This window comes from Rhodococcus sp. H-CA8f (assembly GCF_002501585.1).
Classification (GTDB): Bacteria; Actinomycetota; Actinomycetes; order Mycobacteriales; family Mycobacteriaceae; genus Rhodococcus_F; species Rhodococcus_F erythropolis.
Genome location: NZ_CP023720.1, coordinates 5,055,424 through 5,113,094 on the forward strand (window position 1 = coordinate 5,055,424; position 57,671 = coordinate 5,113,094).

The window sequence follows — 57,671 nt, forward strand, 5'->3', positions numbered from 1 at the left end:
GGACAACAGTAAGGCCCGAGCCCGGCGAATCTCGGGAACACCGACGATCTTGCATGCGCCAAACAGGACGACGGCACCGACGGCCGCACCCGCCGACAATGAAATAACAGCAGCAAGCCTGGGCTCGGGAACTCGGTTCTGAACCGCCACCACCAAAGCCAGCGCACAACAACCTGCCAGAATTGCCGCCGCCGAAATCCTTCCGACGGTGGCCTGTACGCGACGGAATCCCAACAGCCCATATCGCTTTCGAAGCAGGATGTGGCCGAGCGCCGCTCCGCACACGTAGGAGAACGAGCCCGCCGCACAGACGGCCAGGACCAGCGTTTCGTCACTCGCGGACAGTGACGCAAGTAGAACGAGCGCCGTTTTGGCTATCACCATCACCATGGCGATCACCGCGGGAGTTCGGGTGTTGTTGTCGGCGTAGAACACTCGAAGCTGAAGCATGACCATCGCAAAAGGCACCAGCCCGAATGCACTGACCGCAACGGCCGTCCCGATCAACCGGGCACTGCTGCCGTCGACCCGGCCGAAGAAGATCAAGGTGGTCAACGAGGGGCCGAAGACCATGAGCGCCACCGTCACCGGAATCAGCGCCACCACCGAATACCGGGCTCCCCGGCCGAGATCGGATACGACGCCGACGTCGTCACCCGCAGCAACCGACCTGGCGATCCGCGGCATCAGCACCGTCAACAACGACACACCGAGAATGCCGTACGCCACTTGAAACAGCAGATCCGCGTGCGTGTACATCGAGTAGACGTGACGGGAGAGAGTGACCTTCATCGTCACCCACACACCGATCTGACCGGCAACGACGTACACAAGTACCCAACCGAGCAACGGCGCCCCGACGCGCACCGGGCGCCAGGTGTGCGGTACGACCCGCACGCGAAGGCGCCACCGAAACCCGTTGCGGTGCAGCGCTCGAGCAACGACGGCGGTTTGCGCCACGATCCCGAGCAGAGTGCCGATACCGATCACCAGGACCTGCGCGGTGGTCATCGACTCGGGAGTCAGAGCCACCGGCCCCGGGATACACAGGAAGACCGCGACCGTCACCAGAAGGACGACGTTGTTGATCACCGGCGCCCAGGCCGGCGCACCGAACACTGATCGAACACTGAGTACTGCCGTCATCATCGCCGTGACGCCGTAGAAGAAGATCTCCGGCAGAAGCAAGTACGCGAAGAGCGTCGTCAACTCTCGTTGAGCCGGATCATCGATCACGGCCGAGACCAGAGGCGGCGCGCACACCACCGCCACTACCGTCACGAGCGCAAGAGCAAGCGCTCCGACGGTGAGAACGCGCTGCGTCTGCTCTCGTTCGAGCGTCCGCCCACGACTTCGCTGCCGTGTCAGATACGGAAGCAGAACGCTGGCGAGAATCCCGCCGAGGAGGAGCTGATAGACCATGTTCGGGAAACTGTTGGCCGCGTTGTACGCATCACTGACCAGGGCGATGCCGAGGACCGCGGCAAGGGCAAGGGTGCGGACGAAGCCGGTGATCCGGCTGACCGTGCTGGCGAGCGCCACTTGCCCGCCCATCTTCGCCAAGCTGCCGCCCGTCACACCCGTACGTTCGGACTCCCCCATACTCTCGACCATCCCGCCAGGGTGCCACATCGCAGGGTTCGACGAGCCAGACGGAAACGGAAGAGCGCCCCGAACCGTGGGGTTCGAGGCGCTCGTCACGAGAGAAGATCAGGCTGATTCCGCTCCAGCCAACGGCGGCATGACGACAACCTGGCCGGCGAAGGACAGACCAGCACCGAAGGCGAGAAGCAATGCCTTGTCGCCCGGCTTGCACTGGCCGTCGCGCAGCATCTGCTCCATGGCGAGCGGGATCGAGGCCGCGGACGTGTTGCCCGTCTCGGCGATGTCGTTGGAGACGGGGAAGCCCTCGGGCAGCTTCATGCTGCGAGCGATGACCTCGTTGATGCGCTGGTTTGCCTGGTGCGGCACAAAAGCGTCGATGTCCTCGATACCCAGCCCCGACTTCTCCAGGGTGCGAGTGGCGACCTTGCCCATCTCGAAGGCAGCCCAGCGGAACACCGCGGTACCGGCCATCTTGATCCACGGCCGAGGTCCGGTCGGGTTCTTGGTGTAGTCGAGCCAGCTCGGCTCCTGAACGATGGCGTCGGACTGGCTGCCGTCCGAACCCCACTCGACCGGGCCGATTCCGACGGTATCGCTCGGGCCGACGACAACTGCGCCTGCGCCGTCACCGAAGATGAAGCGAACGCTGCGATCGGTGGGCTCGGTGGCCTCGCTCATCAACTCGACGCCGACGACGAGTACGTGATCAACCGTGCCGCCGCGAACGAGGTCGCTGGCCACGGCAAGGGCGGTACAGAAACCGGCGCAGCCTGCCGCGACGTCGAATGCAGCCGGACCCTTGATGCCGAGCTCGTGGGCGACGATGGACGCAGCCTGAGGAGTCTGCAGGTCCCACGTCGACGTCGCGATGATCACGGCGCCGATCTGCTCGGGAGCAATGCCGCTGACGTCCAGTGCTTTACGGGCCGCGCTGATCGACATCGCGAGGATGCCTTCACCCTCGCCGGAGAACCGGCGCGACTTGATACCCGATCGCGTCTGGATCCACTCGTCGGTGGAATCGATCAGCTCGCAGATCTCGTCGTTGGTCACGACTCGCTCCGGGCGGTGAACGCCGAGCCCGAGAAGGACGGACTGCCGACCTCCGGCCACACTGGCAATCGGCTTACCCATTGATCGATCTCCTCGTTGGTTTCTGGTGATGACGCGCATTCGACATCACACGTTACGTACAGGACATAAGCCCCTGCCTCTCAGGTCACCGTTCGATCACGGCAACAACATGAGGCTGGCTCACATTACGCTTCGGTCAGGTATGTAGTCCAGATCCACGATCAGGCGCGTAAATGAGCTAGAACTGCCAAAACACGACGATGCCCGCTTTCGGAAGCCGACAGGCCGAGTTTTGCGAAGATATTTCCTATGTGCTTGCTCACAGCAGTGTCGCTCACGACCAGTTTCCTGGCGATTTCCTGATTTCCCAGCCCCTCCGCCATCAGTCCGAGAACCTCGGACTCGCGTGGGGTCAGTGATCTGATCGGATCGTCGGCGCGTCGACGGCTCATCAGTTGGGATACAACCTCTGGATCCATCACGGTTCCGCCGTCGACGACCCGGTTCAATGCGTCGACGAACTCGGCTACCTTGCCGACCCGTTCCTTGAGCAGGTACCCGACCCCGCCGGCGCCTCCTGCCAACAATTCACCGGCGTAGCGATCCTCGACGTACGCGGAAAGGACCAGGACGGGAAAGCCCGGGCGAAGCTTGCGCACCTCGATCGCCGCTCGAAGCCCCTCGTTGGTGAAAGTAGGAGGCATCCGGACGTCGAGCACCGCGGCGTCGGGGGCGGTCTCCTCGAACACCGTGAGGAACTGTGCGGCGTCGGAGACGGCAGACACCTCGAAGCCCTCTCCGCGGAGCAGCAGTGCCAGCCCCTCTCGCAGGAGAGCGTCGTCCTCGGCAATCAGAATCCGCACGGTAGTTCCACCCTCATCGTTGTCGGTCCACCCTCCGGGCTCTCCAATACTGCGGTTCCTTCGAAAGCCTCGACCCGGCGTCGGATACCCGCCACGCCGCCGCCCGGGCGTTCGTTCGCGCCGCCCTGACCGTCGTCGATCACGTCGATGAGCATCGTCTCACCCAACGAGTCGTCCGACGCCTCCGTCCGTGCCGTGACGGTGACACTGCGCGCTCCGCTGTGTTTTGCGACGTTGGTCAAGGCCTCGGCGACGACGAAGTACGCAGCAGCCTCGACGGCAGCCGGGGCACGGCGGAGTTCGTCGATCTCGAGTACGCAGGGCACGGCGGAGCGCCCGGCGAGCGCGGAGATCGCGCCCTCCAGACCCAACTCGTCGAGGATCGGCGGGTAGATGTCGTGCACCAACGTCCGGAGTTCGCTCAACGCCTCGGTGGCCGCATCCTGGGCCCGATGCAGTTGTGGCAGAGCCTGGTCCGGATTGTTCTGCAACGACCGCTCGGCCATCCCCAACATCATCACCACCGCGACCAGACGGTTCTGCGCGCCGTCGTGCAGATCCCGCTCGATGCGCTTGAGTTCGGCCGAATGTGCGTCGAGCGCCGCAGCGCGGCTGGCCGTCAGGGCGGTGACGCGCTTCGAGAGGTCCGAACGCGTGTCCGGCGCAAGCAAAGTCGTGGTCGACCAGCTGATCCACTTCGCCATCGCGGGGACCAACCACCACGCGATCAGGAGGTACAGGATGCCGATCAACGGCATTCCGGCAGCGCCCAACCACGACGTCACGGGGTACGGATTGTTGACGGGTTCACCGGCGGGCATCTGCTGCCAGTACAGCGGGACGGCAATCGAATTGAGTGCACCGAGTGGCAGAGCGATGGTCAGCATCGCCGCGACGAAAGCCCCCAGACCATGAATCGACAGCCAGGCCGCGTCGCGCCTGGTCGACTGATCGGTGAGGAACCGGCGCCAATCCCCGAAGGTCGGATTGCCGGGCATCGGTGGGTATCGCTGCAGAACAGGGCGTCCGGTGTACGCAGCCGTTCTCTTGCGGGCCAGACCCGCCCACCACCGGAGCACCCGCACGTACGACGGCAACAGCAACCAGCCGACGATCAGAATCGAGAGCGACAGCAGAATGAGACCGACCATCAGCAAGAACAGGGAGACCACCGCTGCCGCACCCTCGACGAGCACGTACACCGCAGCCCTGGTTCTCTTCTTCACTGCCCCAGCATGCCGCACCTGATGCCGCGATCCACTACAGCTGGCTACACCATTGATTCGGGACCCTGCTGGATGTCGACGAATGCCGAATCTCCATAGCGTTCATCCCATGAAGAATCGACACTCGGTCCTCGCCCCGCCGGCCCCTGGTGCCACGGCCGCCCGAACATCCGCCGTGCGACTCGAAGGCGTCAGCAAGATCTACGGCAACGGCCGCGGCGCCGTGACCGCCCTCGACAACATCAGCCTCACCTTGCCGCGCAGCACCTTCACCGCCGTGATGGGCCCGTCCGGATCGGGCAAGAGCACTTTCCTGCACTGCGCCGCAGGGCTCGATCGACCGAGCAGCGGATCGGTGTGGCTGGGCGACACCGAGATCTCACAGCTGAAGCCGAAGGCCCGCAGCATCTTCCGTCGCGATCACATCGGTTTCGTCTTCCAGGCCTACAACCTGCTCGGCGCTCTCGACGTCGAGCAGAACGTCACGCTCCCCCTACTCCTCGCCGGACGACGAGCCGACAAGCAGTACCTGACCTTCGTCCTCGAATCCGTCGGACTCGGATCGCACCGCAAGCGCAAACCCTCCGAACTGTCCGGCGGTCAGCAGCAACGCGTCGCCATCGCGCGCGCCCTCGTCACTCACCCCGACGCACTCTTTGCCGACGAGCCGACCGGCGCCCTCGACTCCCGCAGCGCCAAGCAGGTTCTGGAGTTGTTGCGCCGGACAGCCGCCGAGTTCGATCAGACCATCGTCATGGTCACGCACGACCCGGTGGCCGCGTCGTACGCCGATCGTGTGCTGTTCCTCGCCGACGGAAAACTTGTCGGGCACATCGACCGCCCGACGCCGCAGCAGATCGCCGAGCGCATGACACACCTCGGGGACTGGTGATGATGAAAGCGCACACCTTTGCGCACCTGAAAGCGCATCGCTCCGGTTTCGTCGCCGTGTTCGTCTCCGTATTCTGCGCAGCGCTCCTCACCTGCGGTCTGGGTGTGCTGCTGGAATCGGGAGTGCGAGGCGGCGTCTCACCACATCTCTACGCCGGTGCCGACGCCGTCGTGAGTGCACCACAGGCGCTCGAGGTCAAGGAAGACGCCGATCAGCCTTTTGCCGAGCGAGTTCTCCTCGACAGCGATACGGTCCGCAAGCTCGACGCACTCGATGTCACCGTGGTTCCCGACATCTCCGTCCCCGTCAGCACCGCCGAGGGTGTCGCACTCGACGCACATCCTTGGAACACAGCACAATTGGCGCCGTATTCGCTGACCGAAGGTCGCGCTCCGCAGAGCCGAGACGAGGTGGTCTCGACCACGGGCGCCGCGCTCGGCGAGCGAATCACGCTGGCTCACGGCGCGATAGCGGACGAGTACACCGTCGTCGGCACAGCTGATTCGGCCTCGGTGCCGTCACCCGACCGTCCGGCACTCGTCTTCCTCGACGACGCAGAGGCCGAACGGTTGTGGCCGCACCAGAACGCTGTCACCGCAGTCGGATTGATCGCTCCCGAAGGCGTGGATGCTGCCGCTCTCGCCCGCGATGCACTCGCCGGAACCGGCGCGGAGGTCTCGACCGGCACCGCACGCGGAGGCATCGAATTCCTCGACGCCGGTGCTGCGCGGACCCAGTTGATCGTGCTCTGCGCGTCGTTTGCCGGTCTCGCGTTGATGGTCAGTATGTTCGTAGTTTCCAGCACGCTGTCGCTCTCGATCAACGCCAGACGCCGAGAGTTCGCTCTGCTGCGGGCAATCGGGGCCACCACTCGGCAAGTCCACGTCATGATCGGACGTGAAGTGCTGCTCGTTGCTGCTGCGGCGGCAGCTCTCGGCGCGGTGCCCGGATACCTGCTCGCCCGATTCCTGGGTGCACAGTTTGCCGACGCCGGGGTCATGCCCACCGATTTCGCGCTGGCCTACAGCCCGCTTCCGGCGATCGCGGCATTCCTGATCTGCGTACTCACTGCCCGCGCGGCAGCGGCGATCGCGGCACGACGACCGGCAAAGCTCGACCCCGTCGAAGCGCTTCGCGAATCCGAAAGCGGCCCGGCGAAACTGAGCCGCGGACGCATCGTCACCGGGCTGATCTTCGGCGCCGCCGGCCTCAGCGCGTGCGTGCTCCCCGCTTTCCTGCCCGGCAGCGTGGCAGCCGCTGGAGCCGGTTCGAGCGCACTGTTGTTGATCTTCTCGGTCGCGCTGCTCGGCCCCTTGTTGGTGCGCGGCATCATCAAGGTGATCGGCGGTCCACTGCGCCGTAGTGGGTCGGCGTCCAAAGTTCTCGCTGCCGCCAACGCCGAATCCAATTCGAGACGGCTCTCGTCGGCGGTTGTTCCGTTGGCTCTCGCAATCGCACTGGGCTCGGTGCAGTTCTTCAGCCAGAGCACCGTCGCCGCCGAGGCGACCAACCAGTCGATCAAGGGCGTCACCGCCGACCTGATCGTCGGCGCGCCGGCCGGTATCGCTCCCTCGCTCCTCGACTCGATCGCATCGGTGCCCGGAGTGAGTGCGGCAAACCCGGTGGTCCGCAGTCAAGTCCTGCCGGTACCCAGCGGTGAGGAAGGCGGCTCAGCCGAGAGCGCGATCGCTGCCCAGGGCATCGACGCCGCCGGCGCCGACGCGACCCTCGATCTCGCGGTGACCGAGGGCGACCTGAGCGCTCTGACCGGCGATACCGTTGCCGTGAGCGAAGACGGCGCCTTCACACTCGGAGCCAAGGTAGGTCAGCGCGTCGACCTCTATCTAGGGGACGGCACACTGGTGCATCCGATGGTCGTCGCAAAATATGGTCGCGGCCTCGGATTCGGGGACGTGACCATGCCGATCGAGACTTTGCGCCAGCACTCCACCGACGCTCTGATCGACACCGTTCTGGTTGCTGCCGAACCCGGACGGTCGGCCGAAGTCCAGCAGTCGTTGCGCTCGTTCCCCTCGATCGCCGCGATGAACCAGGACCAGTTCGGGGCCGCGGGCGAAGATCAGCGTCGTATGCAGTCCTGGGTCAGCATCCTCGCCGTCCTCGTCCTGCTCGGCTATCTCGCAGTCGCCGTCGTGAACACCCTGGTCGCCGCCACTGCCGAGCGTTCCCGCGAGTTCGCGCTCCTTCAACTGGTGGGCTCGCGGACGAGGCAGGTCCGAGCAATGATGCGCATCGAGTCGTTGATGGTGGTGGGAATCGCCGTCGTGGTCGGATCACTGATCGCCCTGCCGCCTCTGATGGGTATCGCCGTAGCGGTGTCCGGGCAGCCGATCCCGGCGATTTCACCGGCGATCTACGGTTCCATCGTCGCGGTGACCGCTGTTCTGGGATTTGTCTCCATCGCGATCCCGACGCGCGCCGCCCTACGCAAGAACCCGATGGACGGAGTGCGTAACCACTGAGTGGCACTACCGTCGTCATCTATGGATGCGGCGGCCTGGGACAAGAAGTACGAAGAAACCGAGCTCGTCTGGGGCGCTCCTCCCAACGAACTGCTGGTGGAATACGCGACGGCCCTCCCCCACGGCCAGGCACTCGACCTGGCGTGCGGCGAGGGCCGTAACGCGTTGTGGCTCGCGACCCGCGGTTGGGAGGTCACCGGCATCGACTACTCGGCCGTCGCGATCGAGAAAGCCCGCACGATCGCGGCCCGCTCGCCCCGATCGGTTCTCGACCGGCTCGACTACCGATGCGGCGACGTCACCGTCGCGGATTACGCCTCCAGGAACGGGCAGGGATACGACTTGGCCCTGCTTCTTTACCTTCATCTGCCCGCACCACAACGCACCCTGGTTGTGAACCGTGCCATAAATTCTCTGAAACCTGATGGAATCCTCATGATTTTGGGGCACGACCGAAGCAACATCGACTACGGCGTCGGCGGACCGAAAGTTCCCGAAATCCTTTACACACCAGAAGAATTGATGCAGGAGTTCGAAGGAAGGCTCGAGTTCGAGATCGCCGGAAATCCGCACAGACACACCGAAACGGGAATCGCGGTCGACGCACTTGTCATCGGACGCAAATCCGGTGTTGGCAATGCAAAGAACGGCTAGTAACATGTATTAAGTTACCGACGAGTAATAAACTTCGGGCGGTACTAGGAGTGCTGGACCGCACCACCTCACTGGGAGAAGCAGAAGACATGGGCCATTACAAGAGCAACGTTCGGGACCTGGAGTTCAACCTCTTCGAGGTTCTCGGACTGGAGAAGCCACTGAGCGAAGGCGCTTGGGGCGACCTGGATGCCGACACTGTCCGCAACATGCTGGCAGAGGTCGCACGCCTGGCCGAGGGACCGCTTGGCGAATCTTTCGCCGACGCGGACCGCAACCCCCCTGTCTTCGATCCCGAGACGCACACCGTTGCACTTCCGGAATCCTTCAAGAAGTCGTTCAAGGCTCTGTGGGATGCCGAGTGGTACCGCATGGGACTGAGCGAAGAGGTCGGCGGCGTGCCGGTTCCCCGCTCCGTCGTGTGGGCCATCGGTGAGCTGATCCTGGGCGCACAGCCTGCAGCGCACATGTACCAGGCCGGACCCGCTTTCGCGGACGTGCTGTTCAACAACGGCACCGAAGAGCAGAAGAAGTGGGCAGCCACCATCGTCGAACGCGGATGGGGCGCCACGATGGTCCTCACCGAGCCCGACGCCGGCTCCGACGTCGGTGCCGGACGCACCAAGGCGATCAAGCAGGACGACGGCTCCTGGCACATCGAGGGCGTCAAGCGCTTCATCACCTCCGCCGACTCGGACGACCTGTTCGAGAACATCTTCCACCTCGTTCTCGCTCGCCCCGAAGGCGCCGGACCCGGCACCAAGGGCCTGAGCCTGTTCTTCGTCCCGAAGACGCACTTCAACTTCGAGACCGAAGAGTTCGGCGAGCGTAACGGCGTCTTCGTCACCAACGTCGAGCACAAGATGGGCCTGAAGGTCTCCGCCACATGTGAGGTCACCTTCGGCGGCCACGGCATCCCCGCACAGGGCTGGCTGGTCGGCGAGGTCCACAACGGCATCGCCCAGATGTTCGACGTCATCGAGCACGCTCGAATGATGGTCGGCACCAAGGCAATCGCCACCCTCTCCACCGGTTACCTCAACGCTCTCGATTACGCCAAGCAGCGCGTTCAGGGTGCTGACCTGACCCAGATGACCAACAAGGCAGCGCCGCGCGTGACCATCACGCACCACCCCGACGTGCGTCGCAGCCTGGCAATGCAGAAGGCATACGCCGAAGGCCTGCGCGCGGTGTACCTCTACACCGCAGCACACCAGGACGAGGTTGTCGCCCAGCTCGTCTCGGGCGCAGACAAGGACACCGCGTTCCGCGTCAACGACCTGCTGCTCCCGATCGTCAAGGGCGTCGGCTCCGAGCGTGCGTACCAGTACCTGACGGACAGCCTGCAGACCCTCGGTGGCTCCGGCTTCCTGCAGGACTACCCGATCGAGCAGTACATCCGCGATTCCAAGATCGACTCGCTGTACGAAGGCACCACGGCCATCCAGGCTCAGGACTTCTTCTTCCGCAAGATCGCTCGTGACCGCGGCGTCGCGCTCGCTCACGTTGCCGGACAGATCAAGACCTTCATCGACAGCGAAGCCGGCAACGGTCGCCTGAAGGCGGAGCGCGCACTGCTCGCCACCGCACTCGAAGACGTCCAGGCCATGGCTGCCACGCTCACCGGCTTCCTCATGGGAGCTCAGGAGCAGCCCACCGAGCTGTACAAGGTCGGCCTCGGTTCCGTCCGCTTCCTGATGTCCGTCGGCGACCTGCTCATCGGCTGGCAGCTCCTCCGCCAGTCCGAGATCGCTCTCGCGGCACTCGACAACGGCGCTTCCGACAAGGACAAGGGCTTCTACGAGGGCAAGGTCGCCATCGCGTCCTTCTTCACCAAGAACGTCCTGCCCGAGCTCACCGCTTCACGCGAGATCATCGCGAACACCGAGAACGACATCATGGAGATCGACGAAGCAGCATTCTGATTCGTTCCTGATTCATGAAAAGTGCCGGTCCCGAGAATGTTTCGGGACCGGCATTTTCATGCTCGGCAGTCAATGCAATCTGTGGTCATCTGCGCTCGACGGTCGGGCAACTGATCTGTGCGGACAGTACGGACGTCGTCGGTTGTTCGCCGGGCCGTGCCGCCGTTCCTACCAGGGAAAGCGCCACGCGCCTGCGGTCCGGAGAACTGACTATTTCGATGGAATTGTCGACGCCGCCGCCGAAGGACACGAACTGTCCACTCTGATCCGAGAACTTCATGATCGCGGACCCGTGCTGACCTGGTTCGGGTTTCTCGTTCACGTAGACCTGCAACTGGAAATCACGCCCCGGATATTCGCCGCCGCCGTCGTACTCGTAGAAGGAACTCGTGTGCACCTCGTAGGCCCACTGGCGGTGACCGGCGGGCAGCGAATCCGCCCAGTTGTGCTCGAAACACGTGACGGATCCGGGCAGCGAGACATTGGCTGCGCCGCTCCACCCACCGGACAGGGTGATGGCTCCGTATGGCGCTGCTTCGGACTCGTGCCGATCGGAAGGCAAGGGCGGAACGGCCACGGGTCCGACATTGCGACCGGTGAACTCGAAAAGCCTCTCGCTCGACACGAACGGGGGCGACTCGCGCTCACCGGCACAGGAGACAACTGACAGGGTGGCCATGACCAGTACCGCGCACATACCGCGTCTACGAACCGGCACTTCGACACCCCCTGTCCGTTTCCAACAGAATACAAACCGTTCGGTCTTCAAGTTACCGATCGTGTCCGACACATCCCATTCGTGGGACCGCTCACCCGCTACCGATGTGATTGGGTGAGCACGAACGTCCACTGAACCAGCACTCGGTTCTTTCGAAGGCCGAGTAGATCAACAGACAGGTGATCATCGTGGTCGCACCAGAGCACGCACAACTCGATTACGCCCCTGAACTGGCATTGACCGCCACGGACTTGGCGCTCGACGGCCCATGGGGGCCGGTGTTCGGACCCGTCAATCTCGAGATTCGTGCGGGCGGTGTGACCATCCTCGAAGGCTCCGCCGGTTCAGGACGTACGTCCTTACTTCTGACACTCAGCGGACGAATGAAAGCCAGTTCCGGATCACTGTCCGTCTTCGGTCGAACGCGTCCCCGAGAGATCTTCGAGATCGCCGGGGTCGCCGGGTTCGAGGACATCGACGAGCTTGCCGAGTCCGTCACCGTCCGAGATCTGATCACCGAACAAATTCGCTGGGATGCGCCCTGGTACAAGCTCATCGGACGTGCCGGAGACCGCGAACTCGAAGCGGTGTGCGCTCCCGTCTTCGGCGATCATCCCTTACCTGCGCTCGGCCGGTACGTCAGCGATCTCGGGGAACTCGAGGCGACCCTGCTGCGTATCGCCGTCGCGAACACGAAGAAGCCGGCCCTGCTCGTCGTCGACGATCTCGAACAGGTGCGGCGCGACTCCGAACGCGCGTACCTCGTCGAGCGACTCGTCGAGATGGGGAGCTACCAGACCATCATCGCGTCGACCGTCAACCCGCTGCCCGACGGATCACCCATCGATGCCGTCGCCCTGCTCCAAGAAGTCACCAATCCCGACCAAGAAGGGGCGAGGTAACCGCGATGCTCGCTGGAATGTCTCTCGGAACCGAACTCAAGCGGTTCTCCCGCGGCGCGATGCCCAGGATCGCACTCGTCACCATCATCTTGATGCCACTGCTGTACGGCGCAATGTACCTGTGGGCCTTCTGGAATCCGTTCGGTGAGGTCAACAAGGTCCCCGTCGCACTGGTCAACACCGACCGCGGTGCAATGGTGCAGGGTCAAGAGCTCAAGGCTGGCGACGAAGTAAGCCAAGCACTTCTCGATTCCGGTGAGCTCGATCTCCACCTGGTCTCACAGCAGGAAGCCGAACAGGGAGTCTCGGACGGGACGTACTACTTCTCTCTCACTCTGCCCGAGAATTTCAGCGAGGCCGTTGCCTCCCCGACGTCCAAGGACCCCCACAAAGCTCAGTTGCAGTTCACCTTCAACGACGTCAACAACTACCTCGGCACCATCATCGGCCAAAATGCCGCCCAGCAGGTTCTCAGTCAAGTCAGCGACAAGATCGGCGCGCAGTCCGTCGAGACGGTTCTGGTCGGATTGACCGATGCGGGTGCAGGTTTGAAGCAGGCCGCCGACGGAGCACTCCAGCTCTCGGCCGGAGTGAACACTGCCAATGCCGGAGCCGGCGAATTGGCGTCGGGCTCGAAAACTCTGGCAGACAACATGGTTACCGCACGTGACGGTGCAGCCACTCTTGCCGGCGGTACAGCGCAACTCTCGACCGGTATCAATACCGCCACGGACGGTGTCCTCGCACTGACCGACGGTTTGGGGCAACTCGATCTCGGAGCCGTCCAACTGGGCGACGGCGCAAGCCAACTCAGTGGTGGCGTCACCCAGGTCGTCGACCAACTGAGCGTCCTCGGGAACACACAGGCAGACGTTGCACAACTGGTCGGGCAGGCGGTGGCCAGCCTTCGGCTGAACCCGGATCCTGTCAGCCAACAGATCGCCAATGCCCTCGCGCCTGCCCAGGACATGCTGCGCACTCAGGGTTTCGGTGAAGCGACCATGGGCCAACTGGGCGAACTCAAGAGCGGTGCACAACAACTCGCTTACCAACTCGACGATCCGTCGAGCACCTTCCGAGCCGGGCTGAATGCCGCGGCCAACGGCGGCGGTGAACTCCGCAACGGCCTGGTGCAGCTGCGTGACGGCGGTCAGCAAGTCAACGACGGCGCGCAAACCCTCAGCAGTGGACTGGTTCAACTCACCGACGGCAGCGTCCAACTCTCCGATGGTGCAGCCAAACTCGCCGACGGCACCGAGCAACTCCGTGCCGGGTCTGCCGAACTCGCGACCAAACTCACCGAGGGCGCCGGTCAGATTCCCAGTTGGACCGATCAGCAGCGAACCGCAACCGCTCAAACCCTCTCCAGCCCGGTCGAACTACAGGAGACCTACGAGAACCGGGCAAGCACCTTCGGTACCGGTTTTGCTCCGTTCTTCCTGCCCCTCGCGCTGTTCGTGGGCGGCATCATCACCTGGATGCTGCTCAAGCCGCTCCAGAACCGGCCCATCGCAAACGGACTCGGCGCGCTGCGAGTGGTCCTCGCCTCGTACTGGCCGGCATTGCTCATCGGCATCTGCCAGGTGATCGTGATGTACCTGGTCGTGCACTTCGCCGTCGGCCTGCACCCCACACACGCCCTCGGCACCGTCGGATTCCTGATGCTCATCACTGCCACGTATATGGCGTTGATCCAGGCATTCAACGCCATCTTCGGAGTATCCGTCGGACGCGTCATCACCCTGGCGTTCCTGATGCTGCAACTGGTTTCGGCCGGCGGCATCTATCCCGTCGAAACCACCGCGAAACCGTTCCAGATCATCCACCCCTTCGACCCGATGACCTACGCGGTGAACGGGCTACGACAACTCACCGTCGGCGGTATCGACTCGAGACTGTGGGTCTCGATCGCCGTCCTCGGCGGCCTTCTCGTCGCCTCACTCGGGGCCAGTTCACTTGCTGCACGCCGAAATCGGCAATGGACCATGGACAGGCTGCATCCGCCGATCGAAGTCTAGGTCAGGGTCTCCGGCCAAGGCTCCACGGTCAGCGGAGGCCATTCCCTGCGCCACCGTGCCGCCTTGGCCTCGTAAACCTCTCTCGGTGCCAGCACCGGGTTGGGACGGACGATCATGTCGAAAAGATCGTCGTATCCATGCGGGGCATACACGTCCACAGTGCCGCCCGCAGACTTGGTGATCCCGAAACAGCAAGTTGTGGAAGCGAAGTGGTCGATAGTGTCGCGGCAACTGGTGAACGGAACGCCGGGAATCCCGAAATGCTGCTCGTACCACAGGTGCACGCGGGCTTCGTTGCGTACTTCGACATCGGCATCCACATCGGCGAACAGTTCTGCCGCCGAACGAATCACACGGTCCTCCGCGTCGTAGCTCAGATCGCCGGCGTCGAAATAGAAGAGGTCGTAGTCCTTGATTCCGGCGCCGAGGTCACGGCCGTCGATGTGATTCCAGACGGTTTGGAAGAGCCCACCCGCCGTCAGGTACCACTCCGACAATCCCAGCTTCGGCGCCCGATCCACGATCGTTGCAACCACTGGATTGGCCAGGGCGATCTCGAGAAATCGTTCACGCATGCTCTTCAGCCTCTCATATGACAAGTAAACTTGACATCATGTGACAAGTATTCTTTACTTTTCCTATGACTGGAAAGGCTGGCGACAACAACGTGCGGGAGCACCGACGCCTCGCCGGCCTCACCCAGGCGCAACTGGCCACGGCAGGTCAGGTGAGCAGACAGAGCATCGTCTCCGTCGAACGCGGCGACTACGCACCGAGTGTCTACCTGGCACTTCGCCTGGCACTGGCACTGGGGACCACCGTCGAAGCGCTCTTCCCCTTACCCGAATCGGCACTCACCGCAGAAATTCCAGAGGAGACGGCATGAGCACCATGATGAAGGCAATGCGGTTCGTCGGAGATCTGGACGACGACTTCTACAAGGACGAGCGTCAGCGCGACGTCTGGAACGAAGCCTCGGCCGTGGGGTTCCAATTCGCCTACTGGATCACGTTGATCGCAGCGGCAATTCTGCCGTGGGTTGCCGGACGCACCGGCGCATGGATTTCATTGGGTCTGGTCATCGGATGGTTTGTCTGTTCGATGGTGGTGCTCCGCTACGCGCAGGCCCATGACGTCGACGTCTACGCAAGCATGAAGGGTCTCCAAACCCGATCTCTCGTGGCTGGGTCCGTCTATCTGATCGCATTGATCGGCGTCGTCGCCCAACTCGTAGCTCATCCGGGCGACGGAATCGCGACTTGGGCCGGCGCTGGGGTCGGCGCACTCCTCGGCGCCACGGCAGCCGCACTAGGCGTAAAGCTTCACCAGCAGCGCGCCAAGCGACGCGAAGCGGCCGAAGAACTTCTCTGAATTCCGGAAGTCTGCCCAGCACAACGGAATCCATAGAGTTGGTAAAATCGTGCCAGGTCAACCGATCGCGAGTAACGTCGAAACGGTGAGCACTCGCCTCGGATACCAGATGCCCAACTTCAGCTACGGCGGTCCGGTCAAGGACCTCTTCCCCACCGTCATAGCGCAGGCCCGCGAAGCCGAAGCCGCAGGCTTCGACACTGCATTCGTGATGGATCACTTCTACCAACTCCCCGGCATCGGAGCGCCGGACGCCCCGATGCTCGAGGCCTACTCCGCGCTCTCCGCGCTGGCGACGGCCACCGAGACCATCCAGTTGTCTGCACTGGTCACGGGAAACACCTACCGCAATCCGCCCATGCTCGCCAAGACCGTCACCACCCTCGACGTGGTGAGCGGCGGTCGGGCCATCCTGGGCATCGGCGCCGGTTGGTTCGAACTCGAACACAATTCGTTCGGATACGAGTTCGGAACGTTCACCGAGCGCTTCCAGAAGCTCGACGAAGCACTGCAGATCATCGCGCCGATGCTCCGCGGTGAGCGCCCCACCTTCGACGGCAAGTGGTACCACGTCGAGGACGCCATCAACGAGCCTCGAGTCCGCGACGACCTGCCGATCCTGCTCGGCGGTGGCGGTGAGAAGAAGACGTTCGGCCTCGCCGCTCGCTTCGCGGATCACCTCAACATCATCTGCGACCCCTCGGAACTGCCGCGCAAGATGGAAGCACTTGCGGCACGCTGCGACGAAGCCGGTCGCGATCCCGCAACCCTCGAGACCAGCTTCCTCACGTTCATGATGATCGACGAGGACGGCGACAAGGCTCGCGCGCATCAGCGAACGTTTCTCGCGGAGCGTGGCCTCGACATCACCACGGCGCCGGAAGACGTGGTCGCCAAGGCCACCGAACGCCATTTCGTCGGCAGCCCGGACGACGTCGCCGAGCAGGTTCAGACGCGCATCCTCGACCACGGCATCGACGGCGTCGTGATCAACCTGATCACCAACGGCGAAGAGCCAGGCATCGTCGACCTCGCGGGCCGCACCCTCGGCCCACTCGTCGGCAAGTAGTTCCCTACTCGCACTTCACGATCGGCACCGGGTCGTACTTGACGGTCCGGGTGTTCGAGGAAATTTCGGCGCCACTCGCGTGGTCGGTGATCACGCGGGTGTCGCTGACCGTGAATCCGGGCGCACCGCTCGAAGCCACACAACCAGGCCCCTCCGGCAACGTCACGGTGTTCGGCGACGTCGGCGACGTACGCGGGCCGGTCGTCGAAGCGACATCGACGGTTTTGGTTCCCCAGATCCGAACGGTGATGTTCGACGACGTCGCAATCGTCTCGATCATCACGCCGGTCTTCGCCGGATTACGGAACTGCAAGTCGATCGCACCATCGAAGATGGTCGCCTCACGCGCTTCGGGGTACCGCGAGATGTAGTAACTGTGCTCAGTGTGCGCGACGTCGTCCATGCCTGCGAAATACGTCGCGTTGTAGAGCGTCGTCGCGAGCTGGCTGATACCGCCGCCGACAGCCTTGTCCGGGCGACCATTGTTGATGATCCCCGACTCGACGTATCCCTGAGCCGCACCGCGCGGGCCCGTGTACTCGTTGAGCGAGAACGTATCCCCTGGCTTGATCACGGCCCCGTCGATCTCCGATGCGGCCAGGCCGATATTCACACCAGACGCGTATTCGAAACCACCGGTGGTGAATTCGCCGATCACCTCGTTGATGCCGAGGGCATCCGCGGCTTCGGTGGTCAACGCCGGCGGGACCGGTCCGTACACGGCGGGTGTTGCCCGAGACGCCGTGCTGCCCAGCAGAACCGGAAGTTCCTTGACCGTGTCCGGCCAGTTGATCAGATCACCGACAACACCCGGCACAACTGACGGCTTACCACCGGCGAAGGTGAACGACGCGTCCTTGGGTTGTACTTCAGTCGATACCAACTGCGGAGTCAGAATCTTGATCGCAGCATCCGTGTTGTACTGCGGAGTCAGCCCACCCGAGCCGTCAGGGGTGAAGGTCAGAACCTCACCGATCTGGTCGACGCCGAGCGTCGCAACCTTGCCGTCACGGCCGTTGACCACGACATCACCCGAGGCAGCCGGAATGGCAATCTCCTGCAGTGCGCGATCGACACCGGCCTGAGTGACCGTCACCGGCACCTCGTCGACCGGAAGATCGACGACGCCACCGTCAGACCACTCCGCGGCGAACGTTGCGCCCGCCTGCTGCGTTTCGAGAGCCTGGCCGGCGGCAGGTGAAACACCCGTCGCCTTCCCACTCTCGAACACGACTGCGCCTTCGACGGGCGCACGAGCGCTGTTCGCCGCAAGTTGCGACATCGAGGCATCCAACGCACCCTGGTCGACCGTCGACACCACGGGCACCTCGCGGGAGCCGAAGAACGACGTGATGCGGGTGATCGGGTTGATCGGCTGAGCGTTCACGCCCGAGAGCGTCGCCGACCAGTCGACGTCCACACCCGCAGATGCGGGAACGATCTCGGAATCGACGCCGCCGGCATGTACCGCTACCGGTTCGACGAGCCTTGGGCCGAGTTCGGCGCGCAGCGTGGCCTCTGCGTCGGCAGGCGTGAGATCACCGATGTCCACCCCGGCGACCTGGGTGCCGCGTGGTGTCTTCCCCGACGACGTGAAGATGTCCACTCCGTAGGCAATCACTGCGACCGCAAAGATGGCGCCGACTGCTATCGCCGGTTTGACCCACTTACGGGAAGACTCCGGAGCGGGCGCTTCTGGCTGTTGTTGAGGTGCTGGTGCTGCAACTGCCTCTGGTTCGCGGACAACAGGCTCGTACTGCTGCTGGATGGGTTCGAATTGCTGGGTGTCGTACTGCTGCACGAACTCGGGACGCGGCGGCTTCGGGGGAACCACCACTGCCGGGGGCTCGAACTGCTCTGTCTGCTCGTCGATGGTTTCTGTCGCCGGAGCCGAGTCGACTACTTCCGTCGGCGGTGCGTCCTCCGCTGGGACGACGGGGATGACGGTGGTGACCTCGTTTGCCGATTCGTCGATGGCCGGTTCGACGATTGTGGGCTCGACGATTGTCGGCTCGTCTACTGCTTCGTCGACTGTCGCTTCTGTGGAATCGATTGCTTCTTCGTCGACAGGCCTTGGTGCTTCGGCTGGTTCAGGTTCTACTGATTCAGCCTCGACAACCGCCTCGGTGTCCTCAGGGGTCTTGGGTTCCTCGACCGACTCGGTCTCTTCGACCGCCTGAGGTTCCTCGACCGACTCGGTCTCTTCGACCGCCTGAGGTTCCTCGACCGACTCGGTCTCTTCGACCGCCTGAGGTTCCTCGACCGACTCGAGTTCCTGTTCCGGGAGGGACGAGTCCTCGCTGTTCGTCTTCTCGACGGACGGACCCTCTTCGTCACTCACCTGTTGGCTCCTCGCTGCATCAACCGTCGCTGCGGCGCTCACCGACAACTCAATACAGGATATCCGGACATACGAGAGCCCCGCGCTGCTGCCAGGTCGGGGGTCAGGCAGCAACACGGGGCTGTCATGAATATCGGTAGCTATTCTGCAGCGTTACACGCCTGCGCGAAAAAGTTTGCAAAGAGTTCGGGGATCCGGCCACCCCTCGTGGCCGGATCCCCGATTACGCATCCCCTCGCCACGATCACTGCAGGTGAGCGCAGTTTTCACGCACGTGGGGAGATTGTGGAGCGGTTACCGCTCGATGATCGCCGTGACACCCTGGCCGCCGGCCGCACAGATCGAGATCAGGCCGCGGCCCGAACCCTTCTCCGCGAGCATCTTTGCGAGGGAAGCCACAATACGTCCGCCGGTTGCCGCGAACGGGTGACCTGCAGCCAAGGACGATCCGTTGACATTGAGCTTGCTTCGGTCGATCGATCCCAACGCGCCGTCGAGGCCGAGGCGTTCCTTGCAGTACTCGTCGGACTCGAAGGCCTGCAGGGTTGCCAGAACCACCGAAGCGAAGGCTTCGTGGATCTCGTAGTAATCGAAGTCCTGCAAGGTCAGACCGTTGCGGGCCAGCAAACGCGGAATCGCGTACGTGGGAGCCATGAGCAACCCGTCTTTGCCGTGGACGTAGTCGACGGCAGCGGTTTCGGAATCGACGAGGTGCGCCAGAACCGGAAGGTTGCGCTCGGCTGCCCACTCGTCGGTGGAGAGGAGCACTGCAGAAGCGCCGTCGGTAAGCGGCGTCGAGTTGCCTGCCGTCATCGTCGCGTCGCCGAGCTTGGTACCGAAGACGGGCTTGAGCGTCGACAGCTTCTCGACGGTCGAACCGGGACGGAGGTTGTCGTCGCGGGTCAGGCCGAGGAACGGGGTGACGAGGTCGTCGAAGAAGCCGCGGTCGTAGGCAGCCGCCATGTTCTTGTGGCTGGCAGCGGCAAGTTCGTCCTGATCCTCGCGCTTGATGCCGAATTCCTTGGCGGTGATCGCAGCGTGGTCACCCATCGACTTGCCGGTGCGAGGCTCGCCGTTGCGCGGAATTTCGAGGCCGAGCATGCCCGCACGGACGTTGCCGAGCAGCTTGATGCGGTCGCCCGTGGACTTCGCGCGATTGAGGGAGAGCAGGAACTCGCGCGCCTGATCGTTGACGCCGATCGGGGCGTCGGACGTGGTGTCCGTGCCGCCGCCGATGCCCGAATCGATGCGGCCGGCCGAAATGGCGTCGCCGACGGCGATGATCGACTGCAGTCCCGTGCCACACGCCTGCTGAAGGTCGTACGCCGACGTGTACGGGCTCAGCGCGCTGCCGAGAACGGACTCGCGAATGAGATTGAAATCACGGCTGTGCTTGAGCACCGCACCGCCGACGACCATGCCGAGCTTCTCGCCCTGCAGATTGAATCGGCTCACCAGACCGTCGAGCGTCGCAGTGAACATGTCCTGGTTGGACGCCTGTGCGTACGCCTTGTCCGAGCGTGCGAACGGAATGCGATTTCCGCCGACGATCGCAACCGGACGGCGCTGACCTGCGGACTTCGCAGCGGCTGCGGCCGGTGCGGTGCGCGGTGCGGCGGGCTTTGCGTTTGAACGGGCTTTGCTTGTCACTTGCGTCTCCAAGGATGGTGCGATTACCTGTTGAAGACTATTCTTACTCAGTAGTAAGTTACTTGTCTATCGCCGCATTCTTCCGATTGCCCGGTGAGAGACAACCCGAAACACAACAGAAGGTAGGACCGTGGCAGCCAGCAAGGGAGCTCCCGACCTCTATTCACAGTTCCTCTCGTCCGCCCCCGGCGCATTCATCGCGTCGAAGGCCGGCCTGCCCAGGCCCGAGAACCTGCGTCGCTACAAAGCAGGGGAACCCGCACTCGCCGGACCTGTCCTCATCGGCGGCAAGGGTCGGCTCGCAGAACCACTTCGCGTACTGCTCTCCGACTACCCGGCGGCTCAGGCACACGACAGCAGCTTCGGCGGACTCGTGTTCGACGCCACCGGAATCACTCAGGTCAGCGAGCTCGAGCAGCTGTTCGAGTTCTTCCAGCCCGTGATCCGCAACCTCGCACCGTCGGCTCGCGTCGTCGTTCTCGGCACGACGCCGGAAGAAACGTCGAGCGTCGACGAGCATGTCGCGCAGCGCGCGCTCGAAGGCTTCACCCGCAGCGTCGGCAAGGAGATCAAGCGCGGCTCCACCGCTCAGCTGGTCTACGTCTCCCCCAAGGCGTCCACCGGACTGTCCGGCGTGGAATCGACTCTGCGCTTTCTCCTTTCGGCGAAGTCCGCCTTCGTCGACGGCCAGGTCATCGTCGTCGGTGCTGAAGATTCCGTCGCGCCCGCAAGCTGGGACAAGCCGCTCGAAGGCAAGGTTGCCGTCGTCACCGGCGCAGCCCGCGGCATCGGTGCCACCATCGCCGAGGTCCTGGCCCGCGACGGCGCACACGTGGTCTGCGCTGACATCCCGGCCGCCGGCGAAGCACTGTCCGAGACCGCGAACAAGGTCGGCGGCACGTCCCTCGCCCTCGATGTCACGGCGGCCGACGCAGCCGAGGTCCTCGCAGCTCACCTCCTCGAGCGTCACGGCGGAGCCGACATCATCGTCCACAACGCCGGCATCACCCGCGACAAGACCCTCGCCAACATGGACGAGGGCCGCTGGAACATGGTCATGAACGTCAATCTTCTTGCACCGCAGAAGATCACCGAGCACCTCGTCGAGAAGGGCGCCCTCAAGGAAGGCGGCCGCGTCGTCGACGTCTCCTCCATCGCCGGCATCGCGGGCAACCGCGGCCAGACCAACTACGGCACCTCCAAGGCCGGCGTCATCGGCCTCGTACACGCCGAAGCTCCCGTCCTGGCGAAGAAGAACATCACCATCAACGCCGTCGCACCGGGCTTCATCGAGACCGCCATGACCGCAGCCATCCCCTTCGCCACCCGCGAAGCCGGCCGCCGCATGAGCTCGCTCCTGCAGGGCGGCGAGACCGTCGACGTCGCCGAGACCGTCGCATACTTCGCCAGCCCGGCCTCCAATGCCGTTACGGGACAGGTCGTTCGCGTCTGCGGCCAGAGCCTCCTGGGCGCATGATGGCAACAAAGACCGTCGCGCTCACCGAGCAGCCGAAGACCATCGACATCTACTCCCGGGCGGTACTGGGATTGTTGCCGTGGAACAAGTCCAACTCGCGCTCGGTGCCACAGCAGACCTTCACCCTCACCGGACTGAAGGTCGACACCGACAATCTGGCGGCGTACTGCCGCGTGACCGGACTGCGATTCGGCGACACTCTGCCGATCACGTATCCCTTCACCTTGGCCTTCCCGACCGTGATGAAGCTGATGGTGTCGAAGGACTTCCCCTTCGCCGCCGTCGGCTCCGTTCACGCCGAGAACGTCATCGAATCGCTGCGGCCCATCTCCGTCAGCGAACCGCTTGACCTCTCGGTGCATGCCGAGAACCTGCGTGAGCACCGCAAGGGCCTGCTGATCGACGTGATCACCGAAATTCGGGTGGGACGGGAACTGGTCTGGCGACAGACCTCGAGCTTCCTGAACCAGCAGAAGACCTCCCTGTCCGGCCAGCCAGGTCCGGAGCCCAAGGCCGACGAGGTCCCGCCGATGCCGATGAGCACCATCCGCGTCGACCAGACCACGATCAGCAAGTACGCCGCCGTCTCCGGCGACCGCAATCCGATTCACGTCTCGTCTCTGGGCGCCAAGGCTTTCGGTTTCCCGAAGACCATTGCTCACGGAATGTGGAGTGCCGCGGCAGTTCTGCGGACCGTCGAGGGGTCCGTCGCGGACAAGGTCACCTACAGCGTGCGTTTCGGCAAGCCGATTCTGCTACCGGCGACGCTGAATGCCTACGCTGATCGCACCGACGACGGCTGGGATCTGTCACTGCGTCACCCGAAGAAGGGTTACCCGCACGTCACTGCGACGCTGCGCTGACCTGAGTTTTGTCGGGTTTCGACCCACCCAAATTGAGCGAACGTACCTTTCGGCGCCTTGGATGCGCGGAAAGGTACGTTCGCTCAGATTGGTTTGGGGGCTATTCGGACTTCTTCTTGCCCGACAGACCGCGCCACGCGAGGGATTCGAGTAGATCCGCTGCGGCATCCACCTCGATTTCCCCACCCGCGACCCGGTCGGCTACCGCCTCACCGGCGCCGACGAGCGCGATGGCGATGATCCCGTAATCGTGCGCGGCATCAGGATCCTTGGTGCTGGACTCGAGCAGATGCGCAGTCAACTCGATCAACCGATCGCGGCTGGACTGCACGGTTCCCGCAAAAGCCTGCTGCCCGACGGCCTGACGGTAGAGCACCATCCACGACTTGCGGTTTGCGCCCACGAACCCGAGGAAGCCCTCGAGAGCGGCGCGCAATTGTTCACGCGGAGTCAGGTTCGGCGCGCCGGCCGGGGCGAGCGCTTCGAGGAAGCGGAGCCCTTCACGATGAATGCACGCCGCGAACAGCTCTTCCTTCGAGCCGTAGTACAGGTACAGCATCGGCTTCGAGATCTCGGCTTTGGCTGCGATGGTGTCCATCGAAGTTTCGTGAAACCCCCTGTCGGAGAACACGTCCACAGCCGCGTCGAGCATCTGCTGCTCACGCACTGCGCGTGGCAGTCGCTTGGTACCGCCGGCCATGCATCCTCCAACCACAGGGTAAATGTCGATCTTACTCTACGGTAAGATTGTGCGTCGAATCCTGACTTCGACTCAGCAGGTCACGGCACCTTTGGCAGTGGCAACTGTGACCACGGCCTGATCGACCCGCGCCTGCGGAAGCTCACCGGACGCGACGGCCTGCTCGAGATGGTCGAGCACCCGCGGAACGTCGTCGGTTGTCAGCCACAATGCCTGATCGACTCCAGCCACCAGCGCAGCCTGAACCGCGTCGGCAATATCGTATCGGTCGGTGATCGCCTGCATTCCGCTGAGGTCGTCGGTGAATACCGGGCCGGTGAACGGCGCTGCGCCGTAACCCACTCCGTCGCGAAGCAACGCGACGGCTGCGGGGCTGATGCTGGCAGGGGTACCGGGCTCGGTCAGACCGGGAACCTCGAGGTGACCCATCATGACGCCGACTCCGGTCCCCGACAGCTCGCGGAAGGGAATCAGGTCCGACGCGATCAGATCCTGTAGCGGCGGCGTTGTCACCTCGCCCCGGTGCGAGTCACCCGACGCGCTGCCATGTCCGGGAAAGTGCTTGATCACCGGGAAGATTCCGGCATCTCGCATACCCTGCGCGTACGCACCGGCGTAGGCAACCACGATCTGGGGGTCGTCGGAGTACGAGCGGTCCCCGATCACGGAGTCGTCGGGTTGGCTGCTGACGTCGACGTCGGGGGCGTAGTTGACGGTGATCCCGAGATCCTTCAACCCGCGTCCACGCTCGAGCGCCATCTGGTACGTCTGTTCCACTGTCATGGTCTGCGCCGTTTCCCTGGCCGACGGATCGGGCCCGAGGATGTCCGCGACGCGGGAAACTCGTCCACCTTCTTCGTCGATCGTCACCGTCAACGGCAACTTCGACGCCGAAGCAACCTGCGGCACTTCGCGATTGGTGAGCATCGACTGATCGGTCCAACTTCCGACGAAGATGCCGCCGATCTCCTCGTTCTGCACTATCGACAACGCGTCGTCGGTCCCGGTGACGCCGACGTTGAGCAGCTGGGCAAGTTTCTGACGCAGGGACAGTGAAGCCACAAGGTCACTACCGCACGACGCGGCGACGGGCGCGGAGCTGGATGCCGCAGGCGTCGACGTGATCTCGGAGGTGGTGCTGGTCGGGGCGCTCGAAACCGGATCGGCGGTCCCGTTTTCGCCCGAGCATCCCGCAACCAACCCTCCGCACAATGCAATGGTCGTCGCAGCCTTCAGAAACTTGATCCGCATACCTCGACCGTAACGGACCCGGTACCCATACACTCCCTCACGGGCACATCGGGACGGTAGCCTGGAAGAGAACCGATTCCCCCGCTGACGAGGAGGTCGTGATGCCACAAGGTCTGATGCTCATCGCGTACGACGGTTCCGACAACGCCAAGCGTGCAGTCGACTATGCGGGGCGTTTCCTCTCCGCCAATCGTGCTGTTCTCGTCACTGCCTGGGAGCCGATGGTTCGCCAGGCCGCTCGCATGTCCGGCCTGTCCGGGGTGATGCAACCGGAGTGGGTTCCCGACGACGACGTCGAGGACATCGCGTACACCGACGCCAAAGTCACCCTCGCCGAGGGCGTCGCACTGGCCGAGGCCGCAGGCCTGACCGTCGAAGGCAGAAGCGCCGAGTGCCGATCCGCGATCTGGTCTGCAATCTGCGAAACCGCAGACGAATTGGACGTCGACATCATCGTGACCGGCACCCGTGGCACTACGGGTTTGCGGTCGCTACTGCAGAGCAGCGTCGCGGATCATGTTCTGCGTCACAGTCATCGGCCGGTGTTGATCGTCCCTCCGGGGAAGTGACCTTCGCGCATTCCTGATCCGTGGCCGACTAGTGTCGAAACCACCATGGACGGTTTTGTTCTCTCGCGCCCCGATCACAGCGTGGTCACCCGCGGCGTACGACGCAGCTTCGACAGCTCCGACGCGGCCACCCACGCTCTGTCGGCAGGTACGACAAAGCTGATCGTCGGAGCGCTCCCCTTCGACCCGGCTGCCGCAACGGCGTTGTACGAACCTGCCGAGGCGACGATCGCGTCGCGGCCGTGGCAACCGCTCGATCCCCAGGCCCTGCCCACGACCCGGGTTGACCGGGAGATCCCGTCGTCGTCGGAGCATCTTCGTCGAGTGGAAAAGTTGATCGGACGTCTCCGCAGTGGAGAGATCGACAAGGTTGTCGCGGCTCGCACTGTGGAACTTCGCACGCAGACCCCGATCTCCCCGACCGCGCTCGCCGCACGCATGGCGGCGCTCAATCCCGTCGCCAACACCTTTGCCGTCGACCTCTCTGCTGCGGGAGCCGAATTCGAGGGCCACAGCCTGGTCGGCGCGACGCCCGAGGTATTGGTCAGTCGACGCGGGCGCGTCGTGACATGTCGCCCGTTGGCCGGCACCACCAAGCGATCCGCCGACGCCGATCAAGACCGCGAGGCAGGCGAAAGCCTTCTGCATTCGACGAAGAATCTGGCCGAGCACGCCTTCGTGACGGCGTGGATCCGCGAGGTCCTGCAACCGATGTGCAGTGATCTGTCGGTGCCGGCAACTCCCGAACTGACCAATACTCACGAGGTCTGGCACTTGGCCAGCCCGATCCGCGGCACGCTGCGAAACGACACCACTGCGCTCGACCTCGCCATCGCTCTGCATCCGACGCCCGCGCTGTGCGGAACACCCACCGACGCGGCACTGAAAGTCATCCGCGAGACCGAGGAGCCTCGCCGTTTCTACGGCGGCGCCGTGGGATGGTGCGACGGGGCCGGTGACGGCGATTGGGTGGTTGCCATCCGCTGCGCCGAGATCAGTGCGGACGGCCGCAACGCCTGGGCCAGCGCGGGTGGTGGAATTGTCGCCGAATCGGATCCACAGGACGAACTCGACGAGACATCTACGAAACTGCGCACTCTGTTGACCGCGCTCGGTACCGAAACCCTCGACTGACCAGCACGTCACGAGGGTAATCGTCCGGATTCTCGAGTGCGGGTGATACCTTGACCCGAGCAGTTCGTACGGGCCGGTAAGTCCGTCCGACCGCGAACGACCGACTAACGACCAATTGGGAGATCCGCGATGACGAAGTTCCTTGTCCCCGGTGTGGCCAGCGCTGTCATCGGTGCCGTTCTGGGTGCCGGCGTCATCTTCGGTGTCACGGCCGCCGCGTCGGACAACACTCGTCCCGAGATCGACCGCAGCGGAAACGCAGATTCTTCCGTGCTGAACCAGGTTGAGTACGGCAGCCGCTGAGAGCGCAGGCCTCGCGAGTTCCCGTTCTTCCGCCGACGGGGCGGTGTCTTCGGTAGACACCGCCCCGTCGGCAGAGCCCCTGTCGAAGCGGTGGCTGTTCGGCGCCTCCGTCGTAGCGTTTCTTCTCACTTTTCTGCAATCGCCGGGTCTGATCACCGCTGACACCAAGTACGACCTGACGCAGAATCCGTTCGGTTTTCTCGAACGCGCGTCGCATCAGTGGAGTAGTCAGGCCCCGCTCGGCCAGGTTCAGAACCAGGCCTACGGATATTTCTTTCCGCACGGGCCGTTCTTCGCGCTCGGCGAGTTGGCGAACGTTCCGCCGTGGATCACCCAGCGCATCTGGTGGGCGCTGCTTCTGATCGCAGGATTCTGGGGCATCATCCGAGTTGCCGAGGCTCTCGGTATCGGCAGCCGTAGTTCGCGCGTCATCGCAGCGATTGCCTTTGTTCTTTCTCCCCGCGTGCTGACCACGCTCGGTTCGATTTCCTCGGAAACCCTGCCGATGATGTTGGCGCCGTGGGTGTTGTTGCCGGTGATTTTGGCCTTCGCCCCTGTGCGTGGAAAAGGAGTCCCTGGACTCCCTAACCACTCACGGGGGTTGAGGCGGTTAGCCGCACAATCCGCGCTTGCCGTCGCGCTCATGGGTTCGATCAATGCCGTCGCCACCGCCGCGGCCTGCCTGGTCGCGATCATCTGGTGGCTCTCGCACAAACCCAACCGAACATGGCTGACGTTCACCGCGTGGTGGGCGCTGTTCGTCGCTCTCGGCACGCTCTGGTGGATCGTGCCGCTACTTCTGCTCGGCAAGATCAGCCCACCGTTCCTCGACTACATCGAGTCCGCCGGTGTCACCACGCAATGGGCGTCGCTGGCCGAGATACTTCGCGGCACGGACAGTTGGACCCCGTTCGTCTCCCCCGAACGCATTGCCGGCGCCGTCCTGGTCACCCAACCCGCAGCAGTTGTCGCCACCGGTCTGGTTGCCGCCGCCGGCCTCGCCGGGCTCTGCATGCGGTCCATGCCTGCTCGCGGCCGGCTGACGCTCATCCTGTTCGTCGGTATCACCGGCCTGGCCGCGGGATACGTTGGTGAACTCAGCTCACCGGTGTCGGAGTCGGTACGCCTGTTCCTCGACTCGGCGGGCGCGCCGCTGCGCAACGTCCACAAGCTCGAGCCGTTGGTCCGTCTGCCGCTGGTGCTCGGACTCGCACACCTGCTGGCCAAAGTGCCACTACCGGGATCGGTTCCACTCGCCCGATGGCGCCGCGCGTTCGCCCATCCCGAGCGCGAACCGATGGTCGCACTGACCAGCCTGATCCTCGTTGCCCTCACCCTCTCCACCGCCTTGGCCTGGACGGGAAAGCTCGCTCCCCGCGGTGCGTATCCGGACGTTCCCTCGTACTGGAACGAAGCAGCGCAGTGGCTCGAGGACAACACCTCCCCCGGATCGGAAGCCGAACGTGCCCTGGTCGTCCCGGGAGCGCCCTTCGGCAGCCAAGTCTGGGGTCTGACGCGTGACGAACCGCTTCAGGCTTTGGCGAGTACGCCGTGGGCGGTGCGTGACTCGGTCCCGCTGACCCCTCCCGGCGCAATCCGAGCGCTCGATTCCGTGCAACGTCTCATCGCCGACGGACGTCCGTCGGACGGCCTCGCACAGACCTTGCTTGGGCAGGGCATCCACTACCTGGTGATGCGCAACGACCTCGACGGCGAAACGTCGCGCTCGGCCAGGCCGATACTCGTGCACCAGGCGGTCGAAGGCTCGCCGGGGATCGAGCGAGTCGCCCACTTCGGTGAAAACGACAGCCCCGAACCGATCGAAGGGCTGGTCGCGGACAGCGATCTGCGTCCCGGTTACCCGGCCATCGAAATCTTCGAGGTCACCCCGCCCGACGGCACCCCGGCGGTCAGTGGCCCGTACTCCGTCGACCTGAACCAGGTTCCGCGTGTACAAGGTGGGCCGGAATCGTCTGTACGACTTCACGAAAGCGGGCTGGTTCCGGGGACCGGGCCGATGATTCTCGCCGCCGACGCCGAAGCTGCGGGACTGCCCGTCGATTCTGTCACCGTCACCGACACACCGCGCGATCGAGAAACCGATTTCGGTCAGGTCGACAACCACAGTTCCGCCCTGCGCACCCCCGACGACGCTCGTCGTACCTACAATCTGGTGCCCGACTACCCGGTTGCGAACACGCCTCTCGTGGAAGGCCTTTGGAGCGGCGCTTCGATCACCGTTTCCAGCGCCGCCTCCGACGCCACCCAGCTGGGCGGCACTTCACCGTCGAGCAGTCCCGCGTCGACGGTCGACGGCGATCCGGCCACCGGCTGGTTCAGCAACGGCATCGAGCGCGCGCTGGGCCAGTGGTTGCAGATCGACTTCGACACACCGATTTCCAGTGGGCTGCTTCATCTGACCACCAGTGCCGCGGCAATCGGAGCTCCCGTCAAATGGCTCGAGGTCTCGACACCGAACGGCAGCACGGCGGTGAAGGTGGAGCGTCCCGGTGAGCCCATCACCGTCTCGATCCCGGGCGGCAACACTCCGTGGGTACGCGTCACAGCGACTCACACCGAAAACGGATCGCCTGGAACACAGTTCGGCATCAGCGAACTCTCCGTCGAAGACTTCTCCGATCGCAGCGCGCCGAAGACCGTACCGATCCGTTTCGACACAGTCCTGCCGAGCACGCCGACGGGCGCATCTGTGAACGCGTGGAACCTGAGCCAGGAGTTCCCCGGCCGCAACGCCTGCGCCGACTCGACGGACCGCGTGCGGTGCAGCAATGCATTCATGGCGATACCGGAAGAGCCGAGCCGCTTCCAGCGCACGCTCACGGTGCCCGAAAACACAGTCGTTGCACCGACACTGACTGTCCGAGCGCGTCAGGGCAACGCCCTCGAAGATCTGCTTTCCGTCCCCGGCCGAATCACGGCTTCGGGTTCGAGCGACATCGGCGACACACGCGGATCTGCCTTCGCTGCCACCGACGGCGACGCACGCACCACGTGGTCGGCGCCGCAGAGCACCACAGAACCGGGCGGCCCGAAACCGACGCTGACTCTCAATCTTCCCGAGCCCACCCTGGTCACCGGCCTGGACATCACGCGGGGACTTGGCACTCTGCCGTCGCTGCCGACCAGTGTCGCGGTGAATCTCGGCAACGGGCCGCAGGTGCGAGAGCTGCCCGAACCCTCGGACGACACGCCTCGAACCAGTCGAGTTACCCTCGCCCCCTTCGTCACCGACAAGATCGTCCTGAGCATCACCGCTTGGGAACCGGTCCTCGATCAGACGGCGCTCGGCTTCGCCCAGGCGCAGCCCACCGGCCTCGCCGAGGTCGGCGTCGTCGGTGCCGACGGAACCCCGATCGCCGGTTCCGGAGTGCAGGGCGCAGAATCATTCGACAACCGCACCGTCACCGTCACCTGTGGCGACGGCCCGACCATTTCGGTTGCCGGACAGCAATTCCCCACCTCGATCACGGCGACGGCGACGCAACTTCGGACCGGCGCACCCGTCGAGGCACGTGTGTGCGGTCTGGACGCTTCGGCGACTTTGCCGGCGGGACAGCCTGAAGTGGTCGTCGAACCAGGCCCCGCGTTCTCGGTCGACAATCTCGATCTGACGGCGGTCGGTCCTTCAGCCGCGCAACGGAATACACCGCTCGAATCGACCGCGTGGACGGCGAATCACCGCGAACTCACCGTCACGAACTCGTCCGCCGATCAGCTGATCGTCAATCCCGAGAGCACCAGCATCGGTTGGATCGCCACGGCGCCGGACGGTTCCGAGCTGACGCCGGTGGTCGTGAACGGTTGGCAGCAGGGCTGGATCGTGCCGGCAGGCACCGCGGGAACCGTCACCATCGACTTCCCCAGCGACCGTTGGTACCGCCTCGGCATCTTCGGCGGGCTCGTGTTGCTGATCCCGCTGTTGTTCGCGGCTCTTGTCCCCACGCGCCGAGAGCCCAAGCCCCTCACACCACCCCGACCGTGGCGCAGCGTCGCGGCAGGATGGGTGGGCGTGCTCGCGGCGGCCACCGTCATCGGCGGCGGAGTGGGAGCGGCGATCGCAGTTGTGTGCTCGATCCTCGGACTTGCCGCGCTGCGAATCTTCGGCCCGGCTCGGACCGCACGCATTCTCGTCGGCACCGCCGGCGTGGCCGCGATGATCGGCATCACGCTGCTCTCGACCGGACCGTGGCGGGCGCCGGGCGGCTATGTGGGCGACTCGTTCGCGATTCAGTTCTCGATGTTGGTGGCCTTGGTCGTGACCGGGTTGGCCGCGTTGCCCTTTGCCGGTTCACCGATGTGGCGGCGCTTCTCCCACCGCGTGACCGCGACGCGCGCCGGTTCCTCCACCAAGGCGTAACTGGCCGAGGCCACAGCGACGCTCAGGACGACCGTGAGGGCCAGGACGTAGAAGAAGCTGCCCGAGAACGGAACTATGCCGAATACGGGGAACACAGCGTTCAGTACGGCCAGGTGCCAGATGAACAGGCCGTAGGACCAGCGTCCGATTGCCAGCGCCAATGGACTGGCCAGGAACCGATGCTGCGATTGATCGCGCAGAACCAGTGGCGCGATCAACGAGAAGCTGATGATCGCACCGAGTGCAATCTTGATCGCGTACTGCCACGGCTCAGGCCGCACCAGACCTTCGGGCCCGGCCAGATCAGTGCACGAGAGAACGAAGGCGATAAAGGCAATCAGGGTCAGGAGTACCCGACGGTGCGCGAGGCGATGCACCCATGTCGACGGGCCCACTGCCAGCTCGGCCAGCACCATGCCGGCGCCGAACCACGGCAGGTAGCCCGGCAACCAGTTGTCGTGGTGGATAGCGTCCGGCGTCGGAATCGGAATGAATGCCCACGTCAAGGCCAAGACCGACACCCCGAGCAGAAGCGGCAGCCGGAACCGGACCGAGTTTCCTCGTAGTCGGACCATCAGATACGCGAAAAGCGGCAGCAGAACATAGAACGCCACCTCGACCGACAGGCTCCACATCTGCGTGAGGCCCTCGGTGAGTGTCAACGGCACGAAGACCTGCGCCAACCCGAGATTCGCCAGCCACACTTGGTAGCCCCCGCCGGCTCCGGGCAGGAACAGCAGGATCAGGACCACTGCCACCCAGTACGCCGGCAGAATGCGCGTCGCGCGGGAGATCCAGTACCGGACGGTCGACTGCGGCTGCCCGATTCCGCGAGCCTTTGCCGCGTGGGGGCGCCACAGGAGAAATCCGGACAAGGCAAAGAACACCGCTACGGCGAGATCGAGTCGACCGAACGCGCGCCCGATCGCACCGGACTGCGCTTCACCGGTCTGGAACGCGACATGGGTGACGAGGACGCCGAGCGCGGCCAATCCACGCATACCGTCCAAAGCCGGAACGAAGCCCCGAGCCTGTGGCGGGACCGTCTGAGAGGAATTCGTGGAACTGATCATCACGGATAAGTGTGCACCCCAGGCCGATTGAGGGAAACCACCAGGGACTCACAACAAAATGCCTGGCCAATTCATGCCCTCATGCGACAAACCGGGCCGGTGGACTGTTAGTGTTCTGCCACACATGGTGTCCATCGGGGGCCCCATGCGATCTGCGCAGCTCATATTGTGCCGGTTGGGGAACCTCGAAAGACTTAACGGGTTAGGAGTCACAGCATGGCGGAACGCTCAGGGCCGAGCCGGATACTTCCTTGCATTCTGGTGGGCCTCGGTGCCTTCCTTTTGGCCATCGCCATCCTCATTCCTACCTACACGGTAGGCAAGCTGGAGAAGACGCCACTCGACCTCGAGGTGACCACCGTCGCCACGGGCACCGGTAGCGTCCTCAACTCGGCGGCCCTCCTCGGCGGAAAGGCACAGGTCGACACCAACGTGCCGATCGTCGCTCAGCGCTACGTCACCACGCAGGACCCGTCCGACGCCGACATCATCACCGTCGAAGCCGGCCAGACGGTCCGTCGTACCGACAAGCAGGGCGATACCGGACTGCTGACCGCAACCCTGGACCGCGTCACGCTCGATCGCGTCAGCTCGATGCCGACCAACGATCCGGTCGGAACCGTCCAGACGTCCAGCGACCAGCCCGCCGAAGAAGTTTCCCGCGACGGTCTGCAGTACAAGTTCCCGTTCAACACGGAACAGAAGAGCTACCCCTACTTCGACCTGAACGCTCGCGCCACGAAGGACATCGACTTCGTCGAAGAGACCGAGATCAACGGTCTGAAGGTGTACCACTTCCAGCAGACGATCGATCCCGTCGACCTGTCGAAGGTCGTCAACTCCCCCACCAACAAGCTGAGCCTTCCCGCTGACACCTGGGGCGTTCCCGGCGGCGCAACCCCGATCACGATGACGCGTTGGTACACCAACGTCCGTGATCTGTGGGTCGAGCCCAAGACCGGTGTCGTCGTCAAGGGCCAGGAGCAGTTGCACCAGTACTACGGCCGCAACAAGGATGCCGTCGACGTCGAGGTTCTCAAGGTCACGCTGCCCTTCGACGAGGCGACCATCGAGTACCAGGTCCAGCAGGCGCGTGACGGCATGGACAAGCTCTCGCTGTTCGGCCGCACCGTCCCGATCGTGGCAGGTGTCCTCGGAGTCATCGCGCTGATCGCCGGTATCTTCCTCGGCCTTCGCGGCGGCAAGGGCGGAACTCCGGCCCGCGCTGCACACGGCGGAACGAACCAGAATCCCAGCGGCCAGGGTTCGCCCGAGCCGGCTCCGGGTGAGCACGACTGGACCTCGGACGACACTCAGGTGATCCCGCGTCCGGATCTGCGCAAGGACTGATTCAGGCAGTAAGCAGAGCGCCCCTTCCACACGGAAGGGGCGCTCTGCTGCATTTCGGGACTTTGTTGCCGGATCGGCGTACGGATTGGCGCAACGGGTCGTTCCCTCCGCGTGGTCGCGGGCTTAGCGTTTTCTGGAAGTCCAGACCACCCCGAACACGAGGAGCCACATGCCCGCATCAACAGTTCTGGGTTCGCACATCTGTGTCAGCGATCTGACACGTCGGAGATTTGTTGTCGGCAGTGCTGCATTCTCCGGGCTGTTCGCCGCCGGTTGCGCAAGGTCCGCCGGTACCGAGGGCGATGCGTCCGGGATGCGCACGGTCACGACCTCGCTCGGAACCTACGACATTCCGGTGACACCGAAGCGCGTCGTCGCCATCGACTCCCGACTCGACCTCGAACCAGCCGTTGCGATGGGCCTGCCGGTCATCGCGTACAGCTTCGACGCCGCCGAGCCGTGGGTTCCAGCCGATCCCACGGCGCAGGTGTTCGAGGCACCGGTCAACGTCGAGGCAATTCTCGCGCTGGAACCGGACCTGATCATCTGCACCGACATCGGTGAGGCCTCCGACATGTGGCCGCTGCAGCAGTTGAGCCAGACAGCGCCTGTGCTTCCGATGGACTTCACCCGTCCGTGGCGCGAGAACATCGATCAGTTGGCGAGTTGGCTGAATCGCACCGAGAACCCCGAAGTCCGTCAGGTCATCGGAGCGTACGAGGACAAAGCAGCCGGATTGAAGGAACGCCACGCCCGGAGTTTGGCGAGCAAGCAGATCGTGCTGCTGAACTACGTGAATCAGAAGGTCAACGGCGTCAACCGCAAGGGCATCTCCACGCAGGTGGCCGAAGACCTCGGCGTCCAACTCCAGTGGCCCGTCGAGGGACAGAAGGAGATCTCCACCGAAAACCTGGTGACTTCCCTCGACTCGGCCGACGGAATGATCGTCACCACCGCGCCCGGCGTGGATCCCGTCACCGACGACCGCGCGATGTGGAACCGTATCCGCGCAGTACAAGGCGACAACGTCGTCTACACGGGTGGGAACATCAACTACGGATCCGTCTACACCGCGATGCGTACGCTCGACTACTTCGACGATTTGTTCACGCGTCTGGAGAACTGACGTCGCTGTGAGGTGCCGGCCGGGCGCGGTCGGCACTTCGCACTGCGGCGACGGACACCGCCAAGGCCGTCGTCGACGCCACCACCACGGCGACGCCGATCAACTCTCCCGGCGTCTTCGCCCACACCAGCATGACCGTCGCCTCCACAACCAGTCCTGCCCACGCCAGAAGGGCCACTCGCGTGCGTTCTGACGCGATTGCGGACAGCAAAGCACCCTGGAGTACCGCCAGCGCTGCACCGTGCAGGGCGAAGGCCCACAGCATCGGAGCCACGGCGGCGTACGCGTCGCCCACGAGCATCGGCACCAGCGGGCCGGCAACCGCCGCCCCCAGAACCAACACGGCGCCGATACCGACGAGCACCGCCAACGCCGAGCGAACCGCTTGCGCCGAGTGCGCCGGATTCGCCATCTTCGGGTACAGCACGACGCCCACTGCCTGTGGCAGCCAGAACGCCACCTTCGTCGCGACGGCTCCGAGTGCGTAGACACCGGCGTCGTACTCGCTGAGGACGACGCGGACGATCAGCAGGTCCAGCGAAGACAACGCGATCAACGCAAGCTGGACTTGTGACGCCGCGAGCACGGAGACGACGCCGATCCGCACCGCACGGTCCTCGCTCACCGAGACGGTTCGGTCGACCACTCGAACTATCGCCACCAGCAACGCAGTTCCGGCCGCGCCCGCGACCAATGCCGCGCCTGCCCCGCCGCCGAAAGCCAGAACGATTACTGCCGGAAGGACTTTCATCACCCCGGCCCCGGCCAGCACAGCGCTGAGAGTGCCGAATCGACCGTGACCCTGCAACAACCCCTGCTCCGTGGCCAGCAGAACCAACATGGGCGCAGTCACCAATGCCGAGAACGACGCCACGATTCCGGTGTCGAGCAGCCACGCCATCGCCGGAGCGAGCGCAACCGCGAGGACGGCGACGATCGCGGTGCATCGATACCCCAACGACCGCAACGCATCTGTGCTCTTGCCACGCACCGCCTCGCGGGCGACCACCGTCTGCAACGCCAAAGCCGGAACTGCAAGTACCAACTGGGCGGCAAGCAGACTCGCGAACTCGCCGTAGCCGACCGGACCCAACCATCGGCTGGCCAACCATGCCAACAGGTACGACGCGACATTGGCCGTCATCGATCCCACCAAAACCATGCCGACCCCGGCCGCGGCGGCGCGATCGAGTGGTTGGCGAGGCATGGCAGTAATGATGCACCACGTATCGTGCGCGTCATGACAGTGCAAGCCGGATACCGCCGTTACCTGCCTGCGGCGTACAGCCTGGCGCTGGCACTGTTGATCCTCCGACCGCTGCTCGGCCCCGGCTACCTCCTGCTGCGCGACGCCGTCAGCACGCCGCGCTCGTACCTGACCGACTCCGCCCTCGGACTCACCGACGCCGCAGCCCGCGCCGTTCCCCAGGACGCGCTGATCGCAGCGTTGAGCACCGTGATCGACGGCGGACTGGTGGTCAAGTTCATCCTGCTCGTGGCGCTCTGGCTCGCCGGTTGGGGTGCGGCGCGCATGGTCGCCGTCCTGCTGCCGACGGCCGGTCTCGGTCCACAACTGGTCGCGTCGACGGTGATGCTCTGGAACCCCTACGTGGCCGAGCGCCTGTTACAAGGACATTGGAGCCTGCTGACCGGTTATGCCGCACTGCCGTGGATCGTGGGTGCCGGAATCGGAGTTCGCCGAGCCACGCCCGGGTCCTGGTGGGCGTTGGCCGCGTCACTGGCATTCGCGGGCCTGACACCTACCGGCGCTCTGCTCGCTCTGACGGCCGCGCTGGTGGTGGTAGCCACCCCCGGAGGCCGAACCTCGGCCATGCGGCGTGTCTGCGGCGCTATCGGGCTGTTCCTCGTCGCCGCCTCGCCGTGGTTGGTCGCCACCTTCGTATCGGGAGCAGCAGGCGACGGTTCCGATCCGGCGGGAGTCGCCGCCTTTGCCGCCCGAGCAGAACCGGGACTCGCAACGCTCGGCAGCCTCGCCGGGCTCGGCGGTATCTGGAACTCGGCAGCGGTACCTTCCACGCGCACAACACTCTTCGCGTTGGTCGGAACAGTTCTTCTGCTTGTCGTGGTGTTTGCCGGTGTGCCCGCTCTATGGCGCCGACGCCGGAACCCCGTTGTCGGTGGACTCGGCGCGCTGGCCCTGTTCGCGGTGCTCGCTCCGACCCTGGGCGCTACTCCGTGGGGGCTCGACGTCGGCCGATGGTCGGTCGAGGTGTTCACCGGCGCCGGTCTACTGCGTGACGCCCAGAAGTGGGTCGCGCTGGCCGTACCGTTCTACGCACTCGCTGCCGCCGCCGCGGTGATGTGGGCGGGCAATCGGTGCTCCCTTCCCCGCCCGACATTCTCGATCGCCGCCGTCGTGGTGACGATCGTGGCGCTACCGGATCTGGTGTGGGGCGTCGGCGGCGCGTTGAAACCCGTGCACTATCCCGGGTCCTGGGCCGTCATGGCCGAGCAACTACGAGACGAAACCGGTGACGTTGCAGTGCTTCCCGCTGGGATGTTCCGTGCCTTCCCCTACAGCGGTGATGCGCCGGTACTCGATCCAGCACCACGCTTCCTACCCCTCGACGTGCTGCAGACCGGCCAACTGGTGGTTGCCGGTGGTGCTGTCGGCGGTGAAGGAACCCGGGCCACCCAGGTCGAGGATGTGCTGCTTGCCGGCGGGAGTCCTACGCAGTTGGCCGATCTCGGAGTCGGATGGGTACTGATCGAGCGTGAGACACCAGGCCAACTCGGCAAGGCGGCAGCGACACTCGACGGATTGGAACAGGTCTTTGCCGACAACGATCTCGAGCTCTACCGGGTACCCGGAGATGTCGCCGCGCAGGAAGCGTCGACCGGTGCCCGAACGGCCGTCATCGTTGCGCATCTCGCCTGGATACTGATGGGCGTGATCGCGCTGATCTCAGTCGGACTGAACCAGAACCGAATTCGACTCGCGAGGCGCGGCCAGTCCTGAGACCCAACGACCGTCCTTGTGCGCGGTCAGCACCTCGAGCACTCCGGTGCCGGTCTGCTCCCAGGAGAACTCGCCCGACCACACCCGAGCTTTCTCACCGAGCACCGTGCGGAGTTCGTGGTCGCGGAGCAGGGTGCCTGCTGCCTGCGTCAGATCAGCGATGTCGCCGTCGCCGGCGTGCTCACCGCCGACCAACAGCCCGGTCACTCCGTCGACGATCGAATCGGTCAAGCCCTTGGAACTGCGGTAACCGATCGTCGGAACACCGTGCTGCGCAGCCTCGATGACCGCCAGGCCCCACCCTTCCTTCCGCGAAGGCATGAGGTGAATCCACGACTGCGCAAGGAGTTCATGTTTACGAGCCTCGTCGACGTGACCGTAGAACGAGACGGCGTCACCGATTCCCAACTCGGCGGCGCGATCTCGCAGGTTCTGCTCCCACCAACCACCACCGATGACGTCGAGATGGATGTCCGGAAGCGTCGGACGCAGGGCTGCGACGGCCTCGAGTGCGTCCTCGATCTGCTTGTGCGGCACCAGTCGTGAGAGAACCGAGATGGTGGGACGCTCGGCCCTGGTGATCGATCCACCCGCGTCGACGCCGACGGGGAGCCGATCGGCACCGTTGCGCACCACGGCAATTCGTTCGCGCTCGACACCGAGGTCCACCAATTCTTCGGCCGAAGGAAGCGACACCGTCAGATACTGACTACGTCGATGGGTGCGCGGTGACAATCGCGATTCGACCCACCAGCCGATCCGGCCGACGAGTTTGCCTGCCACCGGCCATTGTTCACGATGGCAGTGATGGACCAGAAGCGTGACCGGCGCACCCGCCACGGTCTTCGAGAAGAAGGGGATGCCGTTCTGGGTGTCGATCACCGCGTCGGGGCGAATGCCCTTGAGCGATCCGAAACCCAGACGTCCGGCGGCAATGGCGGCCAGAGCGCGGGGGTACACGCTGAAACGTCCACCGGCCCGGCTGATCGTGATGCCGTCTCGAACCTCCGACGCGGGCGCCCCGGGGTACGACGCCGTCCGCAGCGTCACCTTGATACCGCGCTCGGCCAACTGGGATCCGACCTGCTCGAGGTAACGCTCGCTTCCACCACCCTGGGGATGCCCGGTATCGCGCCAGCAGAGCAACAGAACCTCGCGCACGTGCGTTACTCCCTGAGTTGGTCGGTGGCCACCCCGGTTCGGGCGATCCTGCGGGATGCCCCGCCTGACCGGCCGGTAACCCTGCCGAACACCCTAACTGTTCGAGCGTCCGTATTGCCGCGCTCCTGACGGTGTTCGTGGACCGGGCGACCCAGTGGCTAAAGTTGCTACCCGTGACCAAGCCCGCAGTGACCCGCATTTTCGGCCGACGGGCAACCCTGAAACGCTCGTTCGGCCTGCTCAGCGACTTCCGCCACGAGCAGTCCGCGCCCGACATCTTCTACGGCGCGCTCGCGCGCGACTCCGTCGAATTGATCTCGGACCTGCACGAAGGTCACACCGGACGATCCCTCGACGGTCTCACCGTCCTCGACGTCGGCGGTGGTCCGGGCTATTTCGCGGAGGTCTTTCAAGCCGCAGGTGCCCGCTACATTCCCGTCGAACCCGATCCGTCGGAGATGCATGCTGCGGGTCTGACCGTGGGCGGCGCGGTGCGTGGATCCGGTTTGGCACTGCCGTTCCTGGACTCGTCCGTGGACGTCTGCTTCTCCTCCAACGTGGCCGAACACGTCAGCGAGCCCTGGCTGATGGCCGAGGAAATGCTGCGCGTGACCAAGCCCGGCGGCTTGATGGTTCTCTCGTACACCCTGTGGTGGGGTCCGTTCGGCGGCCACGAAACCGGACCGTGGCACGCGCTGGGGGGCGAGTACGCAGCCAAGCGGTACCTCCGCAAGACCGGACGCGAACCGAAGAACAGATTCGGGGTGTCGTTGTTCAAAGTCGGCGCCACCGACGGCCTACGCTGGGCCCGTGGAACCAGCCAGGGCACGTTGCTCGCCGCGATCCCGCGCTACCACCCGTCGTGGGCGTGGTGGATGGTCCGAGTCCCCGGTCTTCGGGAGTTCCTGGTGAGCAACCTCGTCGTGGTTCTCGAAAAGCGATAGCGACATGCGCCTCGCACTCGACATCGGTGGCACCAAGATGGCGGCCGGCGTCGTGTCCGAGGACGGCCGTGTTCCCGTGTTCGACAGCGTACCGACGCCGCAGACCGACCCGTGGAGAGCGTGTGCAGCGCTGCTCGAACGAGTCGCAGACGGCCGCGACGTCGACGGTGTGGGCATCGCGTGCGCCGGGCCGGTGGACACCGTCGCCGGCGTCGTAGCTCCCATCAACATCACCGAGTGGGCACAGGGATTCGAGCTCGTAGCGGGCGTCCGCAGCGTCTTTCCCGATGCCGGAACCGCCCTCGCCATGGACGGAGCCGCAGCGGCATTGGCGGAGTTCCACCACGGCGCCGGACGCGGAACCCCGAACCTCCTGAGCCTGGTCGTCTCGACGGGAATCGGCGGAGGAATCGTCCTCGGCGGTGAGATTGCTCGGGGTCGCACGGGGAACGCCGGTCACATCGGCCACCTCGTCGCTCCAGGATCTTCCGAACCGTGCAGCTGCGGGGGCGTCGGCTGCCTCGAGACGGTGGCCAGTGGACCGTCCGCGGTGCGATGGGCTCGTAGCCAGGGCTGGTCGGGAAACACCGGCCGTGAACTAGCCGAGGGTGCACGCAGCGGCGACGCGATCGCCGTGGACGCGCTTCACCGCGCAGGGACGGCGCTCGGTGGTGCCATCGCCTCGGCGGCTGCCCTCCTGGACGTGGACCTCGCGGTGATCGGCGGCGGTTTCGCCCAGTCGGGTGCACCGCTGTGGGAACCGATGCTCGACGCGGCTGCCCGACATGCCCGTTTGTCGTTCATCGCCGGGCTCCGGATCGTTCCCGCCGAGCTAGGTGGCGCCGGAACTCTGACCGGTGCGGGCTTGCTCGCGCTCACCGCCGTTATCTGACACGCGTTCTTCCCCGATAAATCCGCAGGGAGTCCCACTAAACGGGTGCCACCTGTTCCCAATTTCTGTAACGTGTTTTAGTGTTCTGACTCACACCGTTACGGGCATTGCACGTGACGCCTACGGGAAGGAGGTGACCGTGAGCCCAGACGCTTCCTCATCTGACGTTGCCTCGACTGCTTCTTCGACCGATGAAACCGAGCATCACGCCCAGGTCGCCCGACCGAGCGATTCCCTCCGCGACACCGAAGACCTCCGTGAGCGCCTGGAACGGTGGATGGCCGGCAAAGTGCCGAGCGGATCCACTGTGACCGTCGCCGACGTCACCTTGCCCGCAGCCAACGGCATGTCCAGCGAAACCATCCTCTTCGACGCCACCTGGGACGGCGATCATCATCCCTTGGTCGCTCGGGTGGCACCGACGGAATCGACCATGCCGGTGTTTCCGACCTACGACCTCGAATCCCAGTTCCGCACCATGGCTCAGGTGCGCGAGCACTCGGCGGTGCCCGTACCCGCGGTGTACTGGTCAGAATCCGACCCGGACGCGTTGGGTGCGCCGTTCTTCGTGATGGAACGAATCTCCGGCGACGTGCCGCCAGACGTCATGCCGTACAACTTCGGATCGTGGGTCACCGAAGCGTCCCCCGAGCAGCGAAAAACCCTCCAACAGAACTCGGTCGACGTCCTGGCTCAATTGCACGCCATCGACAAGCCGTGCGAGCGTTTCGACTTCCTCCGACTCCCGAATTCGGGAACGACTGCACGAGACGCATTCACGGCGCACATCGCCGAGCAGCGCGCGTACTACGAGTGGGTGGTCTCCGACGGCATCAGATCACCGCTCATCGAACGTGCCCTCGACTGGATCGAGGAGAACAATCCCGCGGACGATTCTCCGGCGGTGCTCTGTTGGGGCGACTCGCGCATCGGCAACGTCATGTACCAGGACTTCGCGCCGGTAGCCGTACTCGACTGGGAAATGGCAACTCTCGGCCCGCGAGAGATGGATCTGGGCTGGATGGCATTCCTGCACAGGTTCTTCGAGGACATCGCCGGGTTGGCGAACCTACCCGGCCTTCCCGACTTCCTTCGACTGCCGGATCTCGCGCACACCTACGCCGAGATCACCGGCCACACCCCACACGATCTGGAGTTCTACGTTACCTATGCCGCACTGCGTCAGGCGGTCATCATGTGGCGAATCCAGGCCCGCGCCATAGCTTTCGGCCAGTCACAGCGACCCGAAGACCCCGACGACATGATCATGCACCGCGCTTCGCTCGCCGCGATGCTCGACGGCACCTACTGGGAGAGGTTGGCCTGACATGCTCTCACCGATGGACGACTATCCCGTTCACCAGATCGCCGAACCGATCCGTCACGTAGCCACCTCGGATCGAAACTTCTACGACCGCTACTACTTCAACTGCTACCCCACCGAATCCCCCGACGTGTTCCTCATCGTCGGACTCGGCCAGTACCCCAACCTCGGCGTCATGGACGCATTCGCTGTCCTTCGCCGCGGTGACGACCACATCGTTGCTCGCATGTCGAAGGCGCTGGGTGCCGACCGTACCGACACCACCGTCGGACCTCTGCGCATCGAAGTGCTCGAAGGGCTGCAGAAGCTCCGCGTCGTACTCGAACCGGGCAGCGAATACGATCTCTCCTTCGACATCACCTTCGATGCCACCATCCCCGCGGCGCTCGAGCCCAAGCACTTTCGCCGTCAACTCGAACGAGTCACGTTCGACACCTCACGCTTCCTGCAGACCGGCACGTGGACCGGATCGCTCACCGTCGACGGGGAGGACTTCGCGATCGACCCGAAGACGTGGCGAGGTAACCGCGACCGCTCGTGGGGTGTGCGTCCGGTCGGTGAAGCCGAACCGCAAGGCAGACGCGCCGTCGACGGAATCCAGAACTTCTTCTGGATCTACGCGGTCATGCAGTTCGACGAGTTCACGATCTCGGTGATCATGCAGGAAGACGAGCAGGGCAGGCGCATCGTCGAAGAAGCCATGCGAGTGTGGCCGGACGAAGCCAGGGACAACGAATGGCTCGGCCGACCCGAACACGAACTGACGTTCTGCCCCGACACCCGCGACGTCACCGGAGCGACCATCACCTTCCACCGGCCAGGCGGTGAAGTCCTCACCGTCGCCTGCGAACTGCTGCTGGCCAACTACATCGGAATCGGCACCGGCTACGGGCTCGAACAGGACTGGCGTCACGGAATGTGGCAGGGCGAACTCGTCGTACAAGGGCTCCGCCACAAGGTCCACGAGATCGAACCGTTCCAACGCATGTTCTCCCCCGTCGACAACCTCGCGTCCTTCACGCTCACCGAAGGCACGAACACCAACACCGGCACCGGTCTTTTCGAGGTAGCCGCCATCGGACCGCACGAGAAATACGGATTCACCAGTTTCACCGACACCGCACAGGCAGACGACGCGTATGCCCTCGCGGCGACCGACAACACCGAGGAATGAATTGATGACTGACTACGACAAGCTCTACATCGGTGGAGCATGGGTGGCCCCGGCCACCGACCAGGTACTCGAAGTGTTCTCTCCCGCAACGGAGGAGCGCGTCGGCAGCTGTCCCATCGCAGCACCGGCAGACATCGACGCGGCCGTGTCCGCAGCCCGCGCGGCGTTCGAGGGACCGTGGTCACGCACCACCCCCGCCGAGCGCGGCGCGATCCTCGCCAAGGCCGCCAAGCTGATCGAAGAGCGCAGCGCGGAAATCAACCAGCTCATCTCCAACGAGATGGGCCAGCCGCCCGCCATGGTCGGCATGATGCAGCAGACCCCATCGATGGCGACGCTGGGCTACTACGCCGAGCTGGCCGACCAGTTCGCGTGGGAAGAGAAGCGCACCGGCGCATTCGGGCAGACCAAGGTGACCCGTGAGCCCGTCGGCGTCGTCGCCGCCGTGCTGGCCTGGAACGTCCCGCTGTTCCTGGCGATCAACAAGCTGGCCCCCGCGCTGCTCGCCGGCTGCACCGTACTGCTCAAGCCCGCACCCGAATCCCCTCTCTCCGTCCACGTGATCGCCGAGATCTTCACCGAGGCAGGCGTTCCCGAAGGCGTCATCTCCGTGCTCCCCGGCGGAGCCGAGACCGGCGAATACCTGGTCTCTCATGCGGGCATCGACAAGATCACGTTCACCGGATCCAGTGCCGTCGGCCGCAAGATCGGTGCCATCGCCGCGCAGAACCTCAAGCGCTGCTCCCTCGAACTGGGTGGCAAGTCCGCCGCGATCATCCTCGAGGATGCCGACATCGCCGCCGGAATGCCGATGCTCGTCATGTCCGGCCTGATGAACACCGGCCAGGCCTGTGTCGCTCAGACCCGAATCCTCGCTCCCCGTTCGCGTTACGACGAGGTCATCGAGGGAATGAAGACCGCGGCAGGCTTCATGACCGTCGGCGATCCGTCCGATCCCGCAGCACAACTCGGCCCGCTGATCTCCGAGAAGCAGCGCGAGCGCGTCGAGGGCTACATCGCCAAGGGCAAGGAAGAAGGCGCGCGCGTCGTACTCGGTGGTGGACGTCCCGCCGGCCTGGACAAGGGCTGGTACGTCGAGCCGACGATCTTCGCCGACGTGGACAACTCGATGACCATCGCACGCGAGGAGATCTTCGGACCCGTCCTCTCGGTGATCCCGTACGACTCCGAGGACGAGGCCATCAAGATCGCCAACGATTCGGATTACGGCCTCGCCGGATCAGTCTGGACCACCGACATCGATCACGGACTCGAAGTTGCCGCGCAGATCCGCACGGGTACCTACGCGATCAACTGGTACGCCTTCGATCCCGGATCACCGTTCGGTGGTTACAAGAACTCCGGTATCGGACGCGAGAACGGACCTGAGGGCCTCGAAGCCTTCTGCGAGACCAAGTCCGTACTCATGCCGCCCGGCTACGTGGGCTGACCCACCCGGGAGTTGGCACCCTTTGCTGACAGTTGGCACCCGTTCCGACCTGCCGGAACGGGTGCCAGCCCCATGAAATGGGTGCCAACTCCCAGCGAATCCACAGATCCACCCGGTACCGTCGAAAACGAATCAGTCATCTCACAAAGGACATTCATATGCTCACCAACGCCATCAACGCTTTCCTCGCACTCTGGGGCAGCGCCTCCGTCGGCAGCAGTGGATACCAGATCCCGCCGGGAACCCTTCCCTTCGGCTCCTGAGACAGGACAACAGAACCCGCTGAGCGCACTTCGCGCTCAGCGGGTTCTCTGTTTCACGACGAGTTCTTGGCAGACGCGATCATCGATCTCGCCTGCCGCACGACGGCTTCCGTTCGCACTCGAAGTTCTTCGGGTGAATCCGATTCCAGCACAACCCGATGCACCTGGCTGTCCACGGCAGTCACAGTCAACCGCGACGTCAACAACGCATCGTCCGCACTGAAACCGCGGCTCTGCAAGTACTCCGAAAAACCCAGTACCAGTTGCCGATTCATTCCTTCGACCTGCGCGATGAGCTCACGCGTACGCGGAACCTGATCGTAGAGCAGGTGAAAGAACTCTCGCGGCTTACTGTTCACTTCGACCGCGCACTCCACCAACATCCGGACGGCCTCGTCCGGGGTGAGTTCACGCTCGACGATGTCGGCAAGGCAGAGCGCAAAACTCTCCCGCGCAGCACTCACGTGACGGTTCGCCAACTCCGCGAGGATCTCGTACTTGTCGCCGAAATACTGGTAGAGCGAGCCCACCGACACCCCTGCCTCGTCAGCGATCCGGTTGGTGGTCGCTGCCATGCCCTCCGACGCGAAAACGCGAGTAGCTGCCTCCAGGATCGCGTCGTAGGTAGCCCTCGAGCGCTGCTGGGAGGGCCTTTTCCGCCGAGTCGACACGGTCCTCCGATGCGAGTTGTCAGCCGCGACGCCGGTACCGAGAATTGTGTAGGTGACCAGCGCCGATTACTCGAAGTTTATGCCCGACCGGTACACCGACCACATGCCGGCGCCGACCCCGACGTGGTGGGAGTGGAACGGCAACACCGTCCACGTCGCACGGGCAGTGGTTCCAGACGCGCCGGTTCGTGTTCTCGGCATCCACGGCGCCGGCGGCTACTCGGGCGCATTGTGGCCGTTCGCCGGGATCGGCGTGAAACTCGGAGCCGAAGTCCTCTTCCCCGATCTTCCGCTGTACGGCGACACCGTCGTAGCCGATCCCGCCGGCGTCCGGTACGAGCAGTGGGTCGATCTCCTCTGCGATCTCGTCCGGGCCGAGAAGGCAGCCGACGATCGGCCGCTGGTGTTGTTGGGCGCCAGCATCGGCGGTCTGCTGGCCTACGAGGTAGCCGCGCGGACCGGTCTGGCCGACGCCGTCGTCGCCACCTGTCTGCTCGATCCCTCGCATCCGTCGGCCAGAGCTGCCGCGGCGCGGTTCGGCCCGATGGGTGTCTACGGCGCTCCCCTGATGCGCCGCACCGAACGACTGGTGGGCCGTATCCGCGTGCCCATCCGTTGGGTCGCCGACGTCGCGAACATGAGTAGCAACCGTGAACTCGCGACGCTGTGCGCAACCGATCCGCGCGGTGGCGGTGTACGGGTGCCACTCGGATTCCTCAGCAGCTACTTCTCGTTCGAGCACACCGCACCCGAAGCATTTCGGACGACGCCCGTCTTGCTCACCCACCCGGCCGACGACCGATGGACGCCACCCGAACTGAGCCTGCAGTTCCTCCGCCGCATCAACGCACCCACCGAATTCGTGATGCTGGACGGGTGCGGGCACTTTCCCGTCGAAGAGCCGGGCCTGACGCAGTTCCACGACGCCGTCGACACACTGCTGCGCTCCGTCGCCGAGCGTCACCGCACGAAACCGTCGCCACCCGCCTAGCCTGAAGTTCGTGAGCATCGAACCCAAGGCCGAGCCGACGGGAAACGGCGACGAGAGCACCACGACAGTCGTACTGGCGTTTGCGGCTAACGCGCTGATCGCCGGGGCCAAGACGGCGGCCGCCATCGTCACCGGATCTGCATCGATGGTCGCCGAGGCCACCCACTCCTGGGCCGATACCGGCAACGAAGTGCTGCTGCTGATCGCGAACCGCCGCTCGAAAAGGGTTCCCGACCGAGACCAGCCACTCGGGTACGGCCGGGAGGCCTACATCTGGTCGATGTTCGCCGCCCTCGGACTCTTCGCGCTCGGTGCAGGTGTGTCGATCACCCACGGCATCCAGGAACTGTTCCATTCCGAACCGGCCACCGACTTCGGTGTCGCCTACGCAGTCCTCGGCGTCTCGTTCATCCTCGAAGGCATCTCGTTCCGGCAGGCGTACAAGCAACTCCGAACCGAAGCGTCCGCCGTGAACCGCGACGTCATGGCCCAGGCGCTCAACACGTCCGACCCGACGACCAGGGCCGTGTTCGCCGAAGATGCTGCAGCACTGATCGGTTTGGTCATCGCATTCGTCGGCGTCCTACTGCACCAGATCACCGGTTCACCGATCCCCGACGCCCTCGGCTCCATCTTCGTCGGCATACTTCTCGGAGTCATCGCGATCATCCTGATCGATCGCAACCGCCGATTCCTGGTCGGCGAAGAGGCCTCACCGACGCTGCGGGCAGCAGCCGTCGAAGCTCTCACCCAACTGCCCGAGATCAACCGAATCACGTTCCTGCGCATGGAATACCTCGGTCCGCGGCAGGTGTACCTGGTGGCCAGCGTCGATCTGGTCGGTGACTACGCGGAATCCCGAGTTGCCCACACGTTGCGCGAACTCGAACGCTCACTCGAGCAGAGTCCACGCGTCGTGCGAGCGATCCTGACCCTCTCGACGCCCGAAGAACCGTCGATCGCAGTCTGAACTTCCGGCCGGGCGATAGGCTCGTTCGATGCGCGCACTGATCGTGATTCTGGCGGTTCTGGGATTTGTCGTCGGGGGAATTCCTCTGGTGGGCAGTCTGATCGACGTGATGACCAGTCAAGACAAGACCATCGTCTATCAGGGTGCCTACGAACCGATCCGGGGTGTGCAGATGAGTCGCGACTACGAGTCGAGCCTGGACATCTCCTACATGGCGCTTCCAGACAACTCGCCCCAGTGGCTAATTCTCGCTTGCTATCCCCTGATCGGGGCGGCACTGGGCGCTGCGACGGCCGTCGTACTGGGACGTCGCGGGTGGCACCTGACGCGAGCCTGAACAGACGCCGATGGCCACCCGCCGTCTACACGAGGGTGGCCATCGAAGATGGAGTGCTTCAGATGTACATCGCAGGATCGATGTAACTGTTCGGGTCCACCAGTTTTTCCTTGGTGGTCCGTGGCCGCGCCACCGCCGGGATACCCGTCGCGATGGATTCGGCCGGAACATCTCTGGTGACAACGGCATTGGCGCCGATAGCGCTACCTTCACCGATGACGACAGGTCCGAGGATCTTGGCACCAGCGCCGACGGTGACTCGGTCTCCCAGCGTCGGGTGACGCTTGACCTGCTCGAGCGAGCGACCACCCAGGGTGACGCCGTGATAGAGCATCACGTCGTTACCGACCTCGGCCGTCTCCCCGATCACGACGCCCATGCCGTGGTCGATGAAGAACCGTCGACCGATGGTGGCACCGGGGTGAATCTCGATGCCGGTAACGAAGCGTGTCAGCTGCGAGAGCACTCGCGCCGGGCCGCGTAGCGCAGGGACGACCCACATGCGATGCGCAACCCGATGCGCCCAAATGGCATGCAGCCCTGAATAAACGAGCGCGTTCTCCACATTGCTGCGCGCGGCAGGATCCTGACCGCGCGCAGCCTGCAGGTCCTCGCGAATTGTCCCGAGGATACTCACAAGTCTCAGTCCCGGATGTGTTCGAACAGCGGGGTGGAGATGTAACGCTCGCCGAAGTCGCACACGACAGCCACGATCAGCTTGCCGGCGTTTTCCGGACGCTTCGCCAACTCGAGTGCGGCCCAGACGATGGCGCCGGACGAGATGCCGCCCAGGATGCCTTCCTTGGTGCCGAGTGCGCGAGCGACCTCGATGGAATCGGGGAACGAGACGTCGATGATCTCGTCGTAGATCTCGCGATCGAGGACGTCGGGCACGAAGTTCGCGCCGATTCCCTGGATCTTGTGGGGACCGGGCTGGCCACCGTTGAGGATCGGCGAGTCGATGGGCTCGACGCCCACGATCTTGACCTCGGGCTTGTACTTGCGAAGGGTGCGTCCGACGCCCGTGATGGTGCCGCCGGTGCCGATGCCGGACACGAAGATGTCGACGGCGCCGTCGGTGTCGGCCCAGACCTCTTCGCCCGTCGTTGCCTCGTGGATGGCCGGGTTGGCCGGGTTCGCGAACTGGCTGGCCGAGACAGCGTTCTCGGTCTGCTCGACGATTTCCTTGGCCTTGGCGACTGCACCGGCCATGCCCTCGGAGCCCGGGGTCAGCACGATCTCGGCGCCGTAAGCACGCAGCATCACGCGACGCTCGGTGGACATGGTCTCCGGCATGGTCAGGATGACCTTGTAGCCGCGAGCAGCACCGACCATGGCGAGTGCGATACCGGTGTTACCACTGGTGCCCTCGACGATGGTGCCACCGGGCTTGAGTGCACCGGACTTCTCGGCGGCGTCGATGATTGCCACGCCGATCCGGTCCTTGACGCTGTTGGCCGGGTTGTAGAACTCGAGCTTGACGGCGACCTGTGCGTCCAGGCCCTCGGTCAGACGGTTGAGCCGCACGATCGGGGTGCGCCCGACCAATTCGGTCACGTTGTTGTAGATCCCGCTCATATCTGGTCCTCCTGAGGATCGAGTGTGTCGACCCGCTCGCTGATCACTGCTTTACGGCTGAACTGCATAACGGCTGAACTGCATAACGGCTACAGGCAAGGGCATACAGACGACCGATGCCGCATCGGTTCATCAAATTGAACCAATGCGGCATCAGGCCACTACATACGGGGGCGGTTTATCAGGCCAACCGCTGCTTCAGAGCTTCGAACTCGTCACGAATGCCGGTCGGCAGCTTCTCGCCGACGAAGTCGAACCACTCTTCGATGAGCGGGATCTCGGCCTTCCACTCGTCGATGTTGACCGCGAGGGCCTCGGTGATGTCGGCGTCCGACACGTCCAGGCCTTCGATGTCGAGTGCCGATCCGGTGGGAACGACGCCGATCGGGGTGTCGATGCCGGCAGCCTTGTGCTCGATGCGCTCGACGATCCACTTCAGGACGCGAGAGTTCTCGCCGAAGCCTGGCCACAGGAAGCGTCCGTCGTCGCCACGGCGGAACCAGTTGACGTAGAAGACCTTGGGGAGCTTGGACGCGTCCGCGGACTTGCCGAGGTCGATCCAGTGCTGGAAGTAGTCACCGACGTTGTAGCCGAGGAACGGCAGCATTGCCATCGGATCGCGGCGAACCGTACCGACCTGGCCTTCGGCTGCTGCGGTCTGCTCGGAGCCGACCGTTGCACCCATGAAGACGCCGTGCTGCCAGTCGCGAGCCTCGGTGACCAGCGGAACCGTCGTCTTGCGGCGTCCACCGAACAGGATTGCCGAGATCGGCACGCCCTTCGGGTCGTCCCACTCGGGAGCCATGATCGGGCACTGCGACATCGGGGTGCAGTAACGCGAGTTGGGATGAGCCGCATGGGTGCCCGACTCGGGCGTCCACTCGTTGCCCTTCCAGTCGATCAGGTGCTGCGGGTCGCCTTCGAGGCCTTCCCACCAGACGTCACCGTCGTCGGTCAGAGCGACGTTGGTGAAGACCGTGTTGCCCTGGTCGATGGTGCGCATGGCGTTGGGGTTCGACGACCAGTTGGTGCCGGGAGCCACGCCGAAGAAACCGAATTCCGGGTTGACGGCGTAGAGCTGTCCGTCCTCACCGAAACGCATCCAGGCGATGTCGTCACCGAGGGTCTCGGCGCGCCATCCGGGGATGGTCGGCTGGATCATCGCGAGGTTGGTCTTGCCACAAGCGGAGGGGAATGCCGCCGCGATGTAGTAGGCCTTGTCCTCGGGCGAGATGAGCTTGAGGATGAGCATGTGCTCGGCCAGCCAGCCCTCGTCGTGCGCCATTGCCGAAGCGATACGCAGCGAGTAGCACTTCTTGCCCAGGAGAGCGTTTCCGCCGTAGCCGGAACCGAAGCTCCAGATCTCACGATCCTCGGGGAAGTGAGTGATGTACTTGGTGTCGTTGCACGGCCACGCGACATCTTCCTGGCCATCGGCCAGCGGAGCGCCCAGCGAGTGAAGCGCCTTGACGAAGAATCCGTCGGTGCCGAGCTTGTCGAGAACCTTGCTGCCCATGCGGGTCATGACGCGCATGGAGACGACGACGTACTCGGAATCGGTGAGCTCGACGCCCAGCTTCGGATCCTCGGCGTCGAGGGGGCCCATGCAGAACGGCACGACGTACATGGTGCGTCCACGCATGCAACCGCGGTACAGGTCACCCATGAGGGTGCGCATCTCCGCCGGGTCCATCCAGTTGTTGGTGGGACCTGCGTCGATTTCTTCCTTCGAGCAGATGTACGTACGCGATTCGACTCGCGCGACATCGGACGGATCGGAGTTGCCGAGGAAAGAGTTCGGCTTCTTCTCGTCGTTGAGGCGGGTGAAGGTTCCTGCCTCGACCAACTTCGTTGTCAGTCGGTCCCATTCTTCGTCCGAGCCGTCTGCGAAGACGACGCGATCAGGCTGGGTGAGTTCGGCAACCTCTTGCACCCATGCAAGCAGTTCCTTGTGCTGCGTGGGGGGCGTGCCGTCAGTTCCATTGAGACCGGGAATGGTCGCTGAGGTCATCAAACTCTCCTGGGGTGAGCCGGAACCGGGTTCTCGTGACACCGGATGCGAACTGCAGCGCCCCGATACCAGTCGATCCCGGTGTCCCCCTCTCGACGGGGTCCAGCCGCGTCATCCACTCACGTGGATTTCACGGACGCCGGGTGTCCTATGTATTGAGGTTAACGCTGGCTGTTCACCTGCAGGTAATCGGGTGCGGTCAGAAATGTCACAGAAACGATTCAGTTGGTGTGTTCAGGTGCCTACCCGGCGCTCAGAGCACATAAACGGAACCTTTTCAGAGCGCTCCGGCATCGATTTTCTGCCACACGAGGGCGCCTTCGTCGTCTCGACTGCATTCCCAGGCCGAGTAGTCGCCGTCCGACTCGATCATCGTGAGGCGATCGGCGCTACCGTCGCGATCGAAATCGGACACGATCACGACGGCGTCGTCGGAGTGGACGACACGGCTGTCGACCGTTCCGTCACCGTCCAAGTCGAAGGCGTCGAAGTTCAGGTCGCCGGCATCGACCGGTCCCGACGAGGGCCCGAAGGTCTCGGGCTCGATACGCCCAGGATCGAGCGCTTCGGCTTCGTGCCCGTCGATGTGTCCGGCCGTGATCAGAAATGCGTCCATTACTCCCCCTACTGGATGGTGACCTACTGCTTCGGCAACCCCTACCGAAACCGTCCGCTCAGTATTACCAGACCCCGACGATCAGTCGAGGCCGAAATTACGACGCTGTGGAGAACTCTGCACTCGCGGAATGTCAGTAGGCGGCGTTCAAAACGGCGAGGTCGCGCTCGCACGACGCCAGTTGCCCTGATCTGGCCGCGGCAAGCTCACGAAGTTCACCGTCGATCTCCACGATTCGGGCCTGCGCCGACGCCACCTGCTCGCGGCTCTCCGCCATGATCGCCGCTCCCAGATCCGCCTCGGCCTCGAGCAGAACGCTCTGGACTCGCTGCTCCCACTGTGCGCGAACCGTCGACATCGATTCGACGATCCACGACCTGGAGTAGGCACGATCCGCCGTCAGCCCGCGAGTTCGCGCCAACCACCAGGCCGCGGCGCCACCCAGAACCAACGTCACGGGGATACTTGCGAACTCCAAGGCCGGAATCATTTCCAGCGGAGTCACCGCGATACGGCCGAGGCCGAGGCCCGCGGACGCGCCGACAAGAATTGTCACCCGGTCCTCGTTTCCGCGCTGGCGGCCCGGCGGGCCCTCCGGAATCCGTGGCGAAGGCATGTACCCGGTCGTGCCCGCCACTTCCACCGCTGCCGCCATCGCGGCATCGAACACCCGGGTGTGATGGTCGACCTCGTGCTGCAGTCGCGTCGGCACGCTGCCCAATTCGGCTCGCGAGGCCACATCGACCCAGGCACGTGCCCCCGCGACCGTAGCCCGGGTTGCCTCGGCGATTTGTTGTGACAGATCCCCGCGCGCTCGCTGCAGTCGGCTTCGCACCTGCACCAGGCGTTCGCCTCGCCGGCCGTCGCGGTCTGCGAGCAGCTGTGATCGCTCGGCCCGCAGTTCGGCACCAGGAACACTGTCACGCAGATTCCTGATCTCTATCTCGATCATCCGGCGCGTCTGCGCGATGACACCGGAATCCGAACCGCCTGCTTCCCTCTCCCGTGCCGCCCGGCTCACGACGGCAACGAGCGACTGCTCTTGACCAGGCGCAATCGGGACCACCGGGGCCTGAGCAAAAGCGGTGCAGTACGAAGCAAGAATCTCGGCATCACGCCGGCGCACCGCCTGCCAGTCTCGGTAGACGTCGACGCGGGTCAGCGCGACCACCACCGGGATTCCGCTCTCGGCAGCGTCGTCGAGAAGAAGAAGATCCTCGCGTCCGATCACGCTGGCGGCGTCGACGACCAGAAGTACGACGTCGGCGTCCACCTCGCGTGTCACTGTCGAACAGTCATCAGAAGCATCGAACATCCGGGCGACGTCTTCCCGTCCACACCTCGGTGGGCCGACAACGTAAATTCTAGTGCCACTGGATGTTTCGGCGGCGACCTGGCGACCCGGATCGGATGCCGGATTCCATCGCTGCACCACGCGCAGCACCGAATCCGGAAGTACCGAAACGCTATCCATCGGTCACCGCCGGAGCGGAGCGATCGCCCCCGAGCTGCGCCCACCGACGCACATACCCGCGGCGAATCAGTGAGACCCTTTGTTGCGGAGCCTGTTCCGACTCGTCCACGAGCTCGCCCCACCACCGGCTGCATGTGCCCGCGTCGTCGGCGGTACGAGGATCGGGAGGCTCGCCTTGACGCAGGGCTCGAATTTCGGGGCTCATCATCGCCGCCGCGGCGCCGAACAACACCGCGGAGTCCGAACTCAGATACAACTCGATCTCGTCCCTGCCCGCAGCGCTGCGCGAGGCAGACCGCCTCAGCGCCGGGCCGATCTGCTCGACCCGGCTCCACCACTGCGCCTCCAGAACAGGTCCGAGAGCCGCGAACAATTCTTCGACGCCGCGCCCGGTCAGTGTCTCCACCGGAACCGTGGGCGCGCCGACGGTCTCCGAGATCTCCGCGGCCCGTCCCAGCGCCTCGTCCCAGCGCGGACCGAACAAGTCAGCCTTGTTCGCAGCGACGACCACACGATCGGAAACTCGGGCAATGGCTCGGCCGTCGACGTCGCGGACCGCGTCGACCACCACGTAGACAACGCAACGACGACCCAGATCGGGGTTCGACGTTCCAGGGACGTCGAACGCGCGTGACTCGGTCACCACAACCGGTGCGCCGACGACTCTGTGCGAGAACCTGTCGTCGCGCCCCAGGATCCGCGCCAACGACGACCGCCCCACCCCGGCTCGCCCGGCGACCACCAATTCGAGCGGCGCGCTCAGCGATCCGAGCACCGAGTGAACCGCCTCTGCGGCTCCCGAATCGATCGACGTCAGCCGATATGCCAGAGCGCGCAAGTGGTCGATCGGCTCCGCGCAGGCGTCGTCGATCGATTCTGCGGGCAACATTCGTGACCAATTACTGCATGCAAATCCTGTGTTCATCCCCACCCCACGTCCCCATCGTGTCGGTGAGATTCTGTCAGGTTCTCGGCAAGGACGGCAGGTGACACCACTCTTTCGCTAGCTGTCCGAAGTCGGCTGTTTCAGGACTTTCCGCAGAAAGTCTCAACTCAAACTTCAGACCCGTCTGCGCTAAACGGGGGTCATGCGTGACAATGGGTTCGTGAACGAAGCCGATCAGCATGCACCGCAGACCCCTGACACGGGGCAGACGGACCACGCCAAGGGGTCCCGTCTCCATCCGAGAGTGACCAGCTTTCGCTCTCGCCGGGGTGCGCTGACCGACGCGCAGCAGCAGGCTTGGGACCGTCAGTGGCCGCTCATCGGCGCCGACGTCTCGGACACACCGCTCGACGCGAACGCCTGGTTCGGACGCGAGGCACCCCTGATCATCGAGATCGGTTCGGGTACCGGCACCGCGACGGCCGCTATGGCCAAGGCGGAACCGCACGTGAACCTGATCGCGATCGAGGTGTACCGCCCGGGGCTCGCGCAACTTCTCCAGCAGGTCGAGCGTGAAGAGATTCCCAACGTCCGCGTACTACGCGGTGACGCGATGGACGTACTCGAGAACATGGTCGCCCCCGAGTCCCTGACGGGCGTCCGGGTGTTCTTCCCGGACCCGTGGCCCAAGGCCCGCCATCACAAGCGTCGCCTCCTGCAGGGGCCGACGTTCGCGCTGATCGCCAACCGCCTCAAGCCCGGCGGAGTCCTGCACGTGGCAACCGATCACGCCGAGTACGCCGAATGGATCGAAGAAGCCGGCAATGCCGAGCCACTGCTGACCGCACTCGACTGGGAGTCTCCGATGACCCACGAGCGTCCGGTCACCAAGTTCGAGGACAAAGCCCATAAGGTCGGTAGTGCAATCACCGAGCTTATATGGGGGAAGATCAGACCATGAGCGTCAGCGAACAGCTATCCGACGACGTGACGTCGTCGGAATCTCCTCTCGACTTCGGTCGTGACTCCCGCCACCCCAAGCGGGTGCTTCTGGTCTGGGACGCCCCCAACCTCGACATGGGCCTCGGCGCCATCCTCGGTGGCCGGCCTACCGCCGCCTACCGGCCACGATTCGACGCTTTGGGTCGTTGGCTGCTCTCTCGCACCGCCGAACTGTCCGCACAGAACAGCGGCACGCTCGAGCCTGAAGCGACCGTCTTCACCAACATCGCGTCCGGCAGCGCCGACGTCGTTCGTCCTTGGGTCGAAGCCTTGCGTAACGTGGGTTTCGCGGTGTTCGCCAAGCCGAAGGTCGATGAAGACAGCGATGTCGATTCGGACATGCTCGAGCACATCGCGCTCCGGTACGGCGAGGGCCTCGCCGGAATCATGGTCGCGTCCGCCGACGGCCAAGCGTTCCGCGAACCTCTCGAGGACATCGCAGCAACCGGTATCCCGGTCCAGGTTCTCGGGTTCCGTGAACACGCCAGCTGGGCTGTGTCGTCCGATATCTTGGACTTCGTCGATCTCGAGGACATCCCAGGTGTCTTCCGTGAGCCTCTGCCACGGGTAAGCCTGGACACCCTGCCCGACGAGGGCGCCTGGTTGCAGCCGTTCCGACCGCTTTCTGCCCTGCTCATCGGGCGAAAAAGTGTTGCCGAGTAGGAGTTGATCAGTGTTCGCCAGCTGGGGAAGCATCGTCTATCGAGCCCGCTTCACCGTCATCGCTGTCATGGTGGCGGGGCTCCTCGGGCTCGCTGCGTACGGCCTGAGCCTGCAGGATCATCTCAGCCAGAGCGGCTGGGACGATCCGGGGTCGGAATCGGTAGAGGCTGCAAAACTCGCTGACGGCACGTTCGGACGCAGCACGACGGGTGACGTTCTGGCGCTGTACACGGCGCCGGAGGGCAAGACCGTCGACGACCCCGAGTTCCAAGCGAAGGTCATCGACAATCTGCAGCGACTCGTCGCCGACAACCCCGACCAGATCATGAAGATCAACGGCTCGTACTTCAAGGTCGACAACGGTCTCTCGGTGGCGGCCCTGGCGGACAAGTCCAAGCAACACGCGGTCACCAGCATCGCGATCGCCGGCGACAACGACACCGCGGTGTCCAACAACTTCCGCGACGTCGAGTCGAAGTTCTACATCGACGGTGTCGACGTGCAACTCGCCGGCCTGCAACCTGTCGCGAATTCGCTCAACGACACGATGGCCAACGACATCAAGCGCATGGAAATGCTCGCGATTCCCGCCGTCGGTGTCCTGCTGTTCTTCGTCTTCGGTGGCGTCGTCGCTGCAGCCCTCCCGTTGATCGTCGGCGGTCTGACCGTCATCGGCGCCAACGGCATCATTCGACTGATCACCAACTTCACCGAGGTCAACGCGTTTGTTGCGCCCGTGGTCTCTCTGGTCGGCCTGGGTCTCGCGATCGACTACGGACTGTTCATCGTCAGCCGTTTCCGAGAAGAGATAGCCGAGGGGTACGACACCCCGACCGCAGTACGCCGAACGGTCATGACGGCGGGTAGAACGGTCATGTTCTCGGCGACCATGGTTGCCGTCAGCCTCGGCGGTCTGCTGTTGTTCCCGCAGGGCTTCCTCAAATCGGTGGCTTACGGCGCCATTGCTGCCGTCATGCTTGCCGCGATCTCGTCCATCACGATTCTTCCCGCTATTCTCGGCATTCTCGGCAAACGGATCGACGCGCTGACCTTCAAGAAGCTGCGCCAGACCAAGACCAACGAGGAAATCGAGAACGGTTTCTGGGGCAAGCTCACCCGCTGGGTCATGCAGCATCCGCTCAAGGTCGCGGTCCCGATCGTCGCGGCTCTACTGCTGATGATCATTCCGCTGACGGGCATCAAGTTCGGCGGTATCAACGAGACGTACCTGCCCCCGGACAGCCCCACGCGTGTCGCGCAGGCGCAGTT

General features: G+C 64.2%; 49 protein-coding genes and 1 pseudogene (3 of these 50 cut by a window edge). 30 read left to right on the forward strand and 20 right to left on the reverse strand.

From position 1 onward, the window contains the following. Positions 1-12: the end of a nucleotide pyrophosphatase/phosphodiesterase family protein gene (locus CPI83_RS23580; protein ID WP_042452555.1), read on the forward strand. Its footprint begins 1,143 nt before the window's first position; the window shows 12 of its 1,155 coding nt (coding positions 1,144-1,155); its start codon lies beyond the left edge, outside the window; the stop codon is at positions 10-12. Here the strand turns inward: CPI83_RS23580 and CPI83_RS23585 are convergent. From CPI83_RS23585 to CPI83_RS23600, 4 genes are all read right to left on the reverse strand, one after another. Next, positions 1-1,614: the 5' portion of a lipid II flippase MurJ gene (locus CPI83_RS23585; protein ID WP_232816790.1), read on the reverse strand. Its footprint begins 3 nt before the window's first position; 1,614 of the gene's 1,617 nt are visible here — the first part of the coding sequence; its start codon is at positions 1,612-1,614; its stop codon lies off the left edge, out of view. The genes CPI83_RS23580 and CPI83_RS23585 overlap by 15 nt on opposite strands. A gap of 96 nt (positions 1,615-1,710) precedes the next feature. Continuing rightward, a complete protein-coding gene (locus tag CPI83_RS23590; RefSeq protein ID WP_003945837.1) occupies positions 1,711-2,739 on the reverse strand; it encodes a beta-ketoacyl-ACP synthase III in 1,029 nt (342 codons plus the stop codon). Between the two features lie 161 nt (positions 2,740-2,900). Beyond that, a complete protein-coding gene (locus CPI83_RS23595) occupies positions 2,901-3,542 on the reverse strand; it encodes a response regulator transcription factor (RefSeq protein ID WP_003945784.1) in 642 nt (213 codons plus the stop codon). Then, entirely contained in the window at positions 3,530-4,768 is a 1,239-nt protein-coding gene (locus CPI83_RS23600; RefSeq protein ID WP_225989594.1) for a sensor histidine kinase, read from the reverse strand. Before CPI83_RS23600 ends, CPI83_RS23595 begins: the two co-directional genes overlap by 13 nt. Positions 4,769-4,877: 109 nt before the next feature. Between CPI83_RS23600 and CPI83_RS23605 the strand changes: the two genes are divergently transcribed. The 4 genes from CPI83_RS23605 to CPI83_RS23620 all read left to right on the forward strand — a co-directional run bounded on the left by CPI83_RS23605 (position 4,878) and on the right by CPI83_RS23620 (position 10,722). Beyond that, on the forward strand, positions 4,878-5,660 hold the full coding sequence (locus CPI83_RS23605) for an ABC transporter ATP-binding protein (RefSeq protein WP_019747152.1): 783 nt from the start codon (positions 4,878-4,880) through the stop codon (positions 5,658-5,660). Continuing rightward, on the forward strand, positions 5,660-8,143 hold the full coding sequence (locus CPI83_RS23610; RefSeq protein ID WP_097387787.1) for an FtsX-like permease family protein: 2,484 nt from the start codon (positions 5,660-5,662) through the stop codon (positions 8,141-8,143). Before CPI83_RS23605 ends, CPI83_RS23610 begins: the two co-directional genes overlap by 1 nt. 21 nt (positions 8,144-8,164) lie before the next feature. After that, positions 8,165-8,797, forward strand: a complete 633-nt coding sequence (locus CPI83_RS23615; protein WP_097387788.1) for a class I SAM-dependent methyltransferase — start codon at positions 8,165-8,167, stop codon at positions 8,795-8,797. Positions 8,798-8,886: 89 nt separating this feature from the next. Next, on the forward strand, positions 8,887-10,722 hold the full coding sequence (locus CPI83_RS23620) for an acyl-CoA dehydrogenase (protein ID WP_020906438.1): 1,836 nt from the start codon (positions 8,887-8,889) through the stop codon (positions 10,720-10,722). Positions 10,723-10,807: 85 nt separating this feature from the next. On the opposite strand, the gene CPI83_RS23625 is transcribed toward CPI83_RS23620, so the two are convergent. Further along, the gene (locus tag CPI83_RS23625; protein ID WP_232816791.1) at positions 10,808-11,401 is read right to left on the reverse strand and encodes a hypothetical protein; all 594 of its coding nucleotides are present in this window, start codon (positions 11,399-11,401) and stop codon (positions 10,808-10,810) included. Between the two features lie 218 nt (positions 11,402-11,619). Here CPI83_RS23625 and CPI83_RS23630 point away from each other — a divergent pair, with 218 nt between their 5' ends. Continuing rightward, positions 11,620-12,342, forward strand: coding sequence for an ATP-binding cassette domain-containing protein (locus CPI83_RS23630; protein WP_019747147.1), 723 nt, complete (start codon positions 11,620-11,622; stop codon positions 12,340-12,342). 5 nt (positions 12,343-12,347) lie between these two features. Next, positions 12,348-14,360, forward strand: a complete 2,013-nt coding sequence (locus tag CPI83_RS23635) for a YhgE/Pip domain-containing protein (RefSeq protein WP_019747146.1) — start codon at positions 12,348-12,350, stop codon at positions 14,358-14,360. On the opposite strand, the gene CPI83_RS23640 is transcribed toward CPI83_RS23635, so the two are convergent. Continuing rightward, positions 14,357-14,935 carry a nucleotidyltransferase family protein gene (locus CPI83_RS23640; RefSeq protein ID WP_097387789.1) on the reverse strand — a complete coding sequence of 193 codons (579 nt, stop codon included), beginning with the start codon at positions 14,933-14,935 and terminating at the stop codon, positions 14,357-14,359. The genes CPI83_RS23635 and CPI83_RS23640 overlap by 4 nt on opposite strands. Positions 14,936-15,000: 65 nt before the next feature. On the opposite strand from CPI83_RS23640, the gene CPI83_RS23645 reads away from it, so the two are divergent. The 3 genes from CPI83_RS23645 to CPI83_RS23655 all read left to right on the forward strand — a co-directional run bounded on the left by CPI83_RS23645 (position 15,001) and on the right by CPI83_RS23655 (position 16,800). Next, a complete protein-coding gene (locus CPI83_RS23645) occupies positions 15,001-15,246 on the forward strand; it encodes a helix-turn-helix domain-containing protein (protein ID WP_019747144.1) in 246 nt (81 codons plus the stop codon). Beyond that, a complete protein-coding gene (locus CPI83_RS23650; RefSeq protein ID WP_097387790.1) occupies positions 15,243-15,731 on the forward strand; it encodes a hypothetical protein in 489 nt (162 codons plus the stop codon). Before CPI83_RS23645 ends, CPI83_RS23650 begins: the two co-directional genes overlap by 4 nt. Positions 15,732-15,816: 85 nt before the next feature. Next, positions 15,817-16,800 (forward strand): LLM class F420-dependent oxidoreductase, encoded by a 984-nt coding sequence (locus CPI83_RS23655; protein ID WP_198586316.1) that lies wholly within the window; start codon positions 15,817-15,819, stop codon positions 16,798-16,800. Between the two features lie 4 nt (positions 16,801-16,804). Here CPI83_RS23655 and CPI83_RS23660 read toward each other — a convergent pair whose 3' ends face one another. Together CPI83_RS23660 and CPI83_RS23665 are read right to left on the reverse strand one after the other, a co-directional pair. Beyond that, the gene (locus CPI83_RS23660; protein WP_097387791.1) at positions 16,805-19,141 is read right to left on the reverse strand and encodes a VanW family protein; all 2,337 of its coding nucleotides are present in this window, start codon (positions 19,139-19,141) and stop codon (positions 16,805-16,807) included. A gap of 294 nt (positions 19,142-19,435) precedes the next feature. Then, positions 19,436-20,791 carry an acetyl-CoA C-acetyltransferase gene (locus tag CPI83_RS23665; protein ID WP_019747140.1) on the reverse strand — a complete coding sequence of 452 codons (1,356 nt, stop codon included), beginning with the start codon at positions 20,789-20,791 and terminating at the stop codon, positions 19,436-19,438. 130 nt (positions 20,792-20,921) lie between these two features. Here CPI83_RS23665 and CPI83_RS23670 point away from each other — a divergent pair, with 130 nt between their 5' ends. Together CPI83_RS23670 and CPI83_RS23675 are read left to right on the forward strand one after the other, a co-directional pair. Beyond that, a complete protein-coding gene (locus CPI83_RS23670; protein WP_003945596.1) occupies positions 20,922-22,268 on the forward strand; it encodes a 3-oxoacyl-ACP reductase in 1,347 nt (448 codons plus the stop codon). Beyond that, positions 22,268-23,131 carry a MaoC/PaaZ C-terminal domain-containing protein gene (locus CPI83_RS23675; RefSeq protein ID WP_042950937.1) on the forward strand — a complete coding sequence of 288 codons (864 nt, stop codon included), beginning with the start codon at positions 22,268-22,270 and terminating at the stop codon, positions 23,129-23,131. Before CPI83_RS23670 ends, CPI83_RS23675 begins: the two co-directional genes overlap by 1 nt. A gap of 100 nt (positions 23,132-23,231) precedes the next feature. On the opposite strand, the gene CPI83_RS23680 is transcribed toward CPI83_RS23675, so the two are convergent. Both CPI83_RS23680 and CPI83_RS23685 read right to left on the reverse strand, forming a co-directional pair. Further along, entirely contained in the window at positions 23,232-23,831 is a 600-nt protein-coding gene (locus CPI83_RS23680; RefSeq protein WP_003945885.1) for a TetR/AcrR family transcriptional regulator, read from the reverse strand. A 72-nt stretch (positions 23,832-23,903) separates the two neighbouring features. Next, the gene (locus CPI83_RS23685; RefSeq protein ID WP_097387792.1) at positions 23,904-25,082 is read right to left on the reverse strand and encodes a glycoside hydrolase family 3 N-terminal domain-containing protein; all 1,179 of its coding nucleotides are present in this window, start codon (positions 25,080-25,082) and stop codon (positions 23,904-23,906) included. Positions 25,083-25,183: 101 nt separating this feature from the next. Here CPI83_RS23685 and CPI83_RS23690 point away from each other — a divergent pair, with 101 nt between their 5' ends. From CPI83_RS23690 to CPI83_RS31420, 4 genes are all read left to right on the forward strand, one after another. Beyond that, positions 25,184-25,651: a universal stress protein gene (locus CPI83_RS23690; protein ID WP_003945900.1), complete on the forward strand. Its 468-nt coding sequence runs from the start codon at positions 25,184-25,186 to the stop codon at positions 25,649-25,651. A gap of 45 nt (positions 25,652-25,696) precedes the next feature. Then, positions 25,697-26,785, forward strand: a complete 1,089-nt coding sequence (locus CPI83_RS23695; protein WP_097387793.1) for an isochorismate synthase — start codon at positions 25,697-25,699, stop codon at positions 26,783-26,785. Positions 26,786-26,914: 129 nt separating this feature from the next. Beyond that, positions 26,915-27,088 carry a DUF2613 domain-containing protein gene (locus CPI83_RS23700; RefSeq protein ID WP_003945488.1) on the forward strand — a complete coding sequence of 58 codons (174 nt, stop codon included), beginning with the start codon at positions 26,915-26,917 and terminating at the stop codon, positions 27,086-27,088. 43 nt (positions 27,089-27,131) lie between these two features. Next, positions 27,132-31,466: an alpha-(1->3)-arabinofuranosyltransferase family protein gene (locus tag CPI83_RS31420; RefSeq protein ID WP_097387794.1), complete on the forward strand. Its 4,335-nt coding sequence runs from the start codon at positions 27,132-27,134 to the stop codon at positions 31,464-31,466. Here the strand turns inward: CPI83_RS31420 and CPI83_RS23710 are convergent. Further along, positions 31,424-32,539, reverse strand: a pseudogene (locus CPI83_RS23710) (acyltransferase); the annotation flags it as partial. The gene CPI83_RS31420 and the pseudogene CPI83_RS23710 overlap by 43 nt on opposite strands. 216 nt (positions 32,540-32,755) lie before the next feature. Between CPI83_RS23710 and CPI83_RS23715 the strand changes: the two are divergent. Beyond that, positions 32,756-33,889 (forward strand): DUF3068 domain-containing protein, encoded by a 1,134-nt coding sequence (locus CPI83_RS23715; protein ID WP_019747133.1) that lies wholly within the window; start codon positions 32,756-32,758, stop codon positions 33,887-33,889. Positions 33,890-34,058: 169 nt separating this feature from the next. Further along, the gene (locus tag CPI83_RS23720) at positions 34,059-35,015 is read left to right on the forward strand and encodes an ABC transporter substrate-binding protein (RefSeq protein WP_020906427.1); all 957 of its coding nucleotides are present in this window, start codon (positions 34,059-34,061) and stop codon (positions 35,013-35,015) included. On the opposite strand, the gene CPI83_RS23725 is transcribed toward CPI83_RS23720, so the two are convergent. Then, a complete protein-coding gene (locus CPI83_RS23725) occupies positions 34,996-36,222 on the reverse strand; it encodes a polysaccharide biosynthesis protein (RefSeq protein ID WP_031331334.1) in 1,227 nt (408 codons plus the stop codon). The two genes, CPI83_RS23720 and CPI83_RS23725, sit on opposite strands and share 20 nt — an antisense overlap. Before the next feature lie 33 nt (positions 36,223-36,255). On the opposite strand from CPI83_RS23725, the gene CPI83_RS23730 reads away from it, so the two are divergent. Next, positions 36,256-37,995 (forward strand): hypothetical protein, encoded by a 1,740-nt coding sequence (locus tag CPI83_RS23730; RefSeq protein WP_097387795.1) that lies wholly within the window; start codon positions 36,256-36,258, stop codon positions 37,993-37,995. On the opposite strand, the gene CPI83_RS23735 is transcribed toward CPI83_RS23730, so the two are convergent. Next, on the reverse strand, positions 37,942-39,156 hold the full coding sequence (locus CPI83_RS23735; RefSeq protein ID WP_019747129.1) for a glycosyltransferase family 4 protein: 1,215 nt from the start codon (positions 39,154-39,156) through the stop codon (positions 37,942-37,944). The two genes, CPI83_RS23730 and CPI83_RS23735, sit on opposite strands and share 54 nt — an antisense overlap. Before the next feature lie 173 nt (positions 39,157-39,329). On the opposite strand from CPI83_RS23735, the gene CPI83_RS23740 reads away from it, so the two are divergent. From CPI83_RS23740 to CPI83_RS23760, 5 genes are all read left to right on the forward strand, one after another. Further along, entirely contained in the window at positions 39,330-40,100 is a 771-nt protein-coding gene (locus CPI83_RS23740; RefSeq protein WP_097387796.1) for a class I SAM-dependent methyltransferase, read from the forward strand. Positions 40,101-40,104: 4 nt separating this feature from the next. Beyond that, entirely contained in the window at positions 40,105-40,992 is an 888-nt protein-coding gene (locus CPI83_RS23745) for an ROK family protein (RefSeq protein WP_092765073.1), read from the forward strand. Positions 40,993-41,131: 139 nt separating this feature from the next. Continuing rightward, entirely contained in the window at positions 41,132-42,319 is a 1,188-nt protein-coding gene (locus tag CPI83_RS23750; protein ID WP_092765114.1) for a phosphotransferase family protein, read from the forward strand. 1 nt (position 42,320) lies between these two features. Then, positions 42,321-43,490, forward strand: coding sequence for a hypothetical protein (locus CPI83_RS23755; protein WP_042452600.1), 1,170 nt, complete (start codon positions 42,321-42,323; stop codon positions 43,488-43,490). Positions 43,491-43,494: 4 nt separating this feature from the next. Then, positions 43,495-44,940, forward strand: coding sequence for an aldehyde dehydrogenase (locus tag CPI83_RS23760; protein WP_097387797.1), 1,446 nt, complete (start codon positions 43,495-43,497; stop codon positions 44,938-44,940). Positions 44,941-45,256: 316 nt separating this feature from the next. On the opposite strand, the gene CPI83_RS23765 is transcribed toward CPI83_RS23760, so the two are convergent. Beyond that, positions 45,257-45,874, reverse strand: a complete 618-nt coding sequence (locus CPI83_RS23765; protein ID WP_092765075.1) for a TetR/AcrR family transcriptional regulator — start codon at positions 45,872-45,874, stop codon at positions 45,257-45,259. 52 nt (positions 45,875-45,926) lie between these two features. On the opposite strand from CPI83_RS23765, the gene CPI83_RS23770 reads away from it, so the two are divergent. Genes CPI83_RS23770 through CPI83_RS23780 form a run of 3 tightly spaced genes read left to right on the forward strand, consistent with a single transcriptional unit; the run spans position 45,927 to position 48,172 of the window. Next, on the forward strand, positions 45,927-46,865 hold the full coding sequence (locus tag CPI83_RS23770) for an alpha/beta hydrolase (protein WP_097387798.1): 939 nt from the start codon (positions 45,927-45,929) through the stop codon (positions 46,863-46,865). Positions 46,866-46,875: 10 nt separating this feature from the next. Next, the gene (locus CPI83_RS23775) at positions 46,876-47,835 is read left to right on the forward strand and encodes a cation diffusion facilitator family transporter (protein WP_019747118.1); all 960 of its coding nucleotides are present in this window, start codon (positions 46,876-46,878) and stop codon (positions 47,833-47,835) included. Positions 47,836-47,863: 28 nt separating this feature from the next. Next, the gene (locus CPI83_RS23780; RefSeq protein WP_019747117.1) at positions 47,864-48,172 is read left to right on the forward strand and encodes a hypothetical protein; all 309 of its coding nucleotides are present in this window, start codon (positions 47,864-47,866) and stop codon (positions 48,170-48,172) included. A gap of 58 nt (positions 48,173-48,230) precedes the next feature. Here CPI83_RS23780 and epsC read toward each other — a convergent pair whose 3' ends face one another. From epsC to CPI83_RS23810, 6 genes are all read right to left on the reverse strand, one after another. Continuing rightward, complete coding sequence (gene epsC, locus CPI83_RS23785; RefSeq protein ID WP_019747116.1) at positions 48,231-48,809, reverse strand: serine O-acetyltransferase EpsC; 579 nt, start codon at positions 48,807-48,809, stop codon at positions 48,231-48,233. A gap of 5 nt (positions 48,810-48,814) precedes the next feature. Then, on the reverse strand, positions 48,815-49,750 hold the full coding sequence (gene cysK, locus CPI83_RS23790; RefSeq protein ID WP_003945916.1) for a cysteine synthase A: 936 nt from the start codon (positions 49,748-49,750) through the stop codon (positions 48,815-48,817). Between the two features lie 181 nt (positions 49,751-49,931). After that, positions 49,932-51,761: a phosphoenolpyruvate carboxykinase (GTP) gene (locus tag CPI83_RS23795; RefSeq protein ID WP_029254577.1), complete on the reverse strand. Its 1,830-nt coding sequence runs from the start codon at positions 51,759-51,761 to the stop codon at positions 49,932-49,934. 277 nt (positions 51,762-52,038) lie between these two features. Beyond that, complete coding sequence (locus tag CPI83_RS23800) at positions 52,039-52,377, reverse strand: DUF6802 family protein (protein WP_042950922.1); 339 nt, start codon at positions 52,375-52,377, stop codon at positions 52,039-52,041. Between the two features lie 133 nt (positions 52,378-52,510). Further along, entirely contained in the window at positions 52,511-53,662 is a 1,152-nt protein-coding gene (locus CPI83_RS23805; protein WP_232816793.1) for a hypothetical protein, read from the reverse strand. A gap of 181 nt (positions 53,663-53,843) precedes the next feature. Then, complete coding sequence (locus tag CPI83_RS23810; RefSeq protein WP_070386327.1) at positions 53,844-54,740, reverse strand: GTPase domain-containing protein; 897 nt, start codon at positions 54,738-54,740, stop codon at positions 53,844-53,846. 199 nt (positions 54,741-54,939) lie between these two features. Here CPI83_RS23810 and trmB point away from each other — a divergent pair, with 199 nt between their 5' ends. The 3 genes in view from trmB to CPI83_RS23825 are tightly spaced (at most 10 nt apart) and all read left to right on the forward strand, a layout consistent with a single transcriptional unit that may run on beyond the window. Then, positions 54,940-55,698, forward strand: a complete 759-nt coding sequence (trmB, locus tag CPI83_RS23815) for a tRNA (guanosine(46)-N7)-methyltransferase TrmB (protein ID WP_097387800.1) — start codon at positions 54,940-54,942, stop codon at positions 55,696-55,698. Further along, entirely contained in the window at positions 55,695-56,402 is a 708-nt protein-coding gene (locus CPI83_RS23820; protein WP_003945733.1) for an NYN domain-containing protein, read from the forward strand. Before trmB ends, CPI83_RS23820 begins: the two co-directional genes overlap by 4 nt. A gap of 10 nt (positions 56,403-56,412) precedes the next feature. Then, positions 56,413-57,671 carry the beginning of an MMPL family transporter gene (locus CPI83_RS23825; RefSeq protein ID WP_097387801.1) on the forward strand. The gene runs 1,693 nt beyond the window's last position, so the window shows 1,259 of its 2,952 coding nt (coding positions 1-1,259); it begins with the start codon at positions 56,413-56,415; its stop codon lies off the right edge, out of view.

Coding starts and splice junctions, on each gene's coding strand:
- CPI83_RS23590 (WP_003945837.1), bottom strand. CDS start 2,739: ATGGGTAAGCCGATTGCCAGTGTGGCCGGAGGTCGGCAGTCCGTCCTT.
- CPI83_RS23605 (WP_019747152.1), top strand. CDS start 4,878: ATGAAGAATCGACACTCGGTCCTCGCCCCGCCGGCCCCTGGTGCCACG.
- CPI83_RS23610 (WP_097387787.1), top strand. CDS start 5,660: ATGATGAAAGCGCACACCTTTGCGCACCTGAAAGCGCATCGCTCCGGT.
- CPI83_RS23615 (WP_097387788.1), top strand. CDS start 8,165: ATGGATGCGGCGGCCTGGGACAAGAAGTACGAAGAAACCGAGCTCGTC.
- CPI83_RS23620 (WP_020906438.1), top strand. CDS start 8,887: ATGGGCCATTACAAGAGCAACGTTCGGGACCTGGAGTTCAACCTCTTC.
- CPI83_RS23625 (WP_232816791.1), bottom strand. CDS start 11,401: ATGGCCACCCTGTCAGTTGTCTCCTGTGCCGGTGAGCGCGAGTCGCCC.
- CPI83_RS23635 (WP_019747146.1), top strand. CDS start 12,348: ATGCTCGCTGGAATGTCTCTCGGAACCGAACTCAAGCGGTTCTCCCGC.
- CPI83_RS23640 (WP_097387789.1), bottom strand. CDS start 14,935: ATGCGTGAACGATTTCTCGAGATCGCCCTGGCCAATCCAGTGGTTGCA.
- CPI83_RS23645 (WP_019747144.1), top strand. CDS start 15,001: ATGACTGGAAAGGCTGGCGACAACAACGTGCGGGAGCACCGACGCCTC.
- CPI83_RS23650 (WP_097387790.1), top strand. CDS start 15,243: ATGAGCACCATGATGAAGGCAATGCGGTTCGTCGGAGATCTGGACGAC.
- CPI83_RS23675 (WP_042950937.1), top strand. CDS start 22,268: ATGGCAACAAAGACCGTCGCGCTCACCGAGCAGCCGAAGACCATCGAC.
- CPI83_RS23680 (WP_003945885.1), bottom strand. CDS start 23,831: ATGGCCGGCGGTACCAAGCGACTGCCACGCGCAGTGCGTGAGCAGCAG.
- CPI83_RS23685 (WP_097387792.1), bottom strand. CDS start 25,082: ATGCGGATCAAGTTTCTGAAGGCTGCGACGACCATTGCATTGTGCGGA.
- CPI83_RS23690 (WP_003945900.1), top strand. CDS start 25,184: ATGCCACAAGGTCTGATGCTCATCGCGTACGACGGTTCCGACAACGCC.
- CPI83_RS23695 (WP_097387793.1), top strand. CDS start 25,697: ATGGACGGTTTTGTTCTCTCGCGCCCCGATCACAGCGTGGTCACCCGC.
- CPI83_RS23700 (WP_003945488.1), top strand. CDS start 26,915: ATGACGAAGTTCCTTGTCCCCGGTGTGGCCAGCGCTGTCATCGGTGCC.
- CPI83_RS23715 (WP_019747133.1), top strand. CDS start 32,756: ATGGCGGAACGCTCAGGGCCGAGCCGGATACTTCCTTGCATTCTGGTG.
- CPI83_RS23720 (WP_020906427.1), top strand. CDS start 34,059: ATGCCCGCATCAACAGTTCTGGGTTCGCACATCTGTGTCAGCGATCTG.
- CPI83_RS23725 (WP_031331334.1), bottom strand. CDS start 36,222: ATGCCTCGCCAACCACTCGATCGCGCCGCCGCGGCCGGGGTCGGCATG.
- CPI83_RS23730 (WP_097387795.1), top strand. CDS start 36,256: ATGACAGTGCAAGCCGGATACCGCCGTTACCTGCCTGCGGCGTACAGC.
- CPI83_RS23745 (WP_092765073.1), top strand. CDS start 40,105: ATGCGCCTCGCACTCGACATCGGTGGCACCAAGATGGCGGCCGGCGTC.
- CPI83_RS23755 (WP_042452600.1), top strand. CDS start 42,321: ATGCTCTCACCGATGGACGACTATCCCGTTCACCAGATCGCCGAACCG.
- CPI83_RS23760 (WP_097387797.1), top strand. CDS start 43,495: ATGACTGACTACGACAAGCTCTACATCGGTGGAGCATGGGTGGCCCCG.
- CPI83_RS23780 (WP_019747117.1), top strand. CDS start 47,864: ATGCGCGCACTGATCGTGATTCTGGCGGTTCTGGGATTTGTCGTCGGG.
- cysK (WP_003945916.1), bottom strand. CDS start 49,750: ATGAGCGGGATCTACAACAACGTGACCGAATTGGTCGGGCGCACCCCG.
- CPI83_RS23795 (WP_029254577.1), bottom strand. CDS start 51,761: ATGACCTCAGCGACCATTCCCGGTCTCAATGGAACTGACGGCACGCCC.
- CPI83_RS23800 (WP_042950922.1), bottom strand. CDS start 52,377: ATGGACGCATTTCTGATCACGGCCGGACACATCGACGGGCACGAAGCC.
- CPI83_RS23810 (WP_070386327.1), bottom strand. CDS start 54,740: ATGTTGCCCGCAGAATCGATCGACGACGCCTGCGCGGAGCCGATCGAC.
- trmB (WP_097387800.1), top strand. CDS start 54,940: ATGCGTGACAATGGGTTCGTGAACGAAGCCGATCAGCATGCACCGCAG.
- CPI83_RS23820 (WP_003945733.1), top strand. CDS start 55,695: ATGAGCGTCAGCGAACAGCTATCCGACGACGTGACGTCGTCGGAATCT.